Source organism: Micromonospora sp. NPDC004540, from assembly GCF_040610095.1.
Taxonomy (GTDB): domain Bacteria; phylum Actinomycetota; class Actinomycetes; order Mycobacteriales; family Micromonosporaceae; genus Micromonospora.
This window is the reverse complement of sequence record NZ_JBEXLR010000035.1, coordinates 1-52,990: the sequence shown is the minus strand read 5'-3', so window position 1 is coordinate 52,990 and position 52,990 is coordinate 1. Positions and strand designations below refer to the sequence as shown.

The following is a 52,990-nucleotide window of genomic DNA, read 5'->3' as shown; positions in this document are numbered from 1 at the left end:
TTCTTCGCCACCGCGGAAGTATCCACGGCCATCGTCGTTTCCGTCATCAGGTGCCGCTCCTTGATCAGGAGTTACACCGTTCTTCTTACAGACCCGGCGCCGTGGTCGTGCGGTCTTCTCGATGGGATGCAGGGATGGCTTCTGCCTCTAGCCGGGATCGGACCAGCGCGTCTGCGCTGGAGTACGTAGGCGAGTCGTCGATAAGCTGCGCTCTCTGGGTGTCGGAGTGTGAGAGCGTGCGGCGGAAGATAGCTGTCATCGCGGAGCCCGGCGTGCTCGACGCCTGGGGCGCCGCAATGCTGCTCGGCGAGGCCATGGGGCTGCAGGCGTATAACGTCGGGAACCTCTGCCGAGCGGCAGTGCAGGGCGGCTCGGAATGGGGCCAGCGGTTCGCGAGTCACATGCAGGCCGGCGAGTTGGTACCAGACGAGGTGCTGGCCGAGTTCGTCGCGGACACGCTGGCACGCTCGCCAGGCTGCTGGGTGCTGTTCGGTTACCCACGGACCATTCGTCACGCCGAGCTGCTGGCCGAACACGGCCATGTACCAGACACCGTCATCGAGGTGATGCTCGACGAGGACCGCATCGACCAAGACTGGCGGCTGGCCGCAAGACGCGAACAGTTCCCGCAGATGCTCGCCGAGCACCGGCTGCGCGCGGCTCCAGTAAGGGGGTTTTATCACGCCTCTGACGCATTTCACGTACTGCAGCAGTACGCATCGCTCGAGGAGCTCGCTGCCAATCTGCGCGCAATCGTGGTCAGCACGGGGAAGTAAGCCATCAGGTCCAACCCGGTGTACTGATCTGCCGCCGACCGTGCCCAGGTTGCTGCCGCGGGGCGGTCAGGCCGTCCTGAGCCAGCGGCCGTGGATGTCCTTGTAGCGCAGCGGGTCAACGGCGGCCGGGTCATCGAGGAGGGTGACCAGCAGGGCGCCGTTCGGGAGCGGGCGCGTGCGAGCGGCAACCTCGGGCAGGCGTGGCGGTGGCAGACGAGCGTCGGGGCCAACGTAGGTCCACCAGCCGAGTTCAGCCGGCCAACCGGCGGCCGGGTGCTGGGCGTCGTGGATGCCCCATTTCCATATCTGATCGCTCGACCATTCGTCGAGGACTCGGCCGACGTCGGCGTTCAGGCGCTGCGCGACGTCAAGCCACAATCCGGTCAGGCGGCCGTGCAGCTCGCGGAAGGTGTCCGCCTCGGGCACCGGGCGGCGATAGCAGAAGCATGAGTCCAGCGCCCAGACGAGGCGCCCGTCTTCCCAGTTGACGAAGATGTCGATGTCGCCGTTCGTCCAGAGCTGGCCGTGCTCCGTGCCCGTCGCCATGGCGGCGAGCGCCGTGTCGGAATCCTCGACCGTGCGTAGGTCAGCGTCGCGATTGGTGAACAGGTTGATCAGCCCGTCGGGACGTTGCGGGCGCAGATCCTGCTCCGCCGCCAGTGCATACAACTGGCGAAGAGCCGGGCCCGCCGTCACGGGTACCCGCAGTTCCCAGATCCAGTCCGACCCCACGTCCGCAAAGTACCGATCCGCTTCTATTCACGACAAGCCGGTTGCGAGATCCGCTCATGCCGGCGTCCCGCTCTAAGAGCGGCACCGGACGGGCCCTATTGAACGGCATCCTCATTTGCCGCTGAGCACGCGCGACCCATATGAACTAGAGGTGGTCGCAGTACGGAGAGCAACGACGGCCAAGGGCGTGGCCCAGATCCCGCAGAAGAGTGCCCAGGCGCTCGACCTCCTCGGCCGTGGGCGGAGTGATGGCTGCGCCGACGCGATGTGCTCTCCGGCCTCGTACAGCGCGACGTACAGATCTTCCGCGGTTGCGCGGTCGAGCCGCAGAACGATGTCGTCCCCCATACGCAGACCCTGATCGCACGTCTCTCGGCACCGGTTGGCCAAGGTCGGGTGCGCGGACATGCCGCGATCCGAGCGGTTGGTAGAGCTGGGCGGGGAAACAGATTGGGAGCGGCGCTCCGCGCGAGATGCGGGACCTGTCGGCGCATGTGGTCGATGGCTGGCCGCGTACGGGGACTCGAGCCGTTAGGACGGCGAGTTGGCCAAAATGTGCCGTGCCCGGGCTTCGTCGGCCGGCGCGACCAGCACGCGCACTCCCTCCAACTGGAGTGAGCCCAGTTCGCCACCCGCGTCGTCGGCGGTGACCCAGGCGTCGATGCCCTCGCTCTGCAGCAAGCCCGCCACAATGTCGCCCTCGGCGCGGCTCGACACGCTGGCGACGGGCACCGTCCGGTTGGTCACGAACCGGACCATACCGCGTACGGGGATTGTGATAGTCAGGAACCGCCGTGGCGAGCATCCGCTTCCGGCAATCCGCTCGCCGCGGCGGCTGGGCCGGAGCGGGAAAGTGCCGCCTTGTAGGGCGCTTCGGGGCGCTGGCGGTTTCGTCGTAGGTTTGATCGGGTCGCCTGTCAATCTCTACTGTCGCACGGTGGGTGTGGACTGGAACGCAGAGCTGGTCGACCAACTTGAGTGGCACTGGCAGCATCAGCTTCGGCCACGGCTGGACGGGCTGACCGACGTCGAGTACTTCTGGCAGCCGGTCCCGGGCGCCTGGACCCTCAGCCGGCGCGGCCAGAGTTCTGCGCCGTTGTCGGTCGGCGCAGGCGAATTCACCTTGGACTACGCCAGCCCGCCACACGACCGCGCGCCGGTCACCACGATCGCCTGGCGGCTGGCGCACCTCATCGACGTGTTCGGACCACCGGCGACACCCCACTTCGATGGCCCGCTTGCCGGTCACCGGGCGGTCGCCTACCCGGGCACCGCCGAGGCAGCACTGCGCCAGCTCGACGACGGGCACGATGCGTGGACCCGCGATGTTCGCCACCTCGGCGCCGCCGGATTAGCTCAGCCGCAAGGTGCCATCTCACCGCCGGAGTACGCGGATGCAACGATGGCGAAGCTCATCCTGCACGTACACCGCGAGGTCATTCACCACGGCGCCGAGATATCCCTGCTGCGCGACCTCTATCTATGGAAAGGCAGCCGAGGTCACCTATGACCGGGTAGTCCTTCCGATCTGGTGCACGCTCATGCCGCCGTCCGTGCGCTACAGGGTGTTCCGGCTTGATCGGGACTGAGTTTGCTCCTCCGCCTGTTCGAGCCAGCCCCGGTACCAGCGCGTGAAGCCCGTCGGGCTCCCGTCGGGCTCGTGCAGAGGCCGGAACCCGCCGTCGCTGGCGGTGTCGTCCGCCCACATCTGACCGCGAGCTGGTCCGCTGATGACGAGAGCTTCGCGGTAGGCGCAGCCGAGGTGACAGAGATAGAGCAGCCCGATGGAGTGTTCGGGCGAGAAGGCGATGGCTTCGTGCTGCTGCCAGTAAGCGTCTTCAGCCTCGTTGAACTTGCCTTCGGAGTCGAAGTCCGCCTCGTCGGGGGGATCCGGCAGGTCGTCTGCGGGGTTGAATGCGTCGGTGTGCGGGAACGGCTGGCTCAACGTTTCCAGGTCGGTGAGTTCGGCGCCGTCGCCTTCCCAGCGCCAGCGGCCGTCTACCCGTTGGACAGGAAAGAGGCCGTACGCCGGGCCCGTGCCCCCACGACTGACCTGTAGGAGAAAGCAACGGTACTTGGCAGGTAGCTCGACATCTAGCTGTGATTCCAGCTCGGCCAGCTCATCCGTGGTCAGAGGCGGCTCGCGTCGCCACTGATGGCTGTTGGCGCCGAAGACCGTGCCGGCAGACGGGTGCGTCGACAATCTGGCCAGGCGGTCGGGTACATCCGACCAGTCCGAGAGGATCACGGCAACACCCTAGACGTGTCCTGCGGGCGCCCTCATGCCGCTGATCGCGCCTCTTGACCGGCGTCGAGGATCGTATGCCCCAGCGATAGGTGGCACGCGAGTGACGCAACGTGACAGCCGAGCCCGGAGGGAGCCGACCAACTGGTGTCGGCGACGCGTGAAGACTGAGCCTCTGGCGGGCGAATCTGGACCCCCCTTCCAGTATCGGGAGGGTGTTGAGCGTGGAGGACTGGGCGGAGATCCGTCGTCTGCATCGGTCTGAGGGGATGCCGATCAAGGCGATCGCTCGCAAGTTGGGTGTCGGCCGGAACACGGTGCGTCGGGCGTTGGCGGCGCAGGGGCCTCCGCGATATTCGCGGCCGGCGAAGCCGTCGATCGTGGATGCGGTGGAGCCGCAGATCCGGGCGTTGTTGCAGCAGTGGCCGCAGATGCCGGCGACGGTGATCGCGGAGCGGGTCGGGTGGACGCGGTCGTTGACGGTGCTGAAAGACCGGGTGCGCCTGTTGCGGCCGTTGTTCACGCGGCTGTCAGGCTGACTCCACCGATAGCTGACGGTGCGCGTCCGCCAGGCGCACGGCCGGCGCGATAATGCCGGGATGGTGCGACGGTGGAGGCGACGGGACCGGGAACAGGTCGTGGCGGGACTGCTCAGCGCGGCTCTGCTGGAGATCCGCATGCTCGCCTTCAGGCCGGACCTGTCCAGGCATCCCGACGGTCACCTCGCCGAGATCCACCTGATCGCCGACGTGTGTCACAACCTGCCGAGGGCAGCCGCGGTACGCGCGGCCAACGGGTTCGACCCGTTCGTCTACATGTGGCAGACCGCTACCGCTGATCAGCAGCGGTGGCTCAGCGGGCATCTAAAGAGTTTGGGCGTCGACCACCGATACCTCGTGCAAAACCCTTCCTGGCCGCCGCCCGTCACAACGCCAGCGCAACGCCCTAGGCTGGCCCGCCGTGGCTGGCGGATCCCGCGCAACCCCGGCGGCTTCGTCGCTGTAGACACCGCCAAACTTGGGGAGCTGGTGCGGGAGGCTCACGCGCTTGAGCCTTCAGGCCGCAAGTCACCCGAATGGACGATCGCGCACCTGCGGCCAGAAGGCCAGCACATCCTGCGCCCCAGTCGGCTTGGCGAGCCGCTGTTCCTGCCGGATGGCCCCGGCGACCTTCGCCAGTACCGTGGCCTGATCCAGATGCGCGACGGCGCCACCGTCGTCGACCACCTGCGTATACGCGAGTCCAGCTTCGCGAGCCTGCCCGCGAAGCTGAGCCCGATCGACCGTTGGCTGCTGGCCGCCGCGCCATACGGCAGCCGCGAACGAGACGTCTATCTCTGGGGCCGCGACCACCGCTCCGCCGAACCGGACTGTTCGCAATGCTTGGCATTGGCATTGGCATCGGCATCGGCATCGGCTGGCACGCCTAGGTCCCGTCCGGAGTTGTGATCACGGTGGTGTGGAGGCCGGCCGGTCGGCCGCCTCCATGCTGCCACCCAGTCACATGCAGAACCTCAGGCAGACTGCTTAGCCTGGGCGGCGTCCCCATGCCGAGATCAGCGGCGCGAGGGTGAGGTCGAGCTCGCCGGCCTCGACGGCGGCCAAGTGCGCGTCGATTTCGACGTCGTTGGCCAGCCCTGCGGCGAGCAACTCGGCGCGGACCATGCGCACCGTCGCGGTCTCCAGCCGGTCGCAGGCTACCCCGCCGACCGGGAAGCAGCCGGCCGCCGTGACATCGACTAGGCCCGCCGCACGCAACGCCCGCGGCAGCGTACGGCCGTAGCGCAGATCGGCGCCGCGGCGGGTCATCAACTCCCGGACGGCGCGCCGCAGCCGGTTGGCGCGCCGCTGCGCCGGGCCAACCTCATCGAGGCAGGCCAGCGGCTGCAGCTCGGTGTCGGCATCCTCTACCAATAGCCAACCGCCGGGCCGCAGCGCCGCCACCAATGTCGCCATCGCCCGGGCACGGTCGGGCACGTGAACGAGCACGAGCCGCGCGTGTACCAGGTCAAACGTGCCTGGCTGCGGGGGCGGGTCCCCGACGATGTCGTGCCGGAGCACCTCGTACCCGCCGTGCGGGTCCAACCAGGCCGGATTGATGTCCGTGGCCAGCACGTAACCGGTTGGTCCGACGGCCGTGGCGAGTGCCTCGGGAATGCTCGGGCCTCCGGCGCCAACTTCCCAGCAGCGCCAGCCAGCCCTCACTCCGAGCCGGTCGAAGTGCCCACGCGTGACACCGTCGAACAGCTCGGCCAGCCAGGTGAACCGCTCGCCCGCCTCCACCCTGGCGTTGTCGAGCAGGTAGCGGTGGTCCGCGAAAGACCCGGGGGAGTCCGGCGATGGGGGCCTGGACCGCGCGCCAGCAGTATTCACCGGCCCGCCCGCGGTCGTGTCCGGCTCGGACCCGGGGTCGACGGCGGGCTGCGATGAACTCATGCCCACATCCTCACGCCTGACCGCGTGCTGTGTCAGCGCGACGCGGGATGAAGCCAGACACGGCCTGGCTGCACCCAGCCAGGCCGACTCCTCGCCCTCGACACGATTGCCCGCTCATCCGGGACCTCGGTGTCCCGACGCTTTCCGGCCGCTTGGCCGCGCTGCGCCAACTCGTACTCCAGGCCCCGGCGCCGATCGTCGTTGCGACATCTGTTGCCTATTGGTGTGCTGACGTGAAGGCTTCGCCGGTGTCATGGGGTGCCAACGCCGGACAGAGAGTGCCAACGGTCGCTGGTAGTCACATCAGGGCTTGTCAGAGCACGAAGACGCCCTCGTCGTAGTTCGGGTTGTCCGCTACGGGCTGGCCGTGGTTGCTGGGCAGCGCCGTGAGGCGGACCCGGCCGGTGGCGCCGGCCGGGAGCCAGACTGCTTCGGCGGGTTCGTTGTGGTGGGTGGCGGTCGCGGCCGGGACGTCGCGGGGCTGGCCGCGTAGAAGCCGGTGGAGGTGTTCTTCGCGTTGATCGCTGTGAAGTCAACATCGTCGCGACCAGCGCGATGATGCCCATGACCCAGCCAGTGATGTTGGAGATGACCTGGGCAATGGACTTCGGGCCTTCACCATCAGGGGCGGCAGCGGCCAGAACAAGGTCGTTGAGTACGGAGATCGTGTGCATTGCGGCGCTCCACTGGGACGTGTGGGCCGCCGCGGTGGGGACCGGGCGAAGGACCGTGCGGTCCGGTGGGGGCGCTCCTCCCTTGCGTTTAGCGAAGGGTCGCGGTGCCAGTACGCCGCGCCAGCCATGCCGGGCCGATGGCCTCGCCGGATGCAAGGTCCCCACCCGGCGGCATGCCGTGGATGACATGCACCGCCCAGATCTCGGCTGTCAGCTCGGATGAACTTGCCGCCTGCCTGTCACAGCCTGACAAGACCGGTCAGCGACTCGTCGCTGGCAGCCTTCTTGTCGACCATCCGCTTGTCCCGCCGTGCTAACTAAGAGGCGTAGGCTGCTGGCCCTGAACGCATCGGGTACTGCGGCTGGCCTACTTTCCCCGAAGGGCTGGTGGTACCAGGTGAGAGCAGTCGTGTACGACCGGTACGGGTCCCCGGATGGGTTGCGGATCGAGAATCTCCCCAAGCCCTCGCCCGCTGCCCGACAGGTGCTCGTCAAGATTGCGGCGACCTCGGTGAATTTGAGCGATTGGGAGACCCTGCAGGGTTCGCCACTGTATTCGCGCATCGGTGGGCTGCGCTCCCCGGCACGCCGGACCCTCGGCTCGGACATCGCCGGATGGGTCGACGCGGTGGGCCCGGCCGTCACTCGGTTCCGACCCGGTGACGAGGTGTACGGCGACAACCTCATGCTCAAGGGCGGTTTCGCCGAGTACGCGATCGCGCCCGAATCGGTCCTGGCGCGCAAGCCCGCCGCCCTGACCTTCGCCGAGGCGTCGGCGATCCCACAGGCGGGCGTGATCGCACAGCAGGGCATCGCGGGCGCCGCAGCCGGCAACCGGGTCCTGATCAATGGCGCCGGCGGAGGATCCGGCGCATTCGCGATCCAGCTAGCCAAACGACTCGGCGCCCAGGTAACCGGCGTCGACAACGCGGGCAAGCTCGACTTCATGCGGTCCGTCGGCGCGGACGAGGTGATCGACTACCGCAGCCGCGACTTCACCCGCAGCGGCCCGTACGATCTCATCCTCGATCTGGTCGCGCACCGATCGGTGTTCGCCTACCGCCGGGCACTAGCCCCCGGCGGCCGCTACCGGTGCGTCGGCGGATCGGTCCCGGCGCTACTGCGCGTCCTGACGATCGGCGCGGTGGCCGGCCGGCTCACTAACCGTCGGCTGGGCGTGCTCGCCGTCCGGGAAGGGCCGACCCACTTCGAACCGGTGGCCGATCTCTGCGTAGCGGGTGACCTCGTCATCCACATCGACCGGGCCTTCACGCTCGACGAGACGCCCGAGGCGTTGGCCCACGTGGGTAAGGGACGCGCCCATGGAAAGGTCGTCGTGAGCGTCAACTGACCAGCGACCGCAGATTTCTCCGCGGTCGGCGCCGCGAACAACCGGATCTGCCGATGTGCGTGCGACGGTTGACCGGTTGACAGAAATCAAGCTGGACAGTGTCGGATCTGCCGGATGCCGTTCGTAGCGTATGCAGAGACGGACGTCGGGTCCGGGGACGATCAGAGGGAGCGGACATGCCTGAGTACCTCATCTACTTCAATCAGCAGTGGGTGGGTGACCACACCGAGGAGTGGTTCCGCGGGCGCGGTCCACTCGCCAGGGCGGTTGTTGATGAGATCAAGGCCGCCGGGGCATTCGTCTTCGCCGGCGGCCTGGAGGAAGAGGACGGCCCAGTCTTCAACGCAGACGCCACAAGCGGTGCGATGGTCTTCACCGACGGGCCCTATGTCGAGAGCAAGGAGTTCCTGGGTGGCCTGACCATCGTGGACGTGCCGGATGAGGCGACCGCCCGGATGTGGGCCGGAAAAATCGCGGAGGCATGCGGCTGGCCGCAGGAGGTTCGCCGGTTCAAGGCGCGGCGCGTCTTGCAGGGATGAGATCGTCACTCGTCGGCTGAGGCTTGAGCCGAGGCGTGGCCGGCACCGGGGCGACATCGTTGCTGCGATATCGGCAAGGATTCGACCAGGCACGGGGGCGGCCAGAAAAGTGCCGCCCCCGGAGCCGGCCGACGAAAGCGCTTCGCCGTACTCATCTGGCTCCCCTCTGTGTCAAGACACGGCTGGGAGCGGGGTTCTATGCTGGGTGTCGGCGGGTCCGGGAAGTGACTTCTCCGAAGAGCCGTCGACCGACCCCGGATGTCACCGACAGCACAGACGCGGCCCGGCTCCGGCGGGATCCTGAAGCGGGCTCCTACGGCCCGGTTTGACGCGCGCTTCGGTAGGGAAATTTCGCGGACACCTCATGAAGGAGGCTGTATGGAGATGTCCGCTAGCGTCGGGCGCAGTTGCCGGCAGCCGACACGTCCATGCGCGGCGGCGCGTGTTGTAGCGCCGGCCGCGAGGGGGCGAGCCTAATGGCTCGCGTCGGTCGCTACGGGATCCCAGGGTTCGTGTGGTTCCTGTTCTGGCTCGTCGTCTGCATCTTGATCGTCATTCTGTTGGCGCTGCTCATTCACCACTTCGGAGGCGCCTCGCTATCACTCAAGCTCGGCCACTTCTACCTGAACATCGGGGTCACCTGACCTGCCAGATCGTCGACACTCCGGCGCCGGTACCGCACCAGGCGTGTTAGCCGTCACCTTTGGTGAGGGCTAACACGGCTTGGAAGCGAGCAAGCGTGAAGTGCCAGCCCGGTGCGCAAGCGCTTGCCGGGGGACTGGATAGCCCATCGGTGCGGAGTGTCATTGACGTCGGCGTCGGATTGCTTCAGGGCGGACCACCTTCAAGCCGTCCAGTTGGGCCGGCTCGGACCGTCAGAATCAACCGGCCCGCGTGTGTCCTTGAACCCTCGCTGATTCGCGTAGAGATCTCCACTAGCGCCGATGAAGTCGATCGCCGCGCGAAGTTGCTGCTCGCGGGTCCATCGTCGGTGCTCTCCGCGCCCAGTGAGCCAGGCCCCGAGGACGACGCCGATCAGCCCGACGAGTGCGCCGACCATACCTGCCACGAACGCCGCGACGAGCCGATGTCACTGGCATGGACGACTACCGGCGCAAGCGAAGATGGCTGAGGCAGCGACGAAGTAGCCAACGGCTCGGCAGAAGCTGTGAAGCAGGGTCGGATCCGTCGAGCAGCCAAGCGAGCAGCCAAACCAACGAGCATGAGCGGACGATCGCGGACGGGGACCATGTGTCCGGCACGAGGACCAGGCGGTGGACCAGCACCGGGCAGCCGACTCGTAATGCGTAGGGTCCTTCGGCCAGGATGAATCCGACCGCTGGATCCGCCCGCGCCCGGCGCGAGCGGGATCGGCGAAGACGGATCAGCTGACCGCGAGCTCTCCGGTTGCGGCGACATCGCCCTCGAGACGCGCGGCTGGACGGACCAGCGTCCGCGCGACGAGCACGAACGGCGGCAGCAGGAGCAGGTTGGCCAGAGCGAACATCGGATTCATGCCGCCGGAGAGCAGTGTGACGACCACCCAGGCCGGCGCGCAGGCGAACGCCCACCACGGCACCAGGCCAGCGCGGGCGTGACCGAGCAGCAGCAGCAGCGGGCCGAGCAGCAGGCCGAGGGCCATGCCGATCAGCGTCGCGTCCTCCATTCCGGTGCCGCCGACACCGTCGTACACGGCCAGGGCGACCTGGCCGGCAGCCGTAGTGGTGCGCCGCGACCGCGTTGAGCTCGACGTAGCTGGCCTGGTGCATGGCCCACGAGACAGCGCTGGCGACCGCGATGAGGCCGGTGACGCCGGCCCACCGCTCGCGGGCCTGACGCAGGCTCTCGACCAGGCCCACCATGGCGGCGACCCAGACGGGCGCGGTGACGAACACGAGCCAGCCGAACAGTTCCCAGGTACCGCCGCATCACCGAAGGCCTCAGCAAGCAAGAGATCCTGCGCTGCCTAAAGCGCTACGTCGTCCGCGACGTCTACACCGCCCTACGCGCCGACTTCGCCGCCCTCGCCCCTTGACCTCCATTTGCGGTTACGCCGCTGCCTGCGCCCAGGCCAGGTGCACGGCGTGCCGCGACCTCCCGCCGTCGGGCCAGGTGCCGACGGGTCGGCCCGAGTTGCGGTCGCCGGCATTCAGGGGCCGACGGTGATGACGTCCAGGACCACCGTGACGCCCGATGCGCGTCGGACGACCTCCAGTTGCTCCGCCGTCATCACCGCCGCGAACCCGGTAAAGCTGAACCGGTATAGCCCCCGCAGCGTGACACCCGCACGTTCGGCTGTTCCGGCCGGGTCGGTGCCGTGCTCCATCATTACGATGTAGGAGTCGGGGACCCGCTCCGGCCCGGTGGTCGGTCGATAGGGGGCGGGTCGGCCGGGTTCATCGGGCGTGATCAGTTCGACAGCCGCGTGTGCCCCCGCGGCGGCCACCTGGGTCGGGTCGAGTTCCGCTCCGAAGCCCCTCTCCCACGTTCGGTACACGGCAGTGGCGGAGACCTGGAGCTCCTTGAGTATCGCCTGGTGCTCGGGGGGTCGTCGGGGTCCGGTCTGAGGCTTAAGCCAGACCATGAAGTCACGTGCTCCGTCAGCGTTCATGGCTCCCATCCATAGTTGCCGCTCACTATGAACGGAGCGAGCGGTTGGTGTGCTTGGTGCTATGTGTCCCGCAAGCCCCCGTGGTTTCGGTCTGTACCCGAGAAGGGGACGGTGGGCCGGGTCGGCGGTTGGGCGCCGACTCTGAAGCGGCTCCGGCTGGTCTGCCTTGCCTACCGAGGCTGCTGGTTCGTGACGTACACGCCCTTGCCTTGCCGGCCGTCGATCAGCCAGTCGGCTTTGCGTAGGGGCATGGCGGCACGGATGGCAGTGTTGCTGACCTCGTAGTGCTCGCACAGGGCAGCGAAGGATGACAGCTTGTCGCCCGGCTTCAGTTGGCCGGAGCTGATCTGTTCGCGGATATCCCGGGCGACCTGTAGGTATGCGGCTTCAGACATCGGTGGTGCTCCCAGCTTGGCGGCTGGTGCAAGCAGATCACACCGCAAGCTCCCTGTCGGCAGTGTGAGCGACCCGGGCCCGAGAACGCCCGACAGGATCCCTGTGGAGCACGATCTGGTGCGCACAAGCTCAGCCAGCCCTTCACCCGCTGGTCCATCCGCAAACTGCTCGCCTACCTGCGCAAGGTCCACTGCCGGGTGATCCGCATCGACCGCGAGGCCCTTCGCTAACCCCGGGCCCAGTGGCGCCCGCAGGACTGGTCCTCTACTTCTACGAGCGCGTCCCGCTCGACGGCCTGCAGACCACCACTGGCTGTCCTGGCTGGCCGTGCAACCCGGCTACGGCTGGCCGGTCGCCGACGAACTGCTGCGCCAGCACCACCACGTGGTCGACCGGACCGGCCACCCGGTGTACGCCGTCGTCACCACCGAAGGCGCCCGAAACCTGCTCTGCCAGCACGGCTACCGGCCGGATCTTCCACTGCACCTACCCAGCGGCCCGAAGCTCTGGCCCCTGACGCGCGCGCCGGCCGCCCGATCCGGAGTAACAGCTCCAGCTGAACGTTCCTCCGGTGAACCCCGGCCGGCCCTACCCCTGGCGGCCGGGACACCACGAGGGCCCGGAAGGTGTGACCGCGTAAGTCCGCAGGGGAGTGCGGACCCGCCACCCGAGGCCACCCTTCCGGGCCTTTCAGCTGCGGGTTGACGATTACCCTTGGCCGGTGGCGTCCACGGTTTGGTTCGTTGGGGTGTCGACAGGCAAGTCGTTAATCCATGAGGCGTTCCCGATCTGGATGGGCGACCTTGGTCTCGACGTACGCCTCGTCGGTCGCGACGTGCCTTTGGCCGCCCCTGCTGAGGCGTACCGCGCCTTGATGACCGAGCTGGCTGGCAGCGATGACGTGCTCGGCGCGGTCATCACGACGCACAAGGTGGCCGTACTGCGCGAGGCCGGTGACCTGGTCGACTGGCTCGACCCGTTGGCGGCCGAGTGCGGAGAGGTCAACGCCATACGGCGTGAGGCGGGCAGGCTGGCCGGCTTCGCCCGGGACCCGATCTCGATCGGGCGAGTCGTCGATGACATCTGGCCCGACGGAGAACACGTCGTCTGTCTGGGAGCCGGCGGTAGCGCGATCGCGCTCGGCCGTCATCTGCTTGCCCGTCCCGTGCCACCGGCCCGCTTGGTGTTCACCGACCGCAGCGATGCGGCCGGCCGCCACCTGCGGGCCGTGCTCGGTCCGTGGGCCGAGTCCCGGCGAGTGCGCCTCGAGGTACACCTCGGCGCGGGCCCGTGGGATCACCTCGTCGCGTCAGGTCCGCCCGGCACGCTCGTTGTCAACGCCACCGGACTCGGCAAGGACCGTCCTGGTAACCCCCTGTCGCCGGTCGCCGAGTTCCCGCCCGCTGCGCTGGTGTGGGACCTGAACTACCGGGGTGACCTGACCATGCTGCGGCAAGCCCGCGCTCATGATGGGCTGGTCGTACACGACGGTTGGCAACTGTTCTGCCACGGATGGGCCGCCGCCCTCGGCCCCATCCTCGATCTGCCAAACGAAAGGGGCACAGCCGGCCGGTTCGCCATGCTCGCAGCACCCCTACCTGCGCGGCCTGAAGCTTGCTGCTGACCCTCGGCCACCGGATATGCCTCGCCAGAAGCGGGCACCTGATGCCGTGGACCCGGCAGACCGAAGCCAGCCGGCGGCTGCGTCAAGGGCACTCGGGGATCTAGCCCGCAGGCCGTCGGCCGGTGAGGGCGGAGGGTTCGTGTGGTCGCGCTGATTCCTTGAGCGCTGCTCCCCGCCACGACGGGTCGTCGGTGCGGTACCGCACAGCGGATTGACGGGAGCCTCGGCTTGTGCCAACTTCTAGGTTGTCTAGACGACCTGGAGGAGTCATGGCCAAGGCGCCGCTTTACGTGCGGATCGAACGGGAACTGCGGACGCGTCTCGCCCAGGCGCAGCCCGGTGACCTGGTCCCGGCGGAGTCGGTGCTCGCCGAGGAGTTCGGGGTCGCCCGGATGACCATCCGGGCGGCGCTCAACGCTCTCGAATCCGACGGCCTCATCGAGCGGATCCAGGGCCGGGGCACGTTCGTGCGGCAGCGGCCCGAACCACGGGCCGCCGGGACCCTGATGAGCTTCCAAGACCAGGTGCGCAGCTGGGGACGTGTTCCGGCATCGCGGCTGGTGGAAGCCGAGGTCCGGGCAGCGTCCCCCGCGGAGGCAGCGGCTTTGCAGCTGACCGCGGCAGCGCCGCGGGTGACCTCGATCGTGCGGGTGCGGCTCGCCGATGACGTGCCCCTGGCCATCGAGTACGCCTGCTTCCCGCCTCACCTGAGCACCCTGCTCGATCTCGACTTGGAAACCGGCTCGCTGCACCGCGCCTTGGGCGAGAGAGGGCTGCGCCCCACGCTCGGCTCCTCGACGCTGACCGCTCAGCGGGCCGGATCCGACGGCGAGTTGCTGCACGTGCCGGCGGACGAGCCGCTGCTGGTCGAGACCCGGCTCATCGTCGACCAGCATTCGGCGCCGCTGGAGTACACCGTCAGTCGCTACGTCGGCGACCGCTACGACCTGCACGTCACCTTCGACGTGCAGCCACCCCGGACCGGAGACCCCCGATGAACATCGCCAATATGATCGACCATTCGCTGTTGCGCCCCGAACTCACCACCGACGACATCCGGCGCGGTTGCGAGATCGCGGCATGCCGCCAGGTCGCCTCGGTCTGCGTACGCCCCTCCGACGTCGGACTCGCCAAGGCCGCCCTCTCCGACACCGGCGTGCTCGTCGGTACCGTGGCCGGTTTCCCGCACGGCGACACCCGCACCACGATCAAGGCCGCCGAGACCCGCGAACTGGTCGACGCGGGCGCCGACGAGGTCGACATGGTGCTGCACATCGGCCGCCTGCGCAGCGGCGAGACCGCGTACGTGTACGACGACATCGCCGCCGTGGTCGCCGCCGCGCAGGGCCGGGTGGTCAAGGTGATCCTGGAGAACGCGTACCTGACCGACGAGCAGAAGGTCACCGGCTGCCGCATCGCCGAACAAGCCGGGGCGCACTTCGTCAAGACCAGCACCGGCTTCGCCCCCGGCGGCGCCACCCTGTCCGACATCCAGCTGATGCGCGCCGCGGTCTCCCCGCACGTCGAGGTCAAAGCCGCTGGCGGTGTCCGCAGCCTCGACACCCTGCTCACCCTGCATGAAGCCGGAGCGACCCGGTTCGGCGCGACCGCCACCGAGACCATCCTCGACGACTTCGCCGCCCGCGAACGCGGCGACCACCCCACCACTGCTGCGGCCCCATCCGGCAGCGACTACTGAAGCGACTCGACCGAGATCGGCGGCAAGCGCCTGCACTGGATCTGCTCGGCGGCCACCCTGCGCGGTGACCGCCCTACCAACCAGGACCAATACGTCGTGGTCCACGATCCGGGAGGCGATCATGGCAAGGTCGCTCGCCAGCGGTGGCGTCCTGCGCGGCCGGGGCTCCCGGATGCGTTCGTAGCGCTGATCGAGGGTGGGCCAGCCGGTGATCAGGGGGGCGCGCCTTGTCTGGCGAGTCGACCCATTCGAACCGGGGTCGCGGCCGGGATGCCCTGGCGTAAATGGCGGTCAGGCAGCGTTCGGCGGTCGACTTGTCAGTTGGCTGCGTGGACAGGGCGTGATCGAGCCCGAGCCTGGGCGGCCGGCAGGGGCGCGCTGATCACCAAGCGCAGGGCGCGTAGTCCTTCAGGAAGCAGCCGTAAAGGTCTTCGCCCTGTTCGCCGCGGACGATCGGGTCGTACACCCGGGCTGCGCCGTCGACCAGATCCAGCGGGGCGTGGAAGCCGGCGTCCGCCAGTCGCATCTTCGTCGGGTGGGGCCGCTCGTCGGTGATCCAGCCGGTATCGACGCTGGTCATGAGGATGCCGTCGGCCAGCATCTCCTGGGCGCTGGTCCGGGTCAGCATGTTCAGCGCGGCCTTGGCCATGTTGGTATGCGGGTGCCCCGGCCCCTTGTAGCCGCGCGCGAACTGCCCCTCCATCGCCGACACGTTCACCACGTACTTACGGCGGGCGGTCGCTGCGGCCATCGCCGGTCGCAGCCGGCTGACCAGCACGAACGGCGCGGTCACGTTGCACAGCTGCACTTCGAGCAGCTCGACCGGGTCCACCTCGTGCACCCGCTGCACCCAACTGTTGACCGGATCGAGGTCCGGGACCAGACCGCCGGCGTCGATGGCGGTGGCTGCCGCGATCCGTTCTGGCGAGGCGGAGCCGCTGGTCAGCGCCAACGCGGTGAGCGCGTGCGGGGTGACCGTGGCCGACTTCGGCGGGGCAGTCAGGCTGCTCGTCGGGTCGCCCCGGCCGGCCGGTTTGGCGAACGTGATCAGCTCCGGCAAGGGGCCGTCCGGCAGGGCCGCCGCCTCCGCGGCGACGAGCTGCGCGTACGCCCCGGGCGTGCGGCGGACGGTCTGCGCCGCGTTGTTGATCAGGATGTCGAGTGGTCCCTGGCCGCTGACCGAGTCAGCGAGGGCGATCACCTGGGCGGGGTCGCGCAGGTCGATTCCGACGATTCGCAGGCGGTGCAGCCAGTCCCCGCTGTCCGGCATCGCGGCGAATCGGCGGACCGCGTCGTGGGGAAACCGCGTGGTCACCGTGGTGTGCGCCCCGTCGCGCAGCAGCCGCAGCGCGATGTACATGCCGATCTTCGCCCGGCCGCCGGTGAGCAGCGCACGCCGGCCGGTCAGGTCGGTGCGGGCGTTCCGGCGCTCCCGGTTGAGCGCGGCGCAGGGCGGGCAGAGCTGATGGTAGAAGGCGTCCACCTCGCGGTAGCGCTGCTTGCAGACGTAGCAGCCGCGCGGATTGTGGAGGAAGCCGGCCGTGGTACCCACGGTGGGGGAGGCGAGCGGGATGCCCTGGGTCTCGTCGTCGATCCGGCCTGGGGCGCCGGTGGCCGTGGCCGCCGTCACCGCGCGGTCCGCCGCCGCGATGGCATCCCGCCGTTCCTCGCGTCGCCGCTGCTTGATCACCTTGTAGAACTTCGCGGTGGCCCGCTGCACCCGCACCACGTCGGGGTGATCGGAAGGCAGGTCCTCCAACGCCTCAAAGACGCTGAGACAGGTCTCCAGCAGGCTCCGATCGATGCCGTATTGACCGGTTTCCGTAATGTTGTCCGCCGCCATGCCGTCGCTGTCTCATCCCGTTTCCTGCGCCGGATCTGCCCGGCCCACCCCAAGTCCGACCCGGAACTGTACGCACCGCAGGGCCTCCGCCGCACCCGCGTCGCGTCGGGGCCGTCGCCGACGTCGGATGCTGGTACCAACCGCGCGCTGAGGCGCCTGCTCCCAGCGAGTGTTCTCACGAACGTCCGGACGATCCTCGCCGACGAGACCCGCGACACCGCCGTCGCCTTCTGGCATCGCGCCCACGCCTGATTCACCACCTGCGGCATCACCGTCCGCCGGGTACTCACCGACAACGGCTCCGCCTACAAGTCCCACCTCTGGCGCGACACCCTCAGCACCGCCGGCATCGCGATCAAGAAGAAGCCCCTGCCCCCAGACCAACGGCAGGGTGGAACGCTTCCGCCGCACCCTGACAGAGGAATGGGCCTACGCCAAGACGTACCCTCGCTTCGCTGCGAGAGCGATTTCGACCGATATGCTGCCCTTGTCGGCCTATTGTGCCTAGGCTCGGTGAGTCATCCGCCTCAGCTCACAGCGGGATAAACCATGCCCAAGCGGTCAACTGCCGAGCCTGGCCAGGACCGCCAGCCGGCGATCCTGGCGCCGGCCCAATTCGGCGGCTTTCCCGGCCCGGTGCGGCGGCCATGGCCCGGCGCCACACTGGTCAAGCTGCTCGCCACCACCGACGCCAAGCAGATCGGCCTGCTCTACCTGACCACGTCCTTCTTCTTCTTCATCGCCGCCGGCATCGAGGCGTTGCTCATGCGCGCCGAACTGGGCCGCCCGGGTCTTCAGTTCCTGTCGCAGGAGCAGTACAACCAGCTGTTCACCTCGCATGGCACCATCATGATGTTCCTGTTCGCCACCCCGCTGGCGTTCGCCTTCGGCAACTACCTGGTGCCGTTGCAGATCGGCGCGCCCGACGTGGCGTTCCCCCGGCTGAACGCTCTGGCCTACTGGCTCTACCTGTTCGGTGGGTTGATGGTGCTGGGCTCCTTCATCACCCCCGAGGGCGCAGCCGACTTCGGCTGGACGGCCTATCCGCCGCTGAGCCAACAGGAACACACGCCCGGAGTGGGGGGGAACGTCTGGGTCGTCGGCCTGGTGCTGTCCGGTGTCGGCACCATTCTGGGGTCGGTCAACCTGATCACCACGACCCTGACCCTGCGCGCCCCCGGCATGACGATGTGGCGGATGCCCCTGTTCACCTGGGCGATGTTCATCACCGCGCTGATGGCGGTCGTCGTCTTCCCGCTGCTGTCAGCCGCCCTGTTCGGGCTGCTGTCCGACCGTCTCCTGGACAGCCACGTCTACGACGCCGGCCACGGTGGGCCAATTATCTACCAACATCTTTTCTGGTATTTCGGCCATCCGGAGGTCTACATCGTCGCCCTGCCGTTCTTCGGGATCATCAGCGAGGTCATCCCGGTCTTCTCCCGCAAACCGTTGTTCGGTTACAAGGGCATGGTCCTCGCCCTGTGGGTGATCTTCTTCTACTCGCTCAACGTCTGGGCCCACCACATGTTCGCCACCGGCCAGGTGCTGCTGCCGTTCTTCTCCGTCACCACCTTCATCATCGCCGTGCCGACCGGGGTGAAGTTCTTCAACTGGATCGGCACGATGTGGAAGGGCCAGATCACCTTCGAGACGCCGATGCTGTTCGCCGTCGGCTTCCTGGTGACGTTCCTGTTCGGTGGCCTCACCGGAGTGCTGCTGGCCAGCCCGCCCATCGACTTCCACACCCACGACACCTACTTCGTCGTCGGGCACTTCCACTACGTGCTCTTCGGCACCATCGTCTTCGCCGCCTTCGCCGGCGTGTACTTCTGGTTCCCGAAGATGACCGGGCGGCTGCTCGACGAACGGCTCGGCAAGGCGCACTTCTGGACCATGTTCATCGGGTTCCACACCACGTTCCTGGTGCACCACTGGCTGGGTAACGAGGGCATGCCCCGCCGGTACGCCGACTACCTGCCCCAGGACGGCTTCACGACCCTGCACACCGTCTCGACAGTCGGGTCCTTCATCCTCGGCGCGTCGACCCTGTTCTTCCTCTATAACATCTGGCAGTCCTGGCGGTTCGGGGCCATGGTCTCCGTTGACGACCCCTGGGGGTACGGCAACTCCCTGGAATGGGCCACCACCTGCCCACCCCCGCTGCGCAACTTCGACCGCATGCCCCGGATCCGCTCTGAGCGCCCCGCCTTCGACGCCAAGTACGGGCCGCTCGTCGCCGACCTCGGCCGGGACCTGCCGCAACGCGCCGCCAAGCCACCCCAGCACATCAAGGAAGAAGTGCACCGCGAAAAGCACGTACCCGAGTCGCCCGGTGTCGACGGCGCGCTGGGGGCCCGCGAGGCGGTGGCACACCACCCGGCGCCGCAGTCCGGTGCCCGCCCCGTCGACGTACCGGCACCCGAGGAGGTGCGCCGGCCCAGCTTTGAGCAGACGAGAGAAGCGGACCAGGACCCGCTTGACGCCGAGCGACTCGACCTGAGCCCGGACCGGTGGCGCCACCCCGGGCAGGAAGACAGCGAGAACGAAGAGCGGTGAACCACCCTCGGGCACTGGCCCGGAGGCCCTTTACACCAGGCTCAGGGTGGGGCTGAGCCAGCTGGCGGTGCGGCACAACTCGCGGTCGGCGCGCAACCGTTAGGTGCACGGCCAGTGGGCCTGGCAGTCCTGGCACCGGCGGGGCTCGTCACGGCATTGCCGATCAGGCGACACCGCGACGGCTGACGTGACGATGGCTGGAATCTGGGCGCTGCGCCGTGGAGGCCGCATCGTCAGCATCGGCGCCATGCCCGAGGACCTTCCCATTCCGACGTACCGGCTCATGACCATGCACATCAGCATCATCGGATCTCTGTGGTTCACCACCGCCGAGGGTGAGGACATGGCCCGGATGGCGGCTGCGGGCACTCTCGACCTGAGCCACCTCGACGCCTACCACTTCCCGCTTGAGCAGGCCAACGAGGCCGTGCAGCCGGCGGCCAACCACCGCGACGGCGGATTCGCCAGCGTCAGGCTCGACCTGCTGGCCTCCGGCGAGCTGAGTCTCGCCTGGGGATGGTGTCCGCCCTTGTAGGGTGCCAAAACGGGCATGGCCCGCCATTCTCCCGCCAGCGGATCGCAGTCGGGGACCTGCCATCGGATGCGGTCGTCGAGCCAAACAGGGCCTAATCCGCGACATGGCAGCCAGCGTCACCCGATGACCTTGGCCCCTCGCATTGGCGCACCCTCCAACGGATGTGCGGCCGGGGCCTCCCCGAACGCCTGGCGCAGGTGCAGGGCGACCTCCTCTTGGGCGTGCGCGGCCTTGTCCAGCACCGCGGCAAGGCCGAAGAAGTCGTGCATCACTCCCGCGTAACGGACCGACGTGGCCCGCACGCCGGCGGCCTCCAAGCGGGCGCACCACTCGTCGCCCTGGCTCTGCAGCACGTCGCGGTCGGTGGTGACGATCAGTGTCGGCGGCAGACCGGCGAGGTCCTGCGCGGAGAGCGGGAGCAGATCGACCCTGGGGTCTTTCAAGCTGTCGGTCACGCCACGGAAGGCGTGCATCATCATCCAGGACAGCAGTGGACGATTCAGTGGCCGGGCGTCTGCGGCGTCCCGCATGGACGCGCCGTACTGGGCGGTGGTGGTCAGAGGGCAGACGAGCACCTGCGCCACGGGCAGTGGCTCACCTGCCTGCTTGAGCTGACCGCAGGTCGCGGCCGCCATGTTCGCCCCGACGCCCTCGCCGCCGATGGCGATGCGTGACGGGTCGCCGCCGAGCCCGGTGGCGTTGGTCCGGAGCCACCGGTAGGTGGCCAGCACGTCCTCGTGGGCGGCCGGGAACACGTGCTCGGGAGCCTTGCGATACTCCGGCGACACCACGATCGCGCCCGTCCGGTTGACCAGGGCGCGGCAGGACGCGTCATAGTCGTCGTTCGTGAACAGGATCCAACCGCCACCGTGTACCCACATCACGACGGGCACCGGATCGGGGGTCTGGCCGAGCGGCTTGTAGACGCGTACGACCAGATCACCGCCCGGGCCGGGCACGGTGACGTCCGCTGCCGATCCGACCTCCTCGGGGTCCGTCGGCCGCTCGTCCTGCTGCAGGATCTCCATCGCCGCGTCGGCGAGGCTCGGCTGCTGGCGGGCCTGCTCGAGGGTGAGGAGCTCGTACGGGGCCAGTACCAGTCGGGACCAGGTGTCGAGGATCCGCTGCGCCTGGGTGTCGAGCAGCCAGGAGGCGTCGGTCGACAGGACGTTGCTGCGGCCGGATACCCGGTCGCGTACCTTGTCCATGAACCCGGCGGCGTCCATGAACCCGGCGGCCACGTGCATGAGCCTGCGACGGCGTCCGGTGGGCGGGACGGTGGGATGCGAGCGGGCCGGGGCCGACCGCTTGGCGGCGAGGTACCGCTCGCCGAGCCGCCCCATCTCCTCCGCGCCCACCGCCCGACGCAGCGCCGGCAGGAACTCCCGTTCCTCCTTCTCGATGTGGTGCCGGATACCGCCGATCAGCTTGTTCAGCGCCCGCTCGAATTCATGGCTGCCGGGATCCGCATGGTCAAGCAGGACGAGCAGCCTCTTGAGGGCCTGGTGCTCGTCCCGCCCCTCCTCGGCGTCCGCGGCGGCGCCGATCTCGGCCAGCGCCGGATACAACACCTCCTCCTCGGCGTGGGCGTGCAGGGCGCGGCCGTAACTCACCTGGTCGACCAGCATGCGCCGGTCACCGCGTCCGGCCTCGAGGTGCTCGAAGAGGCGGTTCGCCACCACGTGCTCGTCGGCGATCAGGTGGTCGAGGTCGCCCGGCAAGGTCGCGTACGGCAGCGTCATCGGACACCTCCTCCTCCACACTTACCGCAACCGGCGTCGCCTTCGCGGCATAACCTGGCATGTCGCCAAGAACCCGAACGGGCGGGTCGACGCTGGTCAGCGCACGTCCCACCCAGGCGTTGGCGCCCAGCTGCACCCGCAGTGAACATGGGTCGGCCGCGTACACTCACGCCTGTCTTCCCGTCAGCAGAGCCCGCGTGATCATCCGGCGCATACACCCTCCGCGGGGGTACGGACGGCCCGCGGGGGCGAGCGCGGCCCACCCGGCTGACCGGGGACACCTACCTGGTCGTCGCCACCTGGAACGCTTCGCCGTACCACCGCCGCAGATCCCGCGACGCCTCGATCAGCCCCACCACGACCCGCGCTCGCTCGCTGTCGGACCTCTCGCGGAGGGCGCGGAGGTCGGCCCGCTGCCAGTCGAGTTCCCGATCCCAGAGCGAACGTTCCGCCCACCAGCTCAGAACCTCCGGCCGGTTGTCGGCCAGCTCACGGTCGAGGAATTCCACCGAGCTCTCCACCCGGCTCAGGCCGCCGCCCGGAGTGCGGTACGAGATACCCGCCTCCCCGGCGACCAGGGCCGGCATCACCCTGGCGGCCGCCACCTACCGCCCCACCATCCACAACAACCGGCGACCACACGCCGGTTGGCCAGGGTTTCGGGCACGTCGTCGTTGACGATGCGCTGCGCGATGCTTTCGACGATCGCCGTCTTGCCGACGCCCGGCTCGCCGGCGAGCACCGGATTGTTCTTCGTACCCCGGGAGAGCACCTCGATCGTGTCGTCGATCTCGTCGTCACGCCCGACGACCGGGTCGAGCCGCACGGCCCTGGCGTCCTCGGTGAGGTCCCGCCCGTACTGGTCCAGGGTGGGGGTGGTGCTGACCCCGTGCCCGCCGGCGCCGCCCGCCGGCCGCGCGGGCCCGGTGACGGCCCCGCCGAGCGCGCGCAATGCCCGGCCCGCGGTGGTCTCCGGGTTCGCGGCGATGCCGAGCAGGATGTGTTCGGGGCCGATGTACGTGGCACCGGACCGTCGCGAGTCGCGGTGCGCGTCGAGCAGGGCGCGCTTCGCCGCTGGCGCGAGCGGAGGCTGTCCTCGCGTGGCCTGCCCCTGGGGACGGCCGCCGCTATCTGGCGGGCCAGGTCGTCGGGTCGGCGCCGCTCGCGTCGAGGATCCGGCGGGTGGGGTCGGACTGGGCGACGGCCCACAGCAGGTGCTCGACGTTGAGGTACGGGCTGCCCCACGCCGCAGCCTGCTCGGCTGCCCGTTGCAGTAGTTGCCGAGATTCGGTGGAGAGCAGCCCTTCCTATCGATGGGGTGGGTCCTCGGCACAGGCCCACTGAACGCCACGTACCTTGCCCGTCAAGGCGGGTTTTGTGGGCTTGCCGGGAGGTCAGGGTTTGTACTCGCTGCGGGTGCGGGGGAGCCACTGCGGGTGGTTGTCGCGGATGTAGCGGATCAGGCCTTCGCGGAGGTCGCAGCGGAGGTCCCAGGCGCTGGCCCCGTCGGCGGCTGTGGCCTGCACCTCGATCACGACGCTCGATGCGGTGGCGTCGACCATCTGCAGTACCCACCGGCTCCGGTCCCACAGCGGTGAGGACTCGACGAGCCGTCGGGTCTCCGTGCGCAGGTCCTCGAGGTCGGCGGTGTGGTCCACGTGGATCTGGACCTTGCCGACCACCCGCGCCTCGTGCCGGGACCAGTTCTGGAACGGGCGCTCGGTGAAGTACATCGTCGGCAGGATGAGCATCCGGTCGTCCCACAGCCGGACGACCACGTTGGTCAGCTTGACCTCTTCGACCCGGCCCCACTCGCCCTCGATGACCACCACGTCCCCGACGTGCAGACCGTCCGAGAAGGCGACCTGAATACCGGCGAACGCGTTGCCCAGCGCGGTCCGGGCGGACAGGCCGATGAGCGCGCCGACGACGCCGGCCGAGCCCAGGACGGAGATCCCGAACGCGCGGATGGGCGGGAAGGTGGTCATGATCAGGCCGATGGCCACGATCGTGACCACTACCGCGGTGAAGCGTCGGACGGGGCGGATCTGGGTTCGGGCCCGCCGGATCCGACGGTCCGCGACCACCTCCGGCGGCAGCCGGCTGAAGGTGATGCCCTCGGCGACGTGCAACGCCTTGATCACCAGCCAGGCGACGCTGCCGATGAGCAACAGCCCGATGGCCTGTCGGACGTCGCCGAGCCATCCGGTCGGCCGCGGCGGCAGTGCGAGGTACAGCCCGGTGAGGAGCAGCACGGCGGCCGTCGGACGGCGGCAGGCCTTCCGCAGTGGTCCCAGGACCCACCGGTAGCGACCGTGGTCGACGCGACGGACGAGCCTGCGTGTGCCGATGTCCAGCAGCACGGCCACCGCCAGCGTGGCCAGCATGATCAACGCCGCGCGCATCAGGCGGCGACCGCCGTGGTCTCGACCGTCATCCCGTTGCGCTCCTCGCCCACGTCATGACTACAGAGGACGGGTTACCGCCTGACCCTATGCACACCGGGAGGACACGGAGTATTTCCTGCCAAGAACACCCCTTCCGAGTGGCGCTCATAGCCGCCGGCACTGCGGTGAGAGGCAGCCGACGTGTACGGATCTGATCGGCTGGGTGACACCGGCGACCATGAGCACGAGCACTGTGGTGGGCGCCGAGGAGACATTCCTGGCCACGCGGCCGCCGTCACACAGCCGGCGGTCAGGTGCTTGTGCATCTATCAGTGATTGGCTGGTGGACAGAGGAGCGGCTCAACAACTGGAAGCTCTAGGAGTTCTGGGCAACGGCTGACCATGGAAGGCTCTGGCGAGGGGGACTCGGTTGAGGCTGGGCCGGTGGTCGGGCGCGGCGTTGTGCTCGGGGTCGAATCGGCCGCCCGAACACGACGAGTGGTCGTTTTCGAGTGGGTAGCGGAGTCCGTGGCCCCGGCCGCTGATGTGGCGGCGGTTCCGCGGCTCGCCTCGACTTGACGCGGGATCGATCCGTCTTGTCGTGCCACCCCGCCCGTCGGCGGCGGGGCCGCTTCCGTCGCTGACACGGCTGTAGCGCTGGTCGGCGTCGCCGGGGTGCTCGGGGCGGTCGTGCCGATGGCGCTCGGCGGGTCGACGGTGGCGTTGTGGGGTGCCCCTGCCCGGTACGGCGAGTCGCGCTGTTCCGGTTTCAGCGTGCCGGCGTTCAGCGCCGCGAGTGCCAGTGCGAGGAGGGCGGCGGCGGCTGCGGTGAGACGGCCGGGACGTAGCGGAGTCGGCGTGGCAAGACCTGGCTCTACCGGTGGTGGTGGTAGCGGCCGAGTGCCCTGGTGCACCTTGAGCAGGTTGTCGATCTGCGCGGCGACGGCGGCGCGTTTCCCGGTGGCGGTGGCGAAGGCGAGGGTGAGGTAGAAGCGGAAGTTCATGGTGGCGGTGCCGGGCACGAGCAGCCCGGCGAGCCGGCCCCCGTCGGTGGTGTGTAGCAGCGTGAGTGGGATGTCGGGGTGATGCGCGGGTCCCACCATCGCCGCGTAGCTCCACTCGCGCCGGCGTTGGCGTCCGGAGAAGGCCACCCGATGGTTCGTGACGACGGCCATGCCGGCGTCGACGATCCGCACGGCCCCCGGCAGCGGGCGGCCGGGTGCGCCGACGGTTGCCGCGGCGCCGGCAAGCCCGGGCGTGGGTAGTCCGGGGACGTGGCGTGCCTGCGCCTCGACCAGCTCGACGGTGGGCAGCACCCGGTAGACAACCTCGTCGTCGTCAAGGTCGACCGGCAGACCGGTACGTGGCTGCACACATCCAAGGAACCCGGCGGCCTCGATCCGCAGTCGGATCAGCTCGTCGCGGCGTCGGTCCCAGGCCCCGGCTCGTATGTCGTATTCGCGTCGCCGCCGGTCGTTCTCGCGCTCGGCCCACCTGCTCGGCCATCGGGGGCGCGTCGCCGTTGCGATCATGACGATCGCCGTAATTTCGCCGTCACATTTTGTGCAACTGTTCACGGTCCGGCTGGGAAACGCGTGAGGAGTTCATGCTTCGTATTGCTCCCCAAAAGCACCGATCGGTCTCGCGCCCAATCAGTCGAGTTCGGTGTCCTCGACCGGCTGCACGTCCCCGGCCTGCGCTGGCGTGTGACCGACGACGAGGCGTACGAAGGGCCTTGGGAGGATCTTGGGTCCGTCGGTGCCGTTGGTTAGCATGCCCGTCGATGATGACGATCTTCCGCTCCTGGCGGTTACGCCGCGCGGCCCGTCGACACTTCGGCTGGCCGAGCCTGCGCGACACGCAGATGCGCGCCATGCGGACCCTGCTCGCGGGCCGTGACGCGCTGGTCGTCCTGCCAACCGGGGGCGGGAAGTCCGCGGTGTACCAGGTTCCCGCCACGCTGCTGCGCGGCCCGACAGTGGTGATCTCACCGCTACTGGCACTGCAGCAAGACCAGATACGCAACCTCAACCAGCGTGACGATCCGGCCTTGCGGGCGGTTCGGATCAGTTCCGCGGAGAGCCAGAGCAAGCAGGAGGCCGCGCTGGCCGAGCTGCGCGCGGGCACGGCGAGGTTCCTGTTCATCACCCCGGAGCAGCTCAGCTCGCCGGAACGGCTGGCCCAGGTCCGCGCGCTGCGCCCGGCGCTGGTGGCGGTTGACGAAGCGCATTGCATCTCGTCATGGGGCCACGACTTCCGCCCCGACTACCTGTCTATCGGCCACCTTGTCCGCGGCCTGGGCCGACCACCTGTCGTGGCGCTGACCGCCACGGCCTCGCCGCCGGTGCGCGATGACATCACCACGCGGCTCGGCATGCGCAAGCCGCGACTCGTTCTGTCCGGGTTGGACCGCCCGAACCTCTTCGTGACGGCCACGCACTGCCCCAGCGAGGACTACCGCTGGCGCAGGTTACTCACGCTGCTCAAGGAGGCCGACCCGCCCGGCATCGTGTACGTGCCGACCCGGCGCGCCGCCGAGGACCTCGCGCAACGGCTGTCCGACGCAGGTTATCCCGCACAGGCCTACCACGGTGGCATGGCGGCCGGGTTACGTCGGAGCCGCCACGAAGACTTCCTCGCCGACCGGGTGCCGATCATGGTCGCCACGTCGGCGTTCGGCATGGGCATCGACAAGCCGAACATCCGCTGGGTGGCACACGTGGCGCTGCCCGACTCACCGGACAGCTACCTTCAGGAGATCGGGCGAGCAGGGCGCGACGGTGAGCCGGCCAGGGCGTTGCTGCTCTACCGAGCCGAGGACATCGCCCTGCAACGCTTCTTCAACGGCGGCGCACCTGACCTGAACGAGCTGCGAACGGTCGCCGCTACCCTGCATGCCGGCCCGGTGACCCGCTCCGCGCTGGCCAAGGCCACCGGCCTGAGCCCGCGCAAGCTCGCCAGCCACATCAGCCTGCTCGAGCAGGTCGGGGCGGCCACGACCGGGCCGAGAGGCGAACTGAGGGCCGGCCCGTATGCCCCGCTTCCCGACCAGGCGGCGCGGGAGGCGCTGGCCGAGTACGGCCGCTACCAGGCCGGGCAGCGCTCCCGCACCGACATGATGCGCCGCTTCGCCGAGAGCCCCGGTTGCCGGATGCAGTCGCTGCTCGGCTACTTCGGCGAGCAGCTCAGCCAACCCTGCGGCCACTGCGACAACTGCGAGGGCGGCACCTCCGAAGCGCTTTCCGGCGACGGCCCGTACCCACTCCACAGCCTGGTGCGGCACCCCAAATGGGGATCAGGCATGGTCCTCGGGTACGAGAAGGACCGCATGACGGTGCTCTTCGACGAGGTCGGCTACAAGACCCTGTCCGTTTCTGTCGTGCAGGCGCAGGGCCTGCTGGCGCTGGAGGCAAATCCCCGGTAAGGACCGGGTCGAGACCGGCCCCGCCTCGAAGAACTCTTCCCACCGCGATCTCTTCCTCAACGAGGTATCCGCCGACTACAGCTATCCCGCGTCTCGAGTGCGGGTCGTGCTCGCTGAATCCTCGTCCGAGAGCCGGAAGTGCGTCGTCGCGCTGGCAACCTGTCTTGACCTGCTCGCACCTGGGTGAGCGGGACCGGCGGCGGACGGCCGTCGGATCCTGTCCCGTGGCCCTCACCGTAGCTGTAACGGGCAGCGACGGACCAACCCTGATCCACAGGGGACGCGGGCGACCCGCGGCCACCCACCCCGGACGGGACGATAGGACCCACCCTCCCCGTCGTTCCGTCCGGCCTTGCCCGCTCCCACTCGCAACAGCGACCACTAGCGCTGCCGCAGAGCAATTGGCAGGTGACGACGCTGTGATCCTCATGTCTGACTATGGGCATGCGGGCGACTCGACTGGTGAGCGCTCGTGGCCGGGGAGCACGCCAGTCCTATCGCCTCGTCCCTTGGCCCCGCACCAGTCCGCTGCCCCCAGCTCCACGAGCCGGCCGCTCGACCTGACACCTACAGTCACCCTAGGCGCGAATCCTTCGTGGCAGATCAGCAAGACCGCGCGCCTCGCGGCATGAGAGTGAGGCTGATCTTGGCTGGATTGATGTCGGCCGGAGTTGTCGCATCCGGGCCGCGTTGTTCGTAGCTCGTGTGAGAGGCCGCCCACGAGCCCGCGGTCGCGACCAAAGGAGATGCCGACCGATGCAGCACCCACTGGCGAAGATCCACCGCATGTTCGAGCTCGTCGAGCCGATCGCCACCGTCACCTTCTCCGAGGTGCCGAACGAGGCGTTCCTGGCCTTGGGCATGCGCAACTACTGGGACGGGTACTTCGCGGGCCGGGCCGCGCCGCTGGGCTTGGCGCCGGCCGCGGTGGTGCACGCGGTCTTCTACAACTTCGCCGACGGCGAGGTGGCGCGCCACATCCCGTGGGTCTGGGGGAAGATCACCCCGCAGGAGGCGATCGCGGTGCGCGAGCGGGGCAGCGCCGCAGCGCTGCGGCAGAGGATCGGGCAGCTCGCCGACTCGCCCGGTCTGGTGCGGGCCGCCGGCCTGGCCACCCGGGCAGCGGTCAGCGCGCCGACCGAGGGCCGCGCGCTGTACGCCGGGCTGCGGGCGCTCGACGTGCCCGAGGAGCCGGTGGCCAGGCTCTGGCACGCGGCGACGCTGCTGCGGGAGCACCGCGGGGACGGCCACAACGCCGCCCTCCTCACCCACGGCATCGGCGGCACCGAGGCCCACGTCCTGCTCGCCCTGTCCCTCGGCATGAGGGCGGAGGAGTTCGGCCGGACCCACCACCTGCCCAAGGCACAGCTCGCCGGTGTCGTCGACGGGTTGCGCCGCCGCGGCCTCGTGGACGCAGCCGGCGGGTTCACCGACGCCGGCCGGGAAACCAAGGAGCGGATCGAGGCCCTCACCGACGAGCTGGCGGCGCCGGCGTATGACGTGCTCACCGCCGACGAACTCGACGAGCTGATCGCGGGGCTCGAGCCGATCGCCGCCGCGGCACAGGAAGTCGACGACTGAGCAGGCGCGTCAGGCGACGGCCACGAGATCAGACGGTTGCTGCGCGCGGTCCAGCGCCAGTTGGCTACGGAGGTGGACGAGATTTTGGGCTGTGCCCATCCATGAGGTGTGCCCGTGTGGAGTTCCCGCGGCCGGGTGGGCTCGTTGACAGCCCGGGCCCACCGGGCCCAGGCAGGGTGATTGTCAGCCGATCGGGATGACGCCGATCACGCGCAGCCCGGGTTGGGGATCGGTTCGTGTCGATCCTGACACATGCCCAAACCCAATACTCGAGGTCAAGCCCTGTCTCGAGGTGCTGGGTGCCGAGATGACTCGACTCGACTGGTGATCGCTCGTGGCCGGGGGAGTGGACGCCGGTCAGCTCTGCCGACGTTGTCCCTGCGGTCCTACCAGCCGCGCCGTGACCTGTCTCAGTGGCTGGCTGTTGTTGACGACCTTCTTCATTCTCTGCCACGCCGTTCGGGCTGGAGATCCGCCCAGCACGCCGCCCAGACCCCCACTGCCGCCAGCCGCCGCCGCGCCGTTCTGAGCCAGTTGCTGAGTGGTCTGTCCGAGTTGTTGGCCGACCTGCTGGGTGGTCTGCTGCAGCGTCTGCGACAGCGGCCCATTGGGCCCCAGCGCCTCCTGCGCCGTCTGCCCGACGTGGTCGAGCGTCCGCGCTAGCGGCCCCTGTGGCCCGAGCACCTGTTGAGCTGTCTGCCCGACCTGGTTCACGGCAGTGTCCACCGTCTTGACCAGCGACTCGATGATCTGAGGGTTGCGCTCGATGGTGCGGAGGGCGCTGTCGAGAATGCCCCGGAGCTCTTCGAGCCGAACCTCGAGCATCGCCTCGGCCTCAACGCCCTTGATATCGATCTTCACCGTGCCGAGCTGCGCCTGAACGCCCACGTCGAGTTGGAGCAGGCTACCCAGTCGGGCTCGCAATGAGACGGAGGCGTCCAGGTCGTCGACCTCGACGTAGATCTGTTCGACCTTGGCCTGCGGGATCTGGAGGACGACGTCTGGGTCTGACATTGTCTTGCTGCTGTGCCCGCCAGCCGGCTGGGGAAGTTCGTGCTCACCACGCTGCGGGGCCGCGGGGTAGTTGCCCGGCCGCTCGGCACCCGTTGGCCCGCCGGCGGGACCGAGGTTCTGGCCACGACCGGCCACTCCCGCGCCCTCCTCGGCGTCGCGCTGTCGATCGACCTGCTCGCACGGTTGCGCGGGCGACTCCCGTGCGCCCCTGCCCCGGCTCTCCGGTTCGGCCATCCCGCACTCCTCGGGCCTCGCCTCGCATGCGGACCGGATGGAGCCCAACATCGGTATGTGGCTCCGATCCTCGGCCCACCCCCTCGGACCGGGTCGCGGTCTACCCGTGTGCCGAAGCATCAAACGGCTCAGCGGTGCGGCCGAGGAGACGGCGGATCAGCTGCGCCTGAAAGCGAGGGGCAAGCAGGTGATCACCTGCTCCCACCCGTGCCCGCGCGCTCACGGGGAGCCAACGACAGGCAAAGCTGCGCCACCGGGTCGTTCATGGCTGTGTGCGCCCGGGGCTGGCCGTCTATCAGGTGATCCAGGGAGTGGGCAGCGGCCTGCGCCTTCGCCTGCGGCGTGGTGGCTGATTCCGTCGGGCTGGCCCTCTGCGCCGCCCGGGCCTGAAGTGCAGTCTCCGTCAGCGGTCGATTTGGCGGGGGTTCAGGTGGTCTGCGGCGGGTATGCCGGCCCGACTAGTTCGCCGCCCCGGTTCGCCATGACCGGGATGCTCGGCAAGGTGCGATCGGATACGGAGGCTACCCGTGACTCGACTGGCAGTCCGAGAGGAAGCGAAGGCCAGGCAGGAGGAGGTGCAGCGGCGGGGGCGCGGGCTCGGCTGGATGAGTCTCGGTCTGGGCGTGGCACAGCTGGCAGCGCCGGACACGGTGCGCCGGATCAGCGGCGTCGACGACTCCCCGACGTCTCGGGCGGTGGTGCCGCTCGTCGGGGCGCGGGAGCTGGTACACGCGGCCGGGCTCCTGACGAGCCGGCGGAAGAGCGCCTGGACGTGGACCCGTGTCGTGGGCGACGCGATGGACCTGACCTCGCTCGGAATGGCCATCGCTCACCGGGGCGGGCGCCGCCGGCGGCGGCTCCTTGGTGTCACTGGCGCCGTCCTCGGGATCGCGGTGCTGGATGTACTGACCGCCGTGCAAGCCACTCGGGCGAAGGAGATCGGCTCCGCGCCGGTACGGGGCGCACGCAAAGGAGGACCCATGGAGCTGACAGCGACGACAACCGTTCGCAAACCCCCATCGGAGGTCTACGCGTTCTGGCGCGATCTGGGCAATCTCCCGACGTTCATGGCTCATCTCCAGGAGGTCCGCGCCACCGGTGAGCGTACGAGCCATTGGTCCGCGAGCGCTCCGTTCGGCACGAACGTCGAGTGGGACGCCGAGATCATCGACGAGGAGACCGGCGAGAAGATCGCGTGGCGGTCGACCGGGAACGCCGACGTGCCGAACGCAGGTACGGTTCGGTTCGTGCCCGCCCCGGACGGTGTGAGCACCGAGGTGCACGTCGTCCTGACCTACGACATCCCCGGCGGCGCCGTCGGCAAGGCGGTCGCCAAGTACTTCGGCGAGGAACCGCACCAGCAGCTCGACGACGATCTGCGCCGGCTCAAGCAGGTGCTGGAGACCGGCGAGGTGATCCGCTCCGACGGCGCCCCGTGGGGCAAGCTGGCCCGCAAGGAGTTCCCGCAGCGTCCGGCGCAACCGCTGTCGGCTTCCGACCTCGCGAAGGGCGCGGACGCGTGAGGGCGAACACCTGGGTGGGCCGCAACAAGGTCAAGGTCCGTGACGTACCGGACCCGAAGATCCTGAACAAGCGCGATGCCATCGTACGGATCACGTCCACCGCGATCTGTGGCTCGGACCTGCACCTGATCGATGGGTATGTGCCCACGATGCAGGACGGCGACGTCATCGGCCACGAGTTCATGGGTGAGGTGATCGAGGTCGGATCGGGAGTGCCCGCGGACAAGCTACGGGTCGGCGACCGGGTTGTCGTGCCGTTCCCGATCGCCTGCGGCGCGTGCGGTGCCTGCGCCGCCGAGCTGTACTCCTGCTGCGAGAACTCCAACCCCAACGCCGGGATCGCGGAGAAAATGTTCGGTCATCCGGTCGCCGGGATCTTCGGCTATTCGCACCTGACGGGCGGCTTCGCGGGCGGTCAGGCGCAGTACGCGCGGGTGCCGTTCGCCGACGTCGGTCCGTTGAAGATCGAGTCCGATCTGAGCGACGAGCAGGTGCTGTTCCTCTCCGACATCCTGCCCACCGGCTACATGGGTGCCGACTTGTGTGACATCCAGTCCACCGACGTGGTGGCGGTGTGGGGCGCCGGCCCGGTCGGCCAGTTCGCCATGGACAGCGCCCGGGTGCTCGGCGCCGCGAAGGTGATCGCCATCGACAAGGAGCCGTACCGGCTGCAGATGGCGGAACGGGCGGGCTACACGACGATCAATTTTGAGGACGTGGACGTGCGGTCCCGGCTGCTGGAACTGACCGGTGGGCGGGGACCGGACAAGTGCATCGACGCGGTGGGCCAGGAGGCCAGCCACGGCAGTGCACACGTCCACGCCTACGACCGGGCCAAGCAGGCGGTCCGCTTGGAGACCGAGCGCCCGCACGCGCTGCGGCAGGCGATCATGTCGTGCCGCAGCGGTGGCATCGTATCGGTGATCGGCGTGTACGGCGGCTTCCTGGACAAGTTCCCCTCCGGCGCGTGGATGAACCGAGCGCTGACCCTGCGTACCGGGCAATGCCACGTACAGCGCTACATGAAGCCGCTGCTGCAGCGCATCGAACGCGGCGAGATCGATCCGACCCGGGTCATCACCCACACCCTGCCGCTCGACGAGGCGGAACGCGGCTTCGACATCTTCAAGAACAAGCAGGACCACTGCGAGAAGGTCGTCCTCAAACCCTGACGACCACCCGCATCCGGCGACCGCGGAATGCACGGTCGCCGGATGCGGCGTCTGTCGGGAGGCGCATACTGATTCGCATCACGGGCGGCGGGTGCCTGGGTGTTTCCCGCGGACGACCCGGGGTAGGCACGCTCGGTGAGCGGGCCAGAAACGGAGCTAGGCACCCGGTCGGACACCAGCCGTGCCGTGGCGTTCAGCGACGCCATCTTCGCCATCATCATCACGCTGCTGGTCCTGGATCTCCGGGTGCCGGACGTCCCGCCCGGCCGCCTCCTGTCCGGACTGCTCAGCCAGTGGCCGTCGTACGTCGCGTATCTTGCGTCCTACTCGTACGTGGCCGTCGTCTGGCTCAACCACAAGGCGGCATTCAACCGCATCCAGCAGACCGATCGCGGCCTGCACTGGATGAACCTGTTCGTGCTGTTCACCACGGCGCTGCTGCCGTTTCCGACCATCGTCGTGTCGCACGCCCTCCAGGAGCACGACAAGGCGGACCAGCGTGTGGCGATCGCCTTCTACGCGCTGATCGGCGCGTTGTTGTGCGCGACTTGGCTGGCGTTCTACCACTACCTGGCCCGGCACCCCGACCTGCTGAAGGAACAGGTCAAGCACGAGTTCTTCCGCGTCGAGCGGATCCGGGCCCTCGCCGGGGTCCTCCTGTACGCCCTCGCGGGGGTGCTCGGCTACCTGGTGACGCCGCTGGTCGGCCTCGCCATCTTCCTCCTCCTGCCCGCCTTCTACGCCGTCACCAGCGCCGGCCTGTACCAGTTTCGGGTGACCCGCCGGATCAGCCACCGCCCTCCGCCACCATCCGGCTGAGGGCGGGCGGACGGCCGTTTCACCCCGGTGGGCGCGGGTACCCGCCGCAATCAGGTTCGAGAGGGGATCCCAGGTGAACTACACCGAGTTCATCCAGTCCGTGGCAGCGCGACCGAAGGTTCCGCCGGGGCAGGCGGAACCGATCACCCGGGCCACGCTCGAGACGTTGGCAGAACGGATCACTGGCGGCCAGGCGAGGGACCTCGCTTCTCAGCTCCCTGAGGAGCTGCGAGGGCTGGTGGACAGGCCCACTGAAGATCCGGAACGGTTCGGGCTCGCCGAATTCTTCCAACGGGTGCAGTCACGGGCCGGGGTGGATCGCCAGGTGGCCACCGACGCAGCACGGGCGGTGCTGGATACCCTTCGCGAGTCGGCCAGCGCGAAGGAGTACGGGGACCTTGTCGACCAGTTGCCGCAGGAGTTCTGGCAGTTGACCGGGCCGGGGACGGGACGGCTCGAGCCCCGCCGGGTCGGCACCTAGCTCGGTCGGGCGCGCGGACCCGCCAGAAAGCTCCGGCGGTAACGGCAGAGGCGCCGCTACCATACCGAGGTGCGGGCCAGTACTCCGTCGCGTACAAGCTGGTGGCGTCGGTCGGCCCGCAGGCTGACCGACCGACGCCAATGACCGTCACCGTCGGCCACCGCCCTCCACCGTCGGATGGCGCCGCTCGATCTAACACGCGCCGTCCACCGAAACGGTGGGTGACGCTACAACATCTCCAGCGGTTGCGGGCCGGCCGGCGGCGGGAACGCCGTGTCGAGTGCCGCAACGTCCTCCTCGCTCAGATGCAGGTCGCGCGCTTCCGCGTTCTCACGGGTATGTTCCGGGTTGGACGATCGAGGGGTGGCCGCAACCCTCTCCTGCCGCAGTAGCCAGGCCAGCGCAACCTGGGCGGGCGTGGCCTCGTGCCGGGCGGCGACCTCCGCGACCTGGGGGTGGCCGAGCAGTCGGCCCTGCTCGATCGGCGAGTACGCCATCACCGGGATTCGGTGCTCGCGTAGCCACGGCAGCAGGTCGTACTCGGGACCCCGGCGGGTGAGGTTGTACAGGATCTGGTTGGTCGCGCAGGAGTCCCCGCCCGCCTCGAGTAGATCCGTCATGTCGGAAAGATCGAAGTTGCTCACGCCCCACTGCCCGATGTCACCGGCGTCGACGAGTTCGGCGAACGCCTCGATCGTCTCCGCGAGTGGATGTGTGCCGCGCCAGTGCAGGAGGTAGAGGTCGATGTGGTCGACGCCGAGTCGTTGCAGGCTGCGGCGGCAGGCCTGCACGGTTCCTCGTCGGCTGGCGTTGGACGGCAGCACCTTGTCGACCAGAAAGACGTCGGCGCGTCGTCCGATGATCGCCTCGCCGACGAGTTCCTCGGAGGCGCCGTCACCGTACATCTCCGCGGTGTCGATCATGGTCATGCCCAGGTCCAGCCCGGCGCGTAGGGCGGCTATCTCGTCCCGCCGCCTTCCGGGGCGCTCGCCCAGATACCACGTTCCCTGGCCGAGCACAGGCATGGTCTGGCCGGACGGTAGCTCGATCGCGGCAGCAGCGAGAGTCATGGCGGCCCTTTCCGGGAGCCTGAGTACCAATGGGTTGGGTGCGTTACCCGCTGCAACCAGGCAGCACGCTCTCGTAGCGCGACCTTTCTCCGCGCAGGCCCTGTCTGAGCCGCAGGCATATGGGTGTCCGTCCCCGAGCGGCGTTCGCTGTCCTGTTTCCCGGTGCTCACACCGGGAAGGCGACCGCGAGCGAACGATGCGCCGCCGACGGGGCGGCGCCGCGAAGGGGAAGGCCGCGGAAATGGCGCAGAGCCAGCAGCCACTGACCGGCAAGCGAGTCGCTTCTCTCGCCGCCGACGGGGTGGAGGACGTGGAGTACACCCAGTCCCGGGCCGCCGCGGAGCAGGCGGGCGCCGAGGTACACCTGATCTCATTGAATTCCGGCGAGATCCAGTCGATGAACCAGGACATCAACCCGGCCAACCGCTATCGGGTGGACCGGACCGTGAACGAGGCCAATGCGGCCGACTACGACGCCCTGGTGCTGCCGGGCGGGACGGTCAACCCCGACCGGCTCCGGATGAACCCGCAGGCGATGGACTTCGTCCGGGCGTTCTTTCAGCAACAGAAGCCGGTGGCAGCGATCTGCCACGGCCCCTGGTCGTTGGTCGAAACCGGGATGGTCAACGGCCGGACCGTCACTTCGTTCCCCAGCCTGCGCACCGACATCCGCAACGCGGGCGGGAACTGGGTGGACCAACAGGTGCAGGTAGACAACGGCCTGGTCACCAGCCGCAGCCCCAGCGACCTTCCGGCCTTCTGCGCCAAGATGGTCGAGGAATTCGCCGAGGGCAAACACGTCCGCCAGATGGCGACAGCCTGACCCGAGCGGGGGCTCCAGACCGGGAGGATCAGCCTCGCCCTGGAGCCACGACCCGGCGGGTAGCCCCGCCACCGGATCTCGCGCCGCTTCGGATGCTTCCCGCCACCTCCTGCCAGCCTGCCGATCCAGGAGTACGGCTGCGCTTGGGCCCGGCTAGCATCTATGCGCTTTCGCCCTGCTTCCTGAAGTCGAAGCCGGCGAACGGGGGTCATGACTGGCCCAGGTTGGTGACCAGATTGATGGCGACGGCCAGGATGCCGGTTCCGAAGGCGTACGAGAGCAGCGCGTGCCCGAGCGCGACCCTGCGCATGCGGTTGCTGGTCGGTTCGTTCTCGCCCGGGGCGAAGGACATGCCAACCGTGAAGGCGACGTATGCGAAGTCGGCGTACGTCGGGCCGTCGTCCCGCTTGAAGTCGAAGCCGCCGTCTTCGTCGAGGTAGTACAGCCGGGCGTACTTGAATGCGAAGACGGTGTTCACCAGCGCCCATGCCAGGACCACCGCGACCACGCTGAGGATCACCAGAGCGACAGCCGTGATGTCCTGCTCGTCCGAGGCGCGGACGAGCGCCTCGGCCACTGCGGCGATACTGATAACGCACGCGATGAGGATCGCCGTATCGGTGGAACGTGAGTGCCGCTCCGCTTCGGCGAGTTCCTCGGTGCGCTCGGGGCTCGCCGACCAGCAGACCCGCCATACCCACACGAGGATCGTGCCCGCCGCGATCGTCCAGGTCACCAACGGCGTCAGCTCCGGCGCCCCGGCCAGCGCGGTGGCCGTCCCGGCGATGACACCGGCGGCTAGCGCCCACAGGGCGCGCCTGACGGACAGCAGACGTTCCAGCGCCGGCCGTCGCGATCGCTGCTCCACCTCTTCAGAGTTCCGGCTCGACCTGGTAGCGCCGGGGAAACCCTTAGCGATCACCGGATCGGGGTGCATTCAGGATGGCGGGAGGCCGGCGATCGGTGTTCGGACCGGGCTGGGCCGCTGAGCGACAACTTCAGTCAGCAAAAACTCTGGCGTCTCCTATCATGTGGCCAGCGCCGTGCCGGCAAGCAGGGTCTGGCGTGATCGGAACGAAGCGGCAAGTGCGTCGTGTCGGTGAGCGAGGCGCACAGGACGGCCCCGCCCGCCCGGCCGAACTGCGTGATGTTCCACTGCAGGAAGCGGGCGTAGATCATTGCCTCACCCCGGATGACCCGGTCAATGTGTGTCCAGCAGGCATCGACGTCGCCGTGGATGCCGGGGGTTGACGCTCCTATCTCTGTCAACTGCCGGCTACGGCAGGCGGTCAACGACGGAGCACCTGCTGCTGCAGGAGTCCAGAACCGATTCGTCATGCATAGGCCACCCCGAGGTAAGGGCGGCACGGGACGCAGCGGCGACGCCGTTCTCACCCTCGCCACCGCACGTGGATTCTGACATACCCGCGGCCGTTGACAACCCTGGTTGTCGAGCGGACCCTGAAGTCGGAGGCCACTGATGAGGGAGCCGATCATGCGGGAGCTGACGTCGGACGAGCGACAGGAACTACGGCGGGAACTGGGTGCTGTAGCGGCTGACTGGGCGCAGCGGCTGCACAATTCCGATGTGGATGCGCGGGGCGGCGCTGCCCAGGAGCGAAGCTCCGCGGAGCGGATGCGGGCTCACCTCGCGCGGATGGCGGCAGGTGAGCACATGCGTCGCGTTCTCGCTGACCTCGTGTCCGCCAGCGCCGAGGAAGCGGTGCAGCACGGTGCCGGCTATCCCGAGCTTGGCGCGGCGGTAGGCGCCAGTCGGCAGGCCGCGCGTAAGCGATGGCCTGGCCTCTCGAAGAGGCGGGCTGCCGAGTGGAAGCAACCGCCTGGGGGCATCGGCTGGGCTGGCAGCCATCTGAGAGGTCCGGGACCGTTTTCGGGGACATGAGGGGCCTGGCTTGTCATCCGTGGCTGACATCAACGGTCGCGGCAGAGGCCGGATGAGCATGGACGACCATCGGATCTGAGTTGAGCCCGTTGGACGTCAGCGGGCATTGCGACCTTTGCCGAAAGCGCCTAATAGCGAGGAGTCGCAAGTTCGAAGCCTGCCGCGCCCACCACCAATCACCAGCGAATCCGCCCCCAAGAAAATCGCTTCCCGGCGGTGACAGCGGTAGCGGTCACGAGAGCCGTCCGTCGAGCTTCCCGAGCGCCTGCCGCATGACATCAAGGTTGGCGTGCGAGTAAATCTTGACAGCGATCTTCACGTCGGCGTGCCGGGCGATGACCTGGACGACATGTGGCGGGACGTGCCGTCAAGCCATCGCGGGAAGGATGACCCGTTCCAGCACCGTGAGCGGGGTCCGCCACTGGTCGGGGTCGTCGTAGTTGCCAGCGGTGATAGCCACGGTGAGGTCCAGGTCGGGCAGGACGAACAGGCGCTGGCCGCCGTTGCCCATGCCGGCCGCCAGCCGATGGCCCTCGATGGATTCGATGTACCACTGGTAGCCGTACTGCGCGCCCCAGCTGGTCTGCAGGCGTGGCTGGAGCATCGTGCGGATCCAGTCGGCGGGGACGACCGGCTGACCGTCCCAGGTTCCCTCGGCCAGCACCAGCTCGCCGAGCCTGGCCAGGTCGCGGGGCGCAAGTCGCAGCCCGGACGCGGCGGAGGCCACTGCGTCCGCGCCGGTCATCCACTCGAAGCTGCCGATGCCCAGCGGCGCGAACAGCACGGCCTGCGCGTACTGCGGCAGTGACTGCCCGGTGCCGTCGGCGATCAGTCGGCCGAGCAATGCCGTGGCACCGCCGCAGTAGGTCCATCGGGTGCCGGGCGGCTCGAGGATCGGCCGCTCCAGGATGTACCGGTACCGGTCCGGCGCCAGCTCCATCGCGATCTCGGCGTTGGCCGGGCTGTTGTACGGAAGATCCTCGCGCCATTCCACGCCCAACGACATTGTCAGCGCGTGCTCGACGGTAAGCCGGGCACGCTGGGGGTCGACCGCCAGGTCGGGGTACTGCGGGAACAGCCGCAGGAGCGGCTCCGCCGGCGGCGGGACCAGCCCTTCGCCGAGCGCAATGCCGTACAACAGCACGGTCACGCTCTTAGTGACGGAGCGGATGTCGTGCAGCGTCTCAGGCCCGAACTCGACGACGCCCAGCGAATCGCCCCAGGCGAAGTCCTCGCCGGCTCTGTAGTACTCCAGCAAGGTTTGACCACCGCAAACCGCCGCGACGGCGTGCAGACCGCCGACCTGGCCAGCTTGGAGTATGTGGTCGAGACGGTCACGCAACTGCGTCGTCATGGGCACTCCGAGGGAGCGATGGCGGTCGGCGGAACAGCATGCTCGTTATACCGGACAGCTGCGAACGGGCTACCCGGTGCCTGTTGGCGCCTGAACAACGCCCCGATCTCAGTCGTGGCGGTGCCGCACGATGTAATCGATGTAGCGGATCGTGTCCTCGCGGTCGTCCTCGCTGATGAAGTCCCACAGGTCCGCCAGCCAGTAGAGCGAGCCCGACAGCATCCAGGCCCACCCGCGCACCCAGGTCGCCTCGTCGAACCCGAGCGCCTCCCGGTAGGCGGCCCGCGCGCGGGCATCGAACAGGCTCCAGCCCGGCCGCACCTCGACCGCCGGATCGCCGCGGCCGAGACCGCCGAAGTCGATCACCCCGGTGAGCCTGCCCCGGTCGACCAGCAGGTTGCCTGCCAGGAGATCACCGTGCAGCCATACCGGCGGTCCGGGCCACTCGTCCGCCGCCATCGCCTCGTCCCACGCCGCGATCACCGCCCGCCCGTCGATCCGGTCGCCCAGCGCCGCGATCGACCGGCGGGTCACTTCGTCCCGCTGCACCAGAGGTACGCCGCGCTGAATCCCCTCCTTGACCGGCCCGCCCATCGGGTCGATCGCGATCATCGCGCGCACGAAGCCGGCGAGGTCGACGGCGAGATCGACGAGGTCCTGCCCGGCTTCCGGATTGAGCCCGTCCAGCCACGGGACGACCGTCCACGGCCACGGATAGTCCCCACCCGGCCGGCCGACCGCGACCGGCACCGGCACCGGCACCGGCAGATGCGCGCCAGCCGCGGCAGCCACGTCGCGTCGGTCGCCACCTGGTCGACCGCCCACTGCGCCCGCGGCAGCCGTGCCGTCAGGGAATCACCCAGCCGGAACAGCGCGTTGTCGGTGCCGTTCAGCGGCTGCGGAACGATCGGCAGGTCCGACCATTCGGGGAACTGCTCGTCGATCAGGGCGCGTACCTGCTCGACAGCGACGACGGTCTCTCCAGGGCGCATCGCGCGACCGTAAAACCCGCTCGGTAATCCTGTCGATCGAATTCGGACCACGCGAACCGTGCGCCGGATCAACCGCCTGTACCGCGCGGTCGCCGCGCCGGGGGATCGGGGAGCACGTGGGGAGCAGCCGGGTGCGCTGAACGGCGTTGAACTGGGAGGCCGCCGCCACGAGCATGCGCGACGTATCGGAGGTCGCCGCCGGGGACCTGGACCTGCTCATCAACCGGTTCGCCGACAGCGGTGACTCGAACCGTTCGGAGAATCTGAGTGATTCTCTTCCTGCTTCGTGGGTCCGTGCCTCGGCAAGCCGGGGTCTTACAGGTCCTCCACAGGCGTTTTGTGTCTCCGGGGAACTGCCCGGCGACGGTGCCGCTGTCAGGCGGCGGTGTGCATGGCGATGAGCAGGTTGCGGGCCGCGTTGTGGTCGCGGTCGTGGACTGCGCCGCACTGGCACGACCATGTCCGGTCCGACAGCGTCAATCCGGTGTTGATAGCGCCGCAGGTGCCGCACGTTTTTGAGCTGGGGTACCAGCGGTCGGCGGCCCATACGCTCGACCCGTACCAGCTGGACTTGTATTCCAGCTGCCTGACGAACTCGGCGAATCCGGCATCCGACACCGCGCGGGCCATTCTGCGGTTGCGGAGCATCCCAGCGACGTTCAGGCTCTCCACGGCGATGGCACGCTTGGTTCTCGCGAGCCTTGTGGTGAGCTGGTGCAGGAAGTCGCCGCGTTGGTGCGCCACCTTCAGGTGCACGGCGGCGACCGTGCGAGCGGCCTTGACCCGGTTGTTCGATCCGCGCTGGCAACGGGCCAGGGCCTTGTTCGCCCGTCGTAGCCTGCGCTGCGCCGCTTTCAGCGCACGCGGCGCGTGGACCTCCTCCACAGTGCCGGTATCGTCGGCGATGACGGCGAAGGTCTTGAGTCCGAGGTCGATGCCGCAGGCCGGCGCGTCAAAGGTGACCGCCCGGCGGCTGTTGACGTCGGCACGGTCGATGTCGATCTGGAACGACACCCACCAGCGGCCCGCCTGCTCCCGAACGGTCGCGCCGATGATACGGACGCGGCCATCGCCGAGCCGGTCGGTCAGCCACGACATGTTCTCGCGGGTGACCACCGGGCCGATGCCTGGCAGTGCGACGGTGCGCGCTCCGCTGGGCCGGGCGCGGTCGGCGTCGTACCGGAATCGGGAGCCGTGCTTACGTTTGCGCCAGACCGGGAACCCGACCCGGCGTCCTCGGCGAGCACCCTTGCGGGAGTCAGCCCAGTTCTTCAGCGCGGCCGCCCGCGCCCGGCACGCTTCCTTCGGCACCCGCGAGGACAGCCCGTCCTTCGTAAACCACGGGTACTGGGCGGGGTGCGCGGCCCGCCACGCCTTCTCCAATGCGGGAGCCGACCACGGCACTGGCGTGAGCTGCTGGTCGGGGACCCCATAGCTGCGTTCGGCGCGGCGCTGGTCAAGTGCCGCCTTGACTAGCGCGAGGCAGAAGTTCTCCACCACGCGCGACAGCCCGGCGTGCAGGCCGAGCCGGATCCGCTGCTCAACCGTGGGATCCAGCTCAACCCGGAATCCCTGCTTGACGCCGCTCACGCAGTCACCTCCGCAGCCGCCACGGCGGCCTTCGCCTTGCGGCCGGCCGAGCGCCGACCGTACCGGCGGGCGCAGAACGAGGTGAGCACCTCCAGCATGTCCCGTGCCAGGTCGTCGGCCACCTCGGCGTCGTCGATGACGACGATGCTTCGGCCGGTCGCGGCGAGCGCGCAGGTCAAGTGCTCGACGCCGAAGCGGGCCAGGCGGTCCCGATGCTCGACCACAATGGTCGTCACCGCGGGATCGCGGAGCAGCCTCGCCAGCTTCGGCCGGTTGCCGTTGAGCCCGGACCCGACCTCGCTGACAACCTCGGCCACCGTCAATCCACGTGCGGTGGCGGCGGTCACGACACGGCCGGCCTGCCGCTCCAGATCAGCTCTCTGCTCCGACGAGGAAACCCGGCAGTACGCAACCGTGCGCCCGGACCGTTCGGCTGCCGGTTCAAGGACGAGGTACCGGCCGGTGTCGGTCTTGACCACCGGGACGGGCATCTGCCCATTCTTCGCCCAGGACCAGGCCGTCTGGTAATGAACGCCGTTACGACGCGCCCACTCGGACAACCTCACGGACTGATAATCACTGAGAAACAAGAGAAACACTGACGACACGCCGAGCTGTTGCAAGCCCCCACGAGATCAGGTTGTCGCCGGGCTCGAACCAGGACGGGACATCCTCACGGTTCGGCGCCCAACGCGACGCGTCGCCGAGCGGCCAGTCTCCGGACCAGTGGTCGGGCCCCGCGAAGTCGAGGCGGACGCACTCGTGCGCCCAGGTGTTGTGTTGCACCAGGTCTGCCCCGTCGGGGACCGCGTTGGGGGTGCAGACGATGAGGTGATCATCGACGGAGCCGGCGCCGTGCGCGTCGACGAACGCCTTGTAATCGTCGGGAAGCGCAACGCCCAGCTGTGTCTCGACTGGCGACCAGTCGCATCCGGCCTCGGCTGACATGGCGCGTGCTGGCAGAACCAGTAGCTGGGACAGGCGTTCAGTGGCGTCGACTGGCCGCTGGAGCCTTTCGCTGGCCAGGCCGCGGTCCTCGATGAGCCGCTCGCCGGAGACAATGTCGCCGGGCCTGAGTTGGTCGCCACCGGCGCCGGTGACGATGGCGGATGACCCGGTGAGCTCAACAACGACAAGGTCTACCTTCCGCTCCTTGCGGCCGTGCTCGCAGCAGGCACGGTCGAAGCGGTCACCTGGGCGAGCCCAATGCCGCGGGTGATACCCCGGCGCACCCTCCAGCTGCCAACCTCCGGGCACTGCCTGGACGGACTCAACGGAGAAGCTCAGACGCTCGGTACGCACGGACAGCATCGTGCACGGCTGGCGTGGCATCCGTCATCCCGCCCCACCGTCGTTTCCACCGACATCCGCTCTCCGGCTACATGAATCTGAGCGCCTGCGGGCGCACTGACAACTAGCCGATGTGCGTGCCGGGGGCTTGAGGGGTCGCAACAGCGATGAGTTTCGTTATGGTGTCCAGTCTGTACTCCCATGCACCCGCTCTCCCGACTCTCCGGGAGAGCGTCATGACCGCTACGTACAGGAGGCAAGCGTGAAACTTCTTCTCACGTCCGCAGGCGTCCAGAACCCGAGCATCCGCGATGCGCTGGTCGACCTGCTGGGCAAGCCGATCGCCGACTCCAGTGCCCTCTGCATCCCTACGGCGGCCCACCCCATGGGCGGGCCAGCCTCGGCCTGGCGCTTCATCACCGGGCAGACGCCGCTACCCATGTGCGACCTGGGCTGGAAGTCGCTGGGCGTCCTCGAGCTAACAGCGCTGCCCAGCATCGGCGAGGAGCGGTGGGTCCCCTGGGTCCGGGAGGCTGACGTCATACTCGTGGCCGGCGGCGATGCGACGTACCTGTGCCACTGGATGCGGCAGTCCGGGCTGGCGGACCTCCTGCCGGCGCTGCGGGACACCGTCTGGGTGGGGTTGAGTGCGGGAAGCATGGTGCTGACCCCCCGGATCGGTGCGGACTTCGTCGAGTGGCAGTCCGCGCCCGACGACCGCACACTGGGGGTCGTCGACTTCTCGATCTTCCCGCACCTAGGTCTCGAGCCGGACAACACCATGGCTGGCGCCGAGAAATGGGCGGCCGAGATCGCGGGTCCGGCGTACGCAATCGATGACCAGACGGCCATCAAGGTGACCGACGGCACCGTCGAGGTCGTCTCCGAGGGGCACTGGAAGCTGTTCCCCGCATAGCCGCGGCCAACAGTGATCGGCGTGGCGGCCCATCGCCGGCGGTTCGGCCACGCCGCGATGCGCACCCGTGCCGCGGACCGTGAATGCGTCCCACCACGTGCTTGACGGTTGTCCTAGACGAATAGGGGTGACCCTGCGGGGTCACTGTCAGCTCCAGAGGTCTTGCCCATCCCTGTCGGAGGGGTCGAGGGTGAGGAGGTCCTCGTGGAGGCCGTCGAGGTGTCTTCCGGTGGCCTCGCCGGTTGGGGTGATCTCTGCCAATGCCCAAGACGGGAGTTGGTCGCTGGCCTCCTCGTCGGCTCCAAGGTGGTAGAGCATGGCGAACACCGTTTCGTAGGCCACGGCTCGGGCCAGCTGCGTGAGATCGCCCTGACTGGCTCCCGCTTCGACGGCCCGCCGGGCAGCAGGGATGTTGGCCATCCCGTCATGCCAGCTATCGATCATTTGCGGCCAGAGTGGGCGCAGGAATCGGTAGCGGGCCAGCTGCGGGATGTCCTCCTCGATCTCGGACCGGGTCCATCCCTCAGGGTCATCGCACTCGAGATGGTTGAACGCGCCGAGCAGCCGTCGTGCGTGTTCTCTGGCATCGGCGGGTAGCTGCTGCAACCAGGTCTGCTGATCCTCCACGCCCCAGATTGGAACATTCGCACGGCGCAAGCGCCTCGTGGTCGTCATGCGATAACCCCATCCTTCTTGCGAGGTCGGCTTGCTTTGATGTTGCGCACGGGCTGGTCGGTGGTGCGTCGGACGGTGCGGATGCCGTCGTCGCAGGCGATGGCCAGCTCAGTGTCGGTGACGTTGATGGTGACGGTCTTGCCGGCATGCACCCGGGCGAGCGCGACCTTCTGCCCGACGACCATGACGACTCCGCTGTTGGACGCGCGACGCTGGACCTGAACTGGTCCGGCCGAGGGTTGCGGGGGTGGTCCGGCGGGTCGGGCGCCCCGCAGCCGGGCCACCTCCCGAGGGGTGAGCGGCTCGCCTAACTGCGCAAGGTGCACGTCCGGGTGATCCGCATCGACCGCGAGGCCCTGCGCTAACCCCCGGCCCGGTGGCGCCCGCAGGAGCGCGCGCACAACCCACAGATGCGTCACAAGTGCGCGTTTTACGCGTTCGGGTCCCAGTCTGCGAGCTGCTCCATCGGCTCGGTGTCGCCGGTGGTCTCCAGGCCGTCGAGCGGGACGCGCTGGTAGAAGTAGAGGACCAGTTCGCTCGCTGCGCCTCGCATCGCCATGTCGCCCGGCTCCGCGTCGGCGGCGAGGTCGTCGCAGCGGACGCCGTCGGCGTTGAGGGTCAGGCGCCAGGAGCGGCCCTCGGTCGTGTGCAGGTCGATGGTCGCCGGCTTGAACGGCCAGGGGATGGTCGTCGCCGAGACGGTCGTCAGGAACTCGTCGACGCCCTCGACCGCGACGTCCGTCGGCAGCGGCTGTGCGGCCCCCTGGGTGAGCTGGGCGTCGTAGGTGTGGACGGCGATCTCCTGGATCTGGTGCCGGGCCACGGCTCCGCTGGTCTCCGGGGCCTGCGAGCGGCCCCACCAGGTCCAGCAGCCGCGGTCCGGGCCGGCCTCGCGCATCGCGTCGAGCATGAGCTCGGTCGATTCGGCGAGCCAGGCGTCCAGGGCTTCGCGGTCGCGGGGCGCGGTCGGGGAGCCCTTCGGGTCCGTCCTCGCCGGGGGCTCAGCGCCCGGGCCCGCCGTGATGATGGCGGCCTGGCGGCGGCGGCCGTCGCCGAGGTGCTGCGCCAGTTCGCGCAGCGTCCAGTCCGGGCAGGTCGGGACCTGGACGTCAAGGTCGGGGGCGGACGCGATCGCGGCGCGGAACGCGGCCGAGCGGTCTTCGATCAGCCGCAGGACCTCGGGGAACTCCAAAATGTTTTGCACCTCGGTTGTGTATCACTGCGCTCCGGCCGCCAGGTAGCGAATTTGTCGGACCGACGCGTCGACAGCCGGGCGGAGCGCCGGCGCCGAAGCCCGTCCTGAAACTCCGCGCACTGCTCGCCAACGGCGACTTCGGCCGCTACTGGACCTACCATCTGGGCCAAGAGCACCAGCGCAACCACCAGGCCCGCTACCAACTCGCTGCTTGACCTACGAAGTCACTCCCAGCAATCCGCGCACCTGGGCGATGTCAGCGACCTGAGTAGTGTGCGGCCCGGCGGCGCCAGCGCCAGAGGAGTGAAACGAGAGCTAGTCGGCTGGGCACCAACTGGCCGACGATCAGCGCCCTGTCATGCCGATGTGCGCGTGTTGGAACCGACGTAGTCGACCCGATCACTCAGGCTGTGCAGCACGCCGGGCGTCTGCTGAATGTCCGCGAGTCAGCGCCCGGTTGGGAACAGCGCGCTGAGCCGCGGCAGGCGGCGGCCCATCTCCGCCTCATCGTCGAAGTCCCACTCGTCCCCAGTGGGCGCCGGGTCTTCCGGATATTCGTGGCGGAGTGCCCGCAACGCGTCGATGATGCCCTCGTTCTCGCCGGTCGCCGTGTCATACGCCTGCCGGCTGACATAGTTCAGCGCCTCCCACTCCGGCCAGTCATCGTCCGTCCACCGGTCCATCCTCATCGCGGCCAGCCGGCGCACCTGAGGGACGTCGGCGAGCGCGTCGGGGTCGGCGACCACGCGGTCGAAGCTGTCCCGGCCGAGACCGACCAGCCACGGTAGGAAGTACCAGAAGCCGTCACCGGAGCACAGGCCGGACATGATCCGATAGCCGGCGGCCCACACCGTCCACGTCTCAGCCCGGCGGCGTGCGGCGGTCAAGGCAATGTCGAACTCCACGATCTCGGCCGGCGTCCGGGCCGCGAGCCGACGCTCGATCCACCCCGCCCGGTCCGCCTGCCCCGCAGACTCCTCGATCAACTCCCAGAAGCCGGTCACGTCCAGACGGTAGCTGTGATCAGGACGCAGCACGCCGTGGGATGGTCCGAACGACGTGCCATCCGTAATCGAGCCGGCGGAGTCACGGTGGAGCTGACGACCAGGCGCACCCGGGGCGGCGTCCGACGTCCGCAACTGCCGAATAGAGTGCGTCGTGAAGGGCTCCGGGTAAGGCGCGATGCGTGGGCTGCGAGGCCGGGGACACCGAGGCCAGCAGTCGATCCGAGTTCCGTGACAACAGGCCTCCGATACGTCTCAGTCTGCATCGACTCTCGAAGGCGGGATTCGCCAAAGGGTCCAAGAGAGCGACTTCCCATCCCGGATGTCGGCAGCGAACACGTCCTCTGCAACACCGAACACGGCCTCTGCGACACCGCGCATTGTCGACACCTCCCCGTCCCTTGCCTGAAAGGGCGGATTCAGGCTGACCCACCCCACAGGATCGAGCTCGCGGGTGCACAGCAACAGCCCATGTTCGTAGGTCATGAGGAGCACCCGCCGGTCGCTCAGGAAACATCCGTACAAGAAAAATGCAAGACCTTCGATTTCCATATCGTCCGCGTGGAGCCGAGCAAGGGGACGCCGACTCGGCCATTCCAGGACGGATATCTGGTTATCGAAGCTGGGGTGACGCGTGAGCAGCAGGCGATCTCCGGACGGTGCGAAGCTCGCCGCGATCACATTCTCGGCAATAAGCTCCACCTTGAGCCTGTCGTCCACCACCTGCGCGACATAGATCAAAGCGCCATCCTGACCCATGGCTGCATCCAGGACTATCGATCCGTTGTGCGGATGAGGCACGGTGGTCACACTGGCGTCCGCCGCATCTAGAACGGCCTGGTCCAGGACATGTCCCGAGCCTAGATCCACCAGCAATACCAGATGCTCGCCCTTGGTGTCGTACTCGCGACCCTTGTACGTCTGCCGTTCGAGTATCGGCGCGGTGACCAGCAGGCGGCCGCCCGGTAGCAACGTCGCGGAATCGGCTGCCACAATCTCGACCGGGATTGGTCGGCCTGCCGCCATGATGATGACCCGACGGGTGTCGGTCACGACGACGGTCGCCAGGTCCGGACTTGCGGCAAGAAGTTCTGCTGTGGGTGACACGTCCAAGGACAGCCGCTGCATGGGCTGTAACTGCTCGTCCAGCACGCTTACTGTTCCGTCAGATAAGTGGTATCTGACCACCGGCTCCATCGACTGTGGCGCAAGAACACGATCCAGCCGTAAATCCGGGAGGCGACGTACCCATTCCGCTTCGATTCGACGCACTTGGTCATCCTGCCAGCATCGGGGTGGCAGGCCCCACTTAGCCTCCGCCGGGCCGTCCTGGTCGTCAAGATGGTCTGATGGTGGAGCACCAAGCCGCTAGGGGCACAGTCAAGGTCAGTGCACTGTTCCGCCGCGCTGGGCGCCGCCCATCCACTGCCGTCCGCGACGTCGAAGTAGGTACCGTCTCGCTGTGGATCAGGTGACGAGCCTCGTCGAAGCGTTGGTGGGGCATCGGCTGGCCAGTGTCACGCGTCTGGCCTGGCATCAACCAGGCGAGCCGGTCGAGCTGGTCAAGAGCAATGTGGGGCCAGTACATCTCGTCTTCGATGGCGGCCGCGGCTTGCTCGTGGATGGCCGAAGCGACTGGACGCTGCGATGCACAGAAACCGCGCCAGGCGACGAAGCCTGGCTGGCCACGTACGACTACGACTGGGATGGGGCGCGATGGCTTCCTCGGGATGCCTCGGCGGAAGCGCCATTCGGTGCTGTGATCGGAAAGTCCCTGACTGATTGGGCGCCGGTCCTCAACGAGGTCAATGAGTTGGTCGGCATTGAACTCGAGTTCGAAGGCGAAAGAGTCAACCTCCGACTGTGGGAGGGCGAGCTAACGACCTAGCCGCAGTGGATCGTCCGGATCTGCCGCCGACCGCGCGTGACAGCCGGCGGAACCGACACCCGGTCGTGCCGAGATCAGTGCGTTCATGGGGTCGGCCGATCCGCCAAGCGGCCGGGTCGACACCGCCGGGCACCGGCGCCCGGGTGGCCACGCCGGACCCCCGGTCAGGGCTGGTACTGGCTGCGGGTGCGGGGCAGCCACTGGGGGTGCTGGTCGCGCAGGTAGCGAATCAGTCCCTCGCGTAAGTCGCAGCGCAGGTCCCAGGCGCTGGCGCCGTCCGCGGCCGAGGCCTGCACCTGGATGACCACGGTCTGCGGGGTGGCGTCGACCATCTGGAGCACCCACTGGTCTCGATCCCACAGCGGTGAGGACTCGACCAGTCGGCGTGCCTCCCGGCGCAGGTCGTCCAGGTCGGCGGTGTGGTCGACATGGATCTGGATCTTGCCGACCACCGCGACTCGTTCCGGGTCCAGTTCTGGAACGGCCGCTCAGTGAAGTACGTGGTCGGCAGGATGAGTACCCGGTCGTCCCAGAGCCGGATCACCACGTTGGTCAGCTTCACCTCCTCGACCCGGCCCCATTCGCCATCCACCACCAGCACGTCGCCGACGTGCATCCCGTCGGCGAAGGCGACCTGGATGCCGGCGAACGCGTTGCCGAGCGCGGTTCGGGCGGAGAGGCCGATCACCGCGCCGACCCACCCCGGCCGAGGTCAGAATGGAGATGCCGAAGAGGCGTACCGGCCGGAAGGTCATCAGGATCAGGCCGATTGCGGCGAGGGTAACCACGGCGACGGTGAGCCGCCGCACGGGGCGGATCTGGGTCCGGGCCCGCCGGATCCGCCGGCTGGTGACCACGTTGCTCGGCAGCCGGCTGAACGCGATCGCTTCGACGCTCAATGCCTTGATCACCAGCCACGGGCTGAGGGCGATCAGGACCAGCAGGATGGCGTGCCGCAGATAACGCTGCCACTCGGCCGGTCCGGACGGCAGCGCGTAGTACAGCGCCCCGACCAGCAGGTCCACGACCACGGCCGCCGCCAGCGCGGCCAACACGATCAACGCGGTACGCATCAGAGGCCGTTCACCGTGATCCCGATGCGGCCTCCTGAGCTCGCGACCGCACTCCCCGCGTTCAGGGTGTCATCAGATCCGGTGGCAAGCGGCGGATATCGGGAATGCCAGACGGCCGTGACCGACGTCCGGCGACTGCCGACGGTCGGCCTGCCCACAGGCTTCCTGGAGCCGGCGCAGGATGCGTGATCGGCACCTCGTCCGCTCGACCCTGAGAGGTCCGGCATGAGTTCCGCGGGGCCCGGTGGTCCCAGGACACGTATGACTGGCGACAGGGCTGAGCGCCGTCGAGCGCCGATCAGTGAGCGACCGGCTTCCGTGTCCTGAGACCACTAGGTGCCCACCTGCTGCTGCAACAGCAAGGAGGACACTATGAGTGTCGAACACCACTCCTCGATGCGTCGACCAACGGCGGGCGTCGACTGGGCCAGCACGGAGCACGCCCTCGCGATTGTTAACTGCGACGGTGTCGAGGTCCAACGGATGCTCGTCGAGCACACCGCTGCGGGGGCGGAAGCTGCTGCGATGCCTGCAGCAGGCCATGGTGCTCGAGCTCGGTATCGAACGGCCCGACGGGCCCATCGTCGAGGCCCTCCTCAGGGCGGGGCTCACGGTCTTCGTGATCGCCCCGAACCAGATCAAGCACCGGCGCCGCCGCTACGGCGCAGCCGGCAACGCAGCGCTGGATCGAAAATCGTTCGCCGCGCTGAAGACCCCGTCGGCACAACGACTCGCCGACGCCGCGCTGTCCGGACAGCCACTGGCCTGGCTCAACCCGCCCCAACCGGCGACGTAGCTGCCCATTCCGACCCGACAACCCGGGTGCCGCTCGTAGGATCGCAACCATGCTCGGGCGGCGGCCGTACCAGGCAGACAACCAACCCCGTACGCTGCGGTGACGCTGAGCCAAGCGGGCAGTCTGTGGGCGACGCTCGCGGTGACGCTGGTCCTGGGAGCCCTTCACCTGCTGGCGCCGCACATCCGGCGGACGCTGCCGGTGTCCACCCAGGCGGCGACCTCGCTCGGCGGCGGCATCGCCGCAGCGTACGTCTTCCTCTACCTCCTGCCGCGCCTCGCCGAGGGCAACGAGGCGGTCGCCCACGTCCTGGAGGAAGAGGTCCGCGCCGGCCGGGTGCGCGGATTCATCCTGTTCCTCGTCGCGCTGATCGGCTTCTTCACGTTCTACGCCCTGGAACGCGCCGCCCATCGGACGAAGGGGCACGAGCAGGAGCCCGCCCGGCTGGTCTTCGCATGTCAACTCGGCTTCTTCGCGCTCTACAGCGGCCTGATCACGTACACCTTGGCCACGAAGCTGGACGCGGGCCTCGCACCCGCGGCGCTGTTCGCCGTCGCCATGGGGCTGCACGTGCTGGCCACCGACGGCGTGCTGGCCGAGCACTTCCCGGTCAGCCTCACCACGCGGTGGCGCCTCGTTCTCGTCGCCGGCGCCGGTGCCGGCTGGTTGACCGCGGTCGTCGCCCAGCCCACCAGCGTGGTGATGAATCTGCTCACGGCGTTTCTCGGTGGCGGGATCCTCCTCAACGTCTTCGTCGACGAACTGGCACCCGAGCGGCACTCGAGCTTCGCCTGGTTCACCGTCGGGCTGGCCAGCTATTCAGCGCTCCTCGCGATCGCGACCTTCACCACGGAGCTGGGGGCCGCATGACGGCGACAGTCCAGGCGGCATGAGTGCTCACCGGCCGGCGGCTACCGGACCCGAGTGTCCTACGACAACCCGGTACGACCCATTAGGCGGCGGTGTCCGCACGCGCCGCACGGAGACGGACCAATGACCTACTCATTCGAAGGTGTTCTCCCGGTTGGGGGCGGGACCTGCCCGCGATGACGACCAGCCGCACTCTCATGCCGCAGATAGTGAAAGCTGTGACGTGCCCGTGCCCGTGCCCGTGCGCGGTGCTGAGGTGAGGTTGAATGGCCCCCGTGCCAAGCATGAGCCGGTCCCGGTACGCCGGCGTTCTCGCACATCACGACGACAAAGTCGTTCTCGTGTACGAGGAGTACCCACGGTGGGGCGGCCCCTACTGGAACATCCCGAGCGGGCGGATCGAGGACCACGAGACGCCGTTTGAGGGCGCCTGCCGAGAGTTGGCCGAGGAGACAGGTCTGGTCGTCGCAACCGCGGACCTCGTTCTTCATGGCACGGCGGCGGTGACCGGAGCAGTCACCGTCAGCCGGGTGTGGAACTTCACCGTCGACGTGGTGGATCCGACCCTGCGCGTCCGCGACCCAGATGGTCTGATTCAGGAGGCCCGCTGGTTCCCCGTCGAAGAAGCAAGCCGCTTGCTTCATGAGTTGCCCTACCGGCCGCTGTCGGAGCCGTCAGTTGCGGTCCTCACCCGTCAGGCTCAGCCGGGCGCCCATTGGGCGTATTCCGATCCGGAAGCGGAGCCGGTTGTCACCTACCCCAACGGGTGAAGGACATTTGCCACGTCCCTGTCCTGCTGATGACCAAGATGCCCCGAGACCTTGCTGGACCGCGGCGACGAGCCCGGCGGACGGACTACAGCGTGTTCGCCTCCCGAACCGTTCTCGATCTCTGTCGTTTACCGGATCTGCCGCCGATCGGGCGTCGGGGTCCGCACCTGCGAGACCGCCAAGTCAGCCGACCCCTCGTGCCGATGAGCGAATGCATACAGCTACAGGTGCCCGGTGTCGTTGAAGCTGACCAAGGTCGGCGGTCGGTCGGAATCCCACTGCACGATGGTGATCGCGCAGTTGGCCTGGTTGAGGCCAATCCACCGCCACTCCGGGGCGTCAAGCATGTGGCGGACGAACCACCCGATGACGAAGTTGTGCGTGATCA

Annotated in this window: 54 protein-coding genes and 2 pseudogenes; 25 read left to right on the top strand and 31 right to left on the bottom strand. The window is 68.5% G+C overall.

The features are described 5' to 3' along the window. Window positions 1-272: 272 nt before the first annotated feature. Window positions 273-776 (top strand): nucleoside monophosphate kinase, encoded by a 504-nt coding sequence (locus ABZV78_RS14675; RefSeq protein WP_355638710.1) that lies wholly within the window; start codon window positions 273-275, stop codon window positions 774-776. A gap of 66 nt (window positions 777-842) precedes the next feature. Here the strand turns inward: ABZV78_RS14675 and ABZV78_RS14670 are convergent, their stop codons facing one another. Continuing rightward, window positions 843-1,508 (bottom strand): hypothetical protein, encoded by a 666-nt coding sequence (locus ABZV78_RS14670; protein ID WP_355638708.1) that lies wholly within the window; start codon window positions 1,506-1,508, stop codon window positions 843-845. 531 nt (window positions 1,509-2,039) lie between these two features. After that, window positions 2,040-2,255 carry a DUF2007 domain-containing protein gene (locus tag ABZV78_RS14665; protein WP_165440028.1) on the bottom strand — a complete coding sequence of 72 codons (216 nt, stop codon included), beginning with the start codon at window positions 2,253-2,255 and terminating at the stop codon, window positions 2,040-2,042. A 190-nt stretch (window positions 2,256-2,445) separates the two neighbouring features. Between ABZV78_RS14665 and ABZV78_RS14660 the strand changes: the two genes are divergently transcribed. Next, window positions 2,446-3,018: a DinB family protein gene (locus tag ABZV78_RS14660; RefSeq protein WP_355638706.1), complete on the top strand. Its 573-nt coding sequence runs from the start codon at window positions 2,446-2,448 to the stop codon at window positions 3,016-3,018. A gap of 48 nt (window positions 3,019-3,066) precedes the next feature. On the opposite strand, the gene ABZV78_RS14655 is transcribed toward ABZV78_RS14660, so the two are convergent. Then, a complete protein-coding gene (locus ABZV78_RS14655; RefSeq protein ID WP_355638704.1) occupies window positions 3,067-3,756 on the bottom strand; it encodes an SMI1/KNR4 family protein in 690 nt (229 codons plus the stop codon). Window positions 3,757-3,968: 212 nt separating this feature from the next. Between ABZV78_RS14655 and ABZV78_RS14650 the strand changes: the two are divergent. Continuing rightward, window positions 3,969-4,274 (top strand): annotated as a pseudogene (locus tag ABZV78_RS14650) (helix-turn-helix domain-containing protein); the annotation flags it as partial. A gap of 117 nt (window positions 4,275-4,391) precedes the next feature. Next, window positions 4,392-5,201, top strand: a complete 810-nt coding sequence (locus ABZV78_RS14645) for a hypothetical protein (RefSeq protein ID WP_355638702.1) — start codon at window positions 4,392-4,394, stop codon at window positions 5,199-5,201. Between the two features lie 78 nt (window positions 5,202-5,279). On the opposite strand, the gene ABZV78_RS14640 is transcribed toward ABZV78_RS14645, so the two are convergent. Next, window positions 5,280-6,188 carry a methyltransferase domain-containing protein gene (locus ABZV78_RS14640; protein ID WP_355638700.1) on the bottom strand — a complete coding sequence of 303 codons (909 nt, stop codon included), beginning with the start codon at window positions 6,186-6,188 and terminating at the stop codon, window positions 5,280-5,282. A 1,083-nt stretch (window positions 6,189-7,271) separates the two neighbouring features. On the opposite strand from ABZV78_RS14640, the gene ABZV78_RS14635 reads away from it, so the two are divergent. From ABZV78_RS14635 to ABZV78_RS14625, 3 genes are all read left to right on the top strand, one after another. Further along, on the top strand, window positions 7,272-8,213 hold the full coding sequence (locus ABZV78_RS14635) for an NAD(P)-dependent alcohol dehydrogenase (protein ID WP_355638698.1): 942 nt from the start codon (window positions 7,272-7,274) through the stop codon (window positions 8,211-8,213). A gap of 176 nt (window positions 8,214-8,389) precedes the next feature. Next, complete coding sequence (locus ABZV78_RS14630) at window positions 8,390-8,752, top strand: YciI family protein (protein ID WP_355638696.1); 363 nt, start codon at window positions 8,390-8,392, stop codon at window positions 8,750-8,752. 512 nt (window positions 8,753-9,264) lie between these two features. Continuing rightward, entirely contained in the window at window positions 9,265-9,396 is a 132-nt protein-coding gene (locus tag ABZV78_RS14625) for a hypothetical protein (RefSeq protein ID WP_355638694.1), read from the top strand. 740 nt (window positions 9,397-10,136) lie between these two features. Here ABZV78_RS14625 and ABZV78_RS14620 read toward each other — a convergent pair. The 4 genes from ABZV78_RS14620 to ABZV78_RS14605 form a co-directional block, all read right to left on the bottom strand. Next, window positions 10,137-10,445, bottom strand: coding sequence for a hypothetical protein (locus ABZV78_RS14620; RefSeq protein ID WP_355638692.1), 309 nt, complete (start codon window positions 10,443-10,445; stop codon window positions 10,137-10,139). A 456-nt stretch (window positions 10,446-10,901) separates the two neighbouring features. Continuing rightward, window positions 10,902-11,363, bottom strand: coding sequence for a hypothetical protein (locus ABZV78_RS14615; RefSeq protein ID WP_355638690.1), 462 nt, complete (start codon window positions 11,361-11,363; stop codon window positions 10,902-10,904). Window positions 11,364-11,533: 170 nt separating this feature from the next. Next, window positions 11,534-11,758, bottom strand: a complete 225-nt coding sequence (locus tag ABZV78_RS14610) for a winged helix-turn-helix domain-containing protein (RefSeq protein WP_355638688.1) — start codon at window positions 11,756-11,758, stop codon at window positions 11,534-11,536. Between the two features lie 271 nt (window positions 11,759-12,029). Then, the gene (locus tag ABZV78_RS14605; RefSeq protein WP_355638686.1) at window positions 12,030-12,245 is read right to left on the bottom strand and encodes a hypothetical protein; all 216 of its coding nucleotides are present in this window, start codon (window positions 12,243-12,245) and stop codon (window positions 12,030-12,032) included. Window positions 12,246-12,480: 235 nt separating this feature from the next. Here ABZV78_RS14605 and ABZV78_RS14600 point away from each other — a divergent pair, with 235 nt between their 5' ends. The 3 genes from ABZV78_RS14600 (at window position 12,481) to deoC (ending at window position 15,082) form a co-directional block, all read left to right on the top strand. Continuing rightward, entirely contained in the window at window positions 12,481-13,383 is a 903-nt protein-coding gene (locus ABZV78_RS14600; RefSeq protein ID WP_355638684.1) for a hypothetical protein, read from the top strand. 269 nt (window positions 13,384-13,652) lie between these two features. Next, the gene (locus ABZV78_RS14595) at window positions 13,653-14,381 is read left to right on the top strand and encodes a GntR family transcriptional regulator (protein WP_355638683.1); all 729 of its coding nucleotides are present in this window, start codon (window positions 13,653-13,655) and stop codon (window positions 14,379-14,381) included. After that, entirely contained in the window at window positions 14,378-15,082 is a 705-nt protein-coding gene (deoC, locus tag ABZV78_RS14590; RefSeq protein WP_355638681.1) for a deoxyribose-phosphate aldolase, read from the top strand. The genes ABZV78_RS14595 and deoC overlap by 4 nt, the downstream gene beginning before the upstream one ends. 382 nt (window positions 15,083-15,464) lie before the next feature. On the opposite strand, the gene ABZV78_RS14585 is transcribed toward deoC, so the two are convergent. Beyond that, complete coding sequence (locus ABZV78_RS14585; RefSeq protein ID WP_355638679.1) at window positions 15,465-16,925, bottom strand: SDR family NAD(P)-dependent oxidoreductase; 1,461 nt, start codon at window positions 16,923-16,925, stop codon at window positions 15,465-15,467. A 192-nt stretch (window positions 16,926-17,117) separates the two neighbouring features. Here ABZV78_RS14585 and ABZV78_RS14580 point away from each other — a divergent pair. The 3 genes and pseudogenes from ABZV78_RS14580 to ABZV78_RS14570 all read left to right on the top strand — a co-directional run. Continuing rightward, window positions 17,118-17,370: pseudogene (locus ABZV78_RS14580) on the top strand (IS481 family transposase); the annotation flags it as partial. Window positions 17,371-17,474: 104 nt separating this feature from the next. Continuing rightward, on the top strand, window positions 17,475-19,481 hold the full coding sequence (ctaD, locus tag ABZV78_RS14575; RefSeq protein ID WP_355638677.1) for a cytochrome c oxidase subunit I: 2,007 nt from the start codon (window positions 17,475-17,477) through the stop codon (window positions 19,479-19,481). Between the two features lie 247 nt (window positions 19,482-19,728). Beyond that, the gene (locus ABZV78_RS14570; protein ID WP_355638676.1) at window positions 19,729-20,016 is read left to right on the top strand and encodes a hypothetical protein; all 288 of its coding nucleotides are present in this window, start codon (window positions 19,729-19,731) and stop codon (window positions 20,014-20,016) included. A gap of 116 nt (window positions 20,017-20,132) precedes the next feature. Here ABZV78_RS14570 and ABZV78_RS14565 read toward each other — a convergent pair whose 3' ends face one another. The 6 genes from ABZV78_RS14565 to ABZV78_RS14540 all read right to left on the bottom strand — a co-directional run bounded on the left by ABZV78_RS14565 (window position 20,133) and on the right by ABZV78_RS14540 (window position 25,677). Beyond that, window positions 20,133-21,758, bottom strand: coding sequence for an alpha/beta hydrolase fold domain-containing protein (locus tag ABZV78_RS14565; protein WP_355638675.1), 1,626 nt, complete (start codon window positions 21,756-21,758; stop codon window positions 20,133-20,135). A gap of 281 nt (window positions 21,759-22,039) precedes the next feature. Next, window positions 22,040-22,363 (bottom strand): hypothetical protein, encoded by a 324-nt coding sequence (locus tag ABZV78_RS14560; RefSeq protein WP_355638673.1) that lies wholly within the window; start codon window positions 22,361-22,363, stop codon window positions 22,040-22,042. Then, window positions 22,345-22,710, bottom strand: coding sequence for a hypothetical protein (locus ABZV78_RS14555; RefSeq protein ID WP_355638720.1), 366 nt, complete (start codon window positions 22,708-22,710; stop codon window positions 22,345-22,347). Before ABZV78_RS14555 ends, ABZV78_RS14560 begins: the two co-directional genes overlap by 19 nt. Before the next feature lie 175 nt (window positions 22,711-22,885). Continuing rightward, on the bottom strand, window positions 22,886-22,969 hold the full coding sequence (locus tag ABZV78_RS14550) for a hypothetical protein (RefSeq protein WP_355638715.1): 84 nt from the start codon (window positions 22,967-22,969) through the stop codon (window positions 22,886-22,888). Window positions 22,970-23,152: 183 nt separating this feature from the next. Next, the gene (locus ABZV78_RS14545) at window positions 23,153-24,163 is read right to left on the bottom strand and encodes a mechanosensitive ion channel domain-containing protein (RefSeq protein ID WP_355638671.1); all 1,011 of its coding nucleotides are present in this window, start codon (window positions 24,161-24,163) and stop codon (window positions 23,153-23,155) included. Between the two features lie 311 nt (window positions 24,164-24,474). Then, entirely contained in the window at window positions 24,475-25,677 is a 1,203-nt protein-coding gene (locus tag ABZV78_RS14540; protein ID WP_355638669.1) for a hypothetical protein, read from the bottom strand. A gap of 251 nt (window positions 25,678-25,928) precedes the next feature. Here ABZV78_RS14540 and ABZV78_RS14535 point away from each other — a divergent pair, with 251 nt between their 5' ends. Further along, the gene (locus ABZV78_RS14535) at window positions 25,929-27,569 is read left to right on the top strand and encodes a RecQ family ATP-dependent DNA helicase (protein WP_355638667.1); all 1,641 of its coding nucleotides are present in this window, start codon (window positions 25,929-25,931) and stop codon (window positions 27,567-27,569) included. Between the two features lie 756 nt (window positions 27,570-28,325). Next, the gene (locus ABZV78_RS14530) at window positions 28,326-29,150 is read left to right on the top strand and encodes a MarR family transcriptional regulator (RefSeq protein WP_355638665.1); all 825 of its coding nucleotides are present in this window, start codon (window positions 28,326-28,328) and stop codon (window positions 29,148-29,150) included. A gap of 357 nt (window positions 29,151-29,507) precedes the next feature. Here ABZV78_RS14530 and ABZV78_RS14525 read toward each other — a convergent pair whose 3' ends face one another. Beyond that, on the bottom strand, window positions 29,508-30,398 hold the full coding sequence (locus tag ABZV78_RS14525; protein ID WP_355638664.1) for a hypothetical protein: 891 nt from the start codon (window positions 30,396-30,398) through the stop codon (window positions 29,508-29,510). Between the two features lie 527 nt (window positions 30,399-30,925). Between ABZV78_RS14525 and ABZV78_RS14520 the strand changes: the two genes are divergently transcribed. The 4 genes from ABZV78_RS14520 (at window position 30,926) to ABZV78_RS14505 (ending at window position 34,393) form a co-directional block, all read left to right on the top strand. Beyond that, window positions 30,926-31,921, top strand: coding sequence for an SRPBCC family protein (locus tag ABZV78_RS14520; RefSeq protein ID WP_355638662.1), 996 nt, complete (start codon window positions 30,926-30,928; stop codon window positions 31,919-31,921). Continuing rightward, window positions 31,918-33,093: a zinc-dependent alcohol dehydrogenase gene (locus ABZV78_RS14515; protein WP_355638660.1), complete on the top strand. Its 1,176-nt coding sequence runs from the start codon at window positions 31,918-31,920 to the stop codon at window positions 33,091-33,093. The genes ABZV78_RS14520 and ABZV78_RS14515 overlap by 4 nt, the downstream gene beginning before the upstream one ends. A 186-nt stretch (window positions 33,094-33,279) precedes the next feature. Further along, on the top strand, window positions 33,280-33,912 hold the full coding sequence (locus tag ABZV78_RS14510) for a TMEM175 family protein (protein ID WP_355638658.1): 633 nt from the start codon (window positions 33,280-33,282) through the stop codon (window positions 33,910-33,912). A 73-nt stretch (window positions 33,913-33,985) separates the two neighbouring features. Beyond that, entirely contained in the window at window positions 33,986-34,393 is a 408-nt protein-coding gene (locus tag ABZV78_RS14505) for a DUF2267 domain-containing protein (protein WP_355638657.1), read from the top strand. A gap of 227 nt (window positions 34,394-34,620) precedes the next feature. Here ABZV78_RS14505 and ABZV78_RS14500 read toward each other — a convergent pair whose 3' ends face one another. Continuing rightward, on the bottom strand, window positions 34,621-35,418 hold the full coding sequence (locus tag ABZV78_RS14500; RefSeq protein WP_355638655.1) for an aldo/keto reductase: 798 nt from the start codon (window positions 35,416-35,418) through the stop codon (window positions 34,621-34,623). A 286-nt stretch (window positions 35,419-35,704) separates the two neighbouring features. On the opposite strand from ABZV78_RS14500, the gene ABZV78_RS14495 reads away from it, so the two are divergent. Next, window positions 35,705-36,286 carry a type 1 glutamine amidotransferase domain-containing protein gene (locus tag ABZV78_RS14495; protein ID WP_355638653.1) on the top strand — a complete coding sequence of 194 codons (582 nt, stop codon included), beginning with the start codon at window positions 35,705-35,707 and terminating at the stop codon, window positions 36,284-36,286. Between the two features lie 208 nt (window positions 36,287-36,494). On the opposite strand, the gene ABZV78_RS14490 is transcribed toward ABZV78_RS14495, so the two are convergent. The 6 genes from ABZV78_RS14490 to ABZV78_RS14465 form a co-directional block, all read right to left on the bottom strand. After that, window positions 36,495-37,154, bottom strand: coding sequence for a DUF1345 domain-containing protein (locus ABZV78_RS14490; protein ID WP_355638651.1), 660 nt, complete (start codon window positions 37,152-37,154; stop codon window positions 36,495-36,497). A gap of 1,402 nt (window positions 37,155-38,556) precedes the next feature. Beyond that, window positions 38,557-39,543, bottom strand: coding sequence for a serine hydrolase (locus ABZV78_RS14485; protein ID WP_355638649.1), 987 nt, complete (start codon window positions 39,541-39,543; stop codon window positions 38,557-38,559). Window positions 39,544-39,651: 108 nt separating this feature from the next. Further along, entirely contained in the window at window positions 39,652-40,335 is a 684-nt protein-coding gene (locus ABZV78_RS14480) for a phosphotransferase (protein WP_355638647.1), read from the bottom strand. A 575-nt stretch (window positions 40,336-40,910) separates the two neighbouring features. Further along, window positions 40,911-42,125: an RNA-guided endonuclease TnpB family protein gene (locus ABZV78_RS14475; protein ID WP_355638646.1), complete on the bottom strand. Its 1,215-nt coding sequence runs from the start codon at window positions 42,123-42,125 to the stop codon at window positions 40,911-40,913. Beyond that, on the bottom strand, window positions 42,122-42,691 hold the full coding sequence (locus ABZV78_RS14470; protein WP_355638644.1) for an IS607 family transposase: 570 nt from the start codon (window positions 42,689-42,691) through the stop codon (window positions 42,122-42,124). Before ABZV78_RS14470 ends, ABZV78_RS14475 begins: the two co-directional genes overlap by 4 nt. A gap of 10 nt (window positions 42,692-42,701) precedes the next feature. After that, on the bottom strand, window positions 42,702-43,427 hold the full coding sequence (locus ABZV78_RS14465; RefSeq protein WP_355638642.1) for a hypothetical protein: 726 nt from the start codon (window positions 43,425-43,427) through the stop codon (window positions 42,702-42,704). A 250-nt stretch (window positions 43,428-43,677) separates the two neighbouring features. On the opposite strand from ABZV78_RS14465, the gene ABZV78_RS14460 reads away from it, so the two are divergent. Beyond that, the gene (locus tag ABZV78_RS14460) at window positions 43,678-44,331 is read left to right on the top strand and encodes a Type 1 glutamine amidotransferase-like domain-containing protein (RefSeq protein ID WP_355638640.1); all 654 of its coding nucleotides are present in this window, start codon (window positions 43,678-43,680) and stop codon (window positions 44,329-44,331) included. 147 nt (window positions 44,332-44,478) lie between these two features. Here ABZV78_RS14460 and ABZV78_RS14455 read toward each other — a convergent pair whose 3' ends face one another. The 5 genes from ABZV78_RS14455 to ABZV78_RS14435 all read right to left on the bottom strand — a co-directional run bounded on the left by ABZV78_RS14455 (window position 44,479) and on the right by ABZV78_RS14435 (window position 48,477). Beyond that, window positions 44,479-44,958 carry a hypothetical protein gene (locus tag ABZV78_RS14455; RefSeq protein WP_355638638.1) on the bottom strand — a complete coding sequence of 160 codons (480 nt, stop codon included), beginning with the start codon at window positions 44,956-44,958 and terminating at the stop codon, window positions 44,479-44,481. Window positions 44,959-45,002: 44 nt separating this feature from the next. Beyond that, on the bottom strand, window positions 45,003-45,191 hold the full coding sequence (locus ABZV78_RS14450) for a hypothetical protein (protein ID WP_355638636.1): 189 nt from the start codon (window positions 45,189-45,191) through the stop codon (window positions 45,003-45,005). Window positions 45,192-45,436: 245 nt separating this feature from the next. Further along, a complete protein-coding gene (locus ABZV78_RS14445) occupies window positions 45,437-46,210 on the bottom strand; it encodes a maleylpyruvate isomerase family mycothiol-dependent enzyme (RefSeq protein ID WP_355638634.1) in 774 nt (257 codons plus the stop codon). A 437-nt stretch (window positions 46,211-46,647) separates the two neighbouring features. Next, window positions 46,648-47,205 (bottom strand): DUF4240 domain-containing protein, encoded by a 558-nt coding sequence (locus ABZV78_RS14440; RefSeq protein ID WP_355638632.1) that lies wholly within the window; start codon window positions 47,203-47,205, stop codon window positions 46,648-46,650. A gap of 255 nt (window positions 47,206-47,460) precedes the next feature. After that, window positions 47,461-48,477, bottom strand: a complete 1,017-nt coding sequence (locus tag ABZV78_RS14435; protein WP_355638630.1) for a hypothetical protein — start codon at window positions 48,475-48,477, stop codon at window positions 47,461-47,463. Window positions 48,478-48,667: 190 nt separating this feature from the next. On the opposite strand from ABZV78_RS14435, the gene ABZV78_RS14430 reads away from it, so the two are divergent. After that, the gene (locus tag ABZV78_RS14430; RefSeq protein WP_355638628.1) at window positions 48,668-49,093 is read left to right on the top strand and encodes a hypothetical protein; all 426 of its coding nucleotides are present in this window, start codon (window positions 48,668-48,670) and stop codon (window positions 49,091-49,093) included. A 229-nt stretch (window positions 49,094-49,322) separates the two neighbouring features. Here ABZV78_RS14430 and ABZV78_RS14425 read toward each other — a convergent pair whose 3' ends face one another. Then, window positions 49,323-49,694 (bottom strand): mechanosensitive ion channel domain-containing protein, encoded by a 372-nt coding sequence (locus ABZV78_RS14425; RefSeq protein ID WP_355638713.1) that lies wholly within the window; start codon window positions 49,692-49,694, stop codon window positions 49,323-49,325. Continuing rightward, window positions 49,582-50,166, bottom strand: coding sequence for a hypothetical protein (locus ABZV78_RS14420; protein ID WP_355638718.1), 585 nt, complete (start codon window positions 50,164-50,166; stop codon window positions 49,582-49,584). The genes ABZV78_RS14425 and ABZV78_RS14420 overlap by 113 nt, the downstream gene beginning before the upstream one ends. 541 nt (window positions 50,167-50,707) lie before the next feature. On the opposite strand from ABZV78_RS14420, the gene ABZV78_RS14415 reads away from it, so the two are divergent. The 3 genes from ABZV78_RS14415 (at window position 50,708) to ABZV78_RS14405 (ending at window position 52,602) form a co-directional block, all read left to right on the top strand. Next, a complete protein-coding gene (locus ABZV78_RS14415) occupies window positions 50,708-50,962 on the top strand; it encodes a hypothetical protein (protein ID WP_355638716.1) in 255 nt (84 codons plus the stop codon). Between the two features lie 99 nt (window positions 50,963-51,061). Then, the gene (locus ABZV78_RS14410; RefSeq protein ID WP_355638626.1) at window positions 51,062-51,832 is read left to right on the top strand and encodes a hypothetical protein; all 771 of its coding nucleotides are present in this window, start codon (window positions 51,062-51,064) and stop codon (window positions 51,830-51,832) included. A 266-nt stretch (window positions 51,833-52,098) separates the two neighbouring features. After that, window positions 52,099-52,602: an NUDIX hydrolase gene (locus ABZV78_RS14405; RefSeq protein WP_355638624.1), complete on the top strand. Its 504-nt coding sequence runs from the start codon at window positions 52,099-52,101 to the stop codon at window positions 52,600-52,602. Window positions 52,603-52,823: 221 nt separating this feature from the next. Here the strand turns inward: ABZV78_RS14405 and ABZV78_RS14400 are convergent, their stop codons facing one another. Further along, a complete protein-coding gene (locus ABZV78_RS14400; protein WP_355638711.1) occupies window positions 52,824-52,988 on the bottom strand; it encodes a histidine phosphatase family protein in 165 nt (54 codons plus the stop codon). Between the last annotated feature and the right edge of the window lie 2 nt (window positions 52,989-52,990).

Bases quoted from the DNA above. Each gene is read 5' to 3' on its own strand.
- ABZV78_RS14495 (WP_355638653.1), top strand. From the start codon at position 35,705: ATGGCGCAGAGCCAGCAGCCACTGACCGGCAAGCGAGTCGCTTCTCTC.
- ABZV78_RS14640 (WP_355638700.1), bottom strand. From the start codon at position 6,188: ATGAGTTCATCGCAGCCCGCCGTCGACCCCGGGTCCGAGCCGGACACG.
- deoC (WP_355638681.1), top strand. From the start codon at position 14,378: ATGAACATCGCCAATATGATCGACCATTCGCTGTTGCGCCCCGAACTC.
- ABZV78_RS14565 (WP_355638675.1), bottom strand. From the start codon at position 21,758: ATGACGCTGCCGTACGCGACCTTGCCGGGCGACCTCGACCACCTGATC.
- ABZV78_RS14545 (WP_355638671.1), bottom strand. From the start codon at position 24,163: ATGCGCGCGGCGTTGATCATGCTGGCCACGCTGGCGGTGGCCGTGCTG.
- ABZV78_RS14630 (WP_355638696.1), top strand. From the start codon at position 8,390: ATGCCTGAGTACCTCATCTACTTCAATCAGCAGTGGGTGGGTGACCAC.
- ABZV78_RS14500 (WP_355638655.1), bottom strand. From the start codon at position 35,418: ATGCCTGTGCTCGGCCAGGGAACGTGGTATCTGGGCGAGCGCCCCGGA.
- ABZV78_RS14485 (WP_355638649.1), bottom strand. From the start codon at position 39,543: ATGACGACGCAGTTGCGTGACCGTCTCGACCACATACTCCAAGCTGGC.
- ABZV78_RS14570 (WP_355638676.1), top strand. From the start codon at position 19,729: ATGCCCGAGGACCTTCCCATTCCGACGTACCGGCTCATGACCATGCAC.
- ABZV78_RS14540 (WP_355638669.1), bottom strand. From the start codon at position 25,677: ATGATCGCAACGGCGACGCGCCCCCGATGGCCGAGCAGGTGGGCCGAG.
- ABZV78_RS14405 (WP_355638624.1), top strand. From the start codon at position 52,099: ATGGCCCCCGTGCCAAGCATGAGCCGGTCCCGGTACGCCGGCGTTCTC.
- ABZV78_RS14415 (WP_355638716.1), top strand. From the start codon at position 50,708: ATGGTGCTCGAGCTCGGTATCGAACGGCCCGACGGGCCCATCGTCGAG.
- ABZV78_RS14535 (WP_355638667.1), top strand. From the start codon at position 25,929: ATGATGACGATCTTCCGCTCCTGGCGGTTACGCCGCGCGGCCCGTCGA.
- ABZV78_RS14585 (WP_355638679.1), bottom strand. From the start codon at position 16,925: ATGGCGGCGGACAACATTACGGAAACCGGTCAATACGGCATCGATCGG.
- ctaD (WP_355638677.1), top strand. From the start codon at position 17,475: ATGCCCAAGCGGTCAACTGCCGAGCCTGGCCAGGACCGCCAGCCGGCG.
- ABZV78_RS14525 (WP_355638664.1), bottom strand. From the start codon at position 30,398: ATGGCCGAACCGGAGAGCCGGGGCAGGGGCGCACGGGAGTCGCCCGCG.
- ABZV78_RS14530 (WP_355638665.1), top strand. From the start codon at position 28,326: ATGCAGCACCCACTGGCGAAGATCCACCGCATGTTCGAGCTCGTCGAG.
- ABZV78_RS14615 (WP_355638690.1), bottom strand. From the start codon at position 11,363: ATGAACGCTGACGGAGCACGTGACTTCATGGTCTGGCTTAAGCCTCAG.
- ABZV78_RS14595 (WP_355638683.1), top strand. From the start codon at position 13,653: ATGGCCAAGGCGCCGCTTTACGTGCGGATCGAACGGGAACTGCGGACG.
- ABZV78_RS14420 (WP_355638718.1), bottom strand. From the start codon at position 50,166: ATGCGTACCGCGTTGATCGTGTTGGCCGCGCTGGCGGCGGCCGTGGTC.
- ABZV78_RS14610 (WP_355638688.1), bottom strand. From the start codon at position 11,758: ATGTCTGAAGCCGCATACCTACAGGTCGCCCGGGATATCCGCGAACAG.
- ABZV78_RS14450 (WP_355638636.1), bottom strand. From the start codon at position 45,191: ATGGTCGTCGGGCAGAAGGTCGCGCTCGCCCGGGTGCATGCCGGCAAG.